Origin of the sequence: Polyangium sorediatum, from assembly GCF_029946465.1 — a bacterium.
Classification (GTDB): Bacteria; Myxococcota_A; Polyangia; order Polyangiales; family Polyangiaceae; genus Polyangium; species Polyangium fumosum.
Genome location: NZ_JARZHI010000007.1, coordinates 229,161 through 286,831 on the forward strand (window position 1 = coordinate 229,161; position 57,671 = coordinate 286,831).

At 66.2% G+C, this 57,671-nt stretch carries 46 protein-coding genes (2 of these 46 cut by a window edge); 27 read left to right on the forward strand and 19 right to left on the reverse strand.

Annotated features, from left to right (window positions below; all coding sequences use genetic code 11):
• The 6 genes from QHF89_RS11640 to QHF89_RS11665 form a co-directional block, all read right to left on the reverse strand.
• Positions 1 to 454, reverse strand: the 5' end (the start) of a protein-coding gene (locus tag QHF89_RS11640) for a DUF2169 family type VI secretion system accessory protein (protein ID WP_136969407.1). It extends 569 nt beyond the left edge of the window; only the first 454 of its 1,023 coding nucleotides appear in the window; the start codon lies at positions 452 to 454; the stop codon falls past the left edge of the window.
• Positions 455 to 462: 8 nt separating this feature from the next.
• On the reverse strand, positions 463 to 3,048 hold the full coding sequence (locus QHF89_RS11645) for a type VI secretion system Vgr family protein (protein WP_284720377.1): 2,586 nt from the start codon (positions 3,046 to 3,048) through the stop codon (positions 463 to 465).
• 50 nt (positions 3,049 to 3,098) lie between these two features.
• Positions 3,099 to 4,052, reverse strand: a complete 954-nt coding sequence (locus QHF89_RS11650; protein ID WP_136969408.1) for a tetratricopeptide repeat protein — start codon at positions 4,050 to 4,052, stop codon at positions 3,099 to 3,101.
• Positions 4,053 to 4,099: 47 nt separating this feature from the next.
• Positions 4,100 to 5,941 (reverse strand): serine/threonine-protein kinase, encoded by a 1,842-nt coding sequence (locus QHF89_RS11655; RefSeq protein ID WP_136969409.1) that lies wholly within the window; start codon positions 5,939 to 5,941, stop codon positions 4,100 to 4,102.
• Between the two features lie 1,091 nt (positions 5,942 to 7,032).
• The gene (locus tag QHF89_RS11660) at positions 7,033 to 7,911 is read right to left on the reverse strand and encodes a hypothetical protein (RefSeq protein ID WP_136969410.1); all 879 of its coding nucleotides are present in this window, start codon (positions 7,909 to 7,911) and stop codon (positions 7,033 to 7,035) included.
• Positions 7,912 to 8,003: 92 nt separating this feature from the next.
• Positions 8,004 to 8,672, reverse strand: a complete 669-nt coding sequence (locus tag QHF89_RS11665) for a hypothetical protein (RefSeq protein ID WP_136969411.1) — start codon at positions 8,670 to 8,672, stop codon at positions 8,004 to 8,006.
• 601 nt (positions 8,673 to 9,273) lie between these two features.
• On the opposite strand from QHF89_RS11665, the gene QHF89_RS11670 reads away from it, so the two are divergent.
• The 6 genes from QHF89_RS11670 (at position 9,274) to QHF89_RS11695 (ending at position 14,507) form a co-directional block, all read left to right on the forward strand.
• Positions 9,274 to 10,254, forward strand: a complete 981-nt coding sequence (locus tag QHF89_RS11670; RefSeq protein ID WP_136969412.1) for a hypothetical protein — start codon at positions 9,274 to 9,276, stop codon at positions 10,252 to 10,254.
• Between the two features lie 16 nt (positions 10,255 to 10,270).
• Positions 10,271 to 11,170: a hypothetical protein gene (locus QHF89_RS11675; RefSeq protein WP_136969413.1), complete on the forward strand. Its 900-nt coding sequence runs from the start codon at positions 10,271 to 10,273 to the stop codon at positions 11,168 to 11,170.
• Between the two features lie 6 nt (positions 11,171 to 11,176).
• The gene (locus QHF89_RS11680; RefSeq protein WP_136969414.1) at positions 11,177 to 12,544 is read left to right on the forward strand and encodes a serine/threonine protein kinase; all 1,368 of its coding nucleotides are present in this window, start codon (positions 11,177 to 11,179) and stop codon (positions 12,542 to 12,544) included.
• A 341-nt stretch (positions 12,545 to 12,885) separates the two neighbouring features.
• Complete coding sequence (locus QHF89_RS11685) at positions 12,886 to 13,017, forward strand: hypothetical protein (protein WP_284720378.1); 132 nt, start codon at positions 12,886 to 12,888, stop codon at positions 13,015 to 13,017.
• 73 nt (positions 13,018 to 13,090) lie between these two features.
• Positions 13,091 to 13,876 (forward strand): hypothetical protein, encoded by a 786-nt coding sequence (locus tag QHF89_RS11690; RefSeq protein WP_284720379.1) that lies wholly within the window; start codon positions 13,091 to 13,093, stop codon positions 13,874 to 13,876.
• A 313-nt stretch (positions 13,877 to 14,189) separates the two neighbouring features.
• Positions 14,190 to 14,507: a hypothetical protein gene (locus QHF89_RS11695; protein WP_136969416.1), complete on the forward strand. Its 318-nt coding sequence runs from the start codon at positions 14,190 to 14,192 to the stop codon at positions 14,505 to 14,507.
• 281 nt (positions 14,508 to 14,788) lie between these two features.
• On the opposite strand, the gene QHF89_RS11700 is transcribed toward QHF89_RS11695, so the two are convergent.
• The gene (locus QHF89_RS11700) at positions 14,789 to 15,079 is read right to left on the reverse strand and encodes a hypothetical protein (RefSeq protein WP_136969417.1); all 291 of its coding nucleotides are present in this window, start codon (positions 15,077 to 15,079) and stop codon (positions 14,789 to 14,791) included.
• Positions 15,080 to 15,137: 58 nt separating this feature from the next.
• Entirely contained in the window at positions 15,138 to 16,178 is a 1,041-nt protein-coding gene (locus QHF89_RS11705; RefSeq protein WP_136969418.1) for an RNA polymerase sigma factor, read from the reverse strand.
• A gap of 141 nt (positions 16,179 to 16,319) precedes the next feature.
• Between QHF89_RS11705 and QHF89_RS11710 the strand changes: the two genes are divergently transcribed.
• Positions 16,320 to 17,348, forward strand: a complete 1,029-nt coding sequence (locus QHF89_RS11710; protein ID WP_284720380.1) for a hypothetical protein — start codon at positions 16,320 to 16,322, stop codon at positions 17,346 to 17,348.
• Positions 17,349 to 17,352: 4 nt separating this feature from the next.
• Here QHF89_RS11710 and QHF89_RS11715 read toward each other — a convergent pair whose 3' ends face one another.
• Together QHF89_RS11715 and QHF89_RS11720 are read right to left on the reverse strand one after the other, a co-directional pair.
• On the reverse strand, positions 17,353 to 18,537 hold the full coding sequence (locus QHF89_RS11715; RefSeq protein ID WP_136969419.1) for a hypothetical protein: 1,185 nt from the start codon (positions 18,535 to 18,537) through the stop codon (positions 17,353 to 17,355).
• A 96-nt stretch (positions 18,538 to 18,633) separates the two neighbouring features.
• Positions 18,634 to 19,071 carry a trypsin-like serine peptidase gene (locus QHF89_RS11720; protein ID WP_136969420.1) on the reverse strand — a complete coding sequence of 146 codons (438 nt, stop codon included), beginning with the start codon at positions 19,069 to 19,071 and terminating at the stop codon, positions 18,634 to 18,636.
• A gap of 97 nt (positions 19,072 to 19,168) precedes the next feature.
• Between QHF89_RS11720 and QHF89_RS11725 the strand changes: the two genes are divergently transcribed.
• On the forward strand, positions 19,169 to 19,807 hold the full coding sequence (locus QHF89_RS11725; protein ID WP_136969421.1) for a HEAT repeat domain-containing protein: 639 nt from the start codon (positions 19,169 to 19,171) through the stop codon (positions 19,805 to 19,807).
• A gap of 63 nt (positions 19,808 to 19,870) precedes the next feature.
• Here the strand turns inward: QHF89_RS11725 and QHF89_RS11730 are convergent, their stop codons facing one another.
• A complete protein-coding gene (locus QHF89_RS11730; RefSeq protein ID WP_284720381.1) occupies positions 19,871 to 24,319 on the reverse strand; it encodes an eCIS core domain-containing protein in 4,449 nt (1,482 codons plus the stop codon).
• A 1,321-nt stretch (positions 24,320 to 25,640) separates the two neighbouring features.
• Between QHF89_RS11730 and QHF89_RS11735 the strand changes: the two genes are divergently transcribed.
• The 10 genes from QHF89_RS11735 to QHF89_RS11780 all read left to right on the forward strand — a co-directional run bounded on the left by QHF89_RS11735 (position 25,641) and on the right by QHF89_RS11780 (position 32,991).
• On the forward strand, positions 25,641 to 26,261 hold the full coding sequence (locus QHF89_RS11735; RefSeq protein WP_136969423.1) for a hypothetical protein: 621 nt from the start codon (positions 25,641 to 25,643) through the stop codon (positions 26,259 to 26,261).
• A gap of 40 nt (positions 26,262 to 26,301) precedes the next feature.
• A complete protein-coding gene (locus QHF89_RS11740) occupies positions 26,302 to 27,822 on the forward strand; it encodes a phage tail sheath family protein (RefSeq protein ID WP_136969424.1) in 1,521 nt (506 codons plus the stop codon).
• An 8-nt stretch (positions 27,823 to 27,830) separates the two neighbouring features.
• Positions 27,831 to 28,340, forward strand: a complete 510-nt coding sequence (locus QHF89_RS11745) for a phage tail protein (protein ID WP_136969425.1) — start codon at positions 27,831 to 27,833, stop codon at positions 28,338 to 28,340.
• A 1-nt stretch (position 28,341) separates the two neighbouring features.
• Entirely contained in the window at positions 28,342 to 29,121 is a 780-nt protein-coding gene (locus QHF89_RS11750) for a hypothetical protein (RefSeq protein ID WP_136969426.1), read from the forward strand.
• 261 nt (positions 29,122 to 29,382) lie between these two features.
• Entirely contained in the window at positions 29,383 to 30,045 is a 663-nt protein-coding gene (locus QHF89_RS11755; protein ID WP_284720382.1) for a hypothetical protein, read from the forward strand.
• A gap of 42 nt (positions 30,046 to 30,087) precedes the next feature.
• Positions 30,088 to 30,333, forward strand: a complete 246-nt coding sequence (locus QHF89_RS11760; protein WP_136935608.1) for a hypothetical protein — start codon at positions 30,088 to 30,090, stop codon at positions 30,331 to 30,333.
• Between the two features lie 27 nt (positions 30,334 to 30,360).
• Positions 30,361 to 31,032, forward strand: a complete 672-nt coding sequence (locus tag QHF89_RS11765; protein WP_136969428.1) for a hypothetical protein — start codon at positions 30,361 to 30,363, stop codon at positions 31,030 to 31,032.
• A gap of 16 nt (positions 31,033 to 31,048) precedes the next feature.
• Entirely contained in the window at positions 31,049 to 31,321 is a 273-nt protein-coding gene (locus tag QHF89_RS11770; protein ID WP_136969429.1) for a hypothetical protein, read from the forward strand.
• A gap of 3 nt (positions 31,322 to 31,324) precedes the next feature.
• Complete coding sequence (locus tag QHF89_RS11775) at positions 31,325 to 32,470, forward strand: phage late control D family protein (RefSeq protein ID WP_136969430.1); 1,146 nt, start codon at positions 31,325 to 31,327, stop codon at positions 32,468 to 32,470.
• Positions 32,470 to 32,991 carry a phage baseplate assembly protein V gene (locus QHF89_RS11780; RefSeq protein ID WP_136969431.1) on the forward strand — a complete coding sequence of 174 codons (522 nt, stop codon included), beginning with the start codon at positions 32,470 to 32,472 and terminating at the stop codon, positions 32,989 to 32,991. The genes QHF89_RS11775 and QHF89_RS11780 overlap by 1 nt, the downstream gene beginning before the upstream one ends.
• A 145-nt stretch (positions 32,992 to 33,136) precedes the next feature.
• On the opposite strand, the gene QHF89_RS11785 is transcribed toward QHF89_RS11780, so the two are convergent.
• Complete coding sequence (locus QHF89_RS11785; RefSeq protein ID WP_271921770.1) at positions 33,137 to 33,292, reverse strand: hypothetical protein; 156 nt, start codon at positions 33,290 to 33,292, stop codon at positions 33,137 to 33,139.
• 32 nt (positions 33,293 to 33,324) lie between these two features.
• Between QHF89_RS11785 and QHF89_RS11790 the strand changes: the two genes are divergently transcribed.
• From QHF89_RS11790 to QHF89_RS11820, 7 genes are all read left to right on the forward strand, one after another.
• Positions 33,325 to 33,708, forward strand: a complete 384-nt coding sequence (locus tag QHF89_RS11790) for a GPW/gp25 family protein (RefSeq protein ID WP_136969432.1) — start codon at positions 33,325 to 33,327, stop codon at positions 33,706 to 33,708.
• A complete protein-coding gene (locus QHF89_RS11795; protein WP_136969433.1) occupies positions 33,705 to 36,065 on the forward strand; it encodes a baseplate J/gp47 family protein in 2,361 nt (786 codons plus the stop codon). Before QHF89_RS11790 ends, QHF89_RS11795 begins: the two co-directional genes overlap by 4 nt.
• Complete coding sequence (locus tag QHF89_RS11800) at positions 36,062 to 38,452, forward strand: baseplate J/gp47 family protein (RefSeq protein ID WP_136969434.1); 2,391 nt, start codon at positions 36,062 to 36,064, stop codon at positions 38,450 to 38,452. Before QHF89_RS11795 ends, QHF89_RS11800 begins: the two co-directional genes overlap by 4 nt.
• A complete protein-coding gene (locus tag QHF89_RS11805; RefSeq protein WP_136969435.1) occupies positions 38,449 to 40,584 on the forward strand; it encodes a hypothetical protein in 2,136 nt (711 codons plus the stop codon). Before QHF89_RS11800 ends, QHF89_RS11805 begins: the two co-directional genes overlap by 4 nt.
• Before the next feature lie 61 nt (positions 40,585 to 40,645).
• On the forward strand, positions 40,646 to 43,549 hold the full coding sequence (locus QHF89_RS11810) for a DUF6519 domain-containing protein (protein WP_136969436.1): 2,904 nt from the start codon (positions 40,646 to 40,648) through the stop codon (positions 43,547 to 43,549).
• A 1,423-nt stretch (positions 43,550 to 44,972) separates the two neighbouring features.
• The gene (locus QHF89_RS11815) at positions 44,973 to 45,146 is read left to right on the forward strand and encodes a hypothetical protein (RefSeq protein ID WP_284720383.1); all 174 of its coding nucleotides are present in this window, start codon (positions 44,973 to 44,975) and stop codon (positions 45,144 to 45,146) included.
• A 422-nt stretch (positions 45,147 to 45,568) separates the two neighbouring features.
• Positions 45,569 to 46,597, forward strand: coding sequence for a DUF4157 domain-containing protein (locus QHF89_RS11820; RefSeq protein WP_284720384.1), 1,029 nt, complete (start codon positions 45,569 to 45,571; stop codon positions 46,595 to 46,597).
• A gap of 24 nt (positions 46,598 to 46,621) precedes the next feature.
• Here QHF89_RS11820 and QHF89_RS11825 read toward each other — a convergent pair whose 3' ends face one another.
• Together QHF89_RS11825 and QHF89_RS11830 are read right to left on the reverse strand one after the other, a co-directional pair.
• Positions 46,622 to 48,562: an ATP-binding protein gene (locus QHF89_RS11825; RefSeq protein ID WP_284720385.1), complete on the reverse strand. Its 1,941-nt coding sequence runs from the start codon at positions 48,560 to 48,562 to the stop codon at positions 46,622 to 46,624.
• Between the two features lie 47 nt (positions 48,563 to 48,609).
• Entirely contained in the window at positions 48,610 to 49,821 is a 1,212-nt protein-coding gene (locus QHF89_RS11830) for a Pvc16 family protein (RefSeq protein WP_136931707.1), read from the reverse strand.
• A 431-nt stretch (positions 49,822 to 50,252) separates the two neighbouring features.
• Between QHF89_RS11830 and QHF89_RS11835 the strand changes: the two genes are divergently transcribed.
• Both QHF89_RS11835 and QHF89_RS11840 read left to right on the forward strand, forming a co-directional pair.
• Positions 50,253 to 50,627 carry a hypothetical protein gene (locus QHF89_RS11835; protein ID WP_136969438.1) on the forward strand — a complete coding sequence of 125 codons (375 nt, stop codon included), beginning with the start codon at positions 50,253 to 50,255 and terminating at the stop codon, positions 50,625 to 50,627.
• Positions 50,624 to 51,493: a hypothetical protein gene (locus QHF89_RS11840; RefSeq protein ID WP_136969439.1), complete on the forward strand. Its 870-nt coding sequence runs from the start codon at positions 50,624 to 50,626 to the stop codon at positions 51,491 to 51,493. Before QHF89_RS11835 ends, QHF89_RS11840 begins: the two co-directional genes overlap by 4 nt.
• 229 nt (positions 51,494 to 51,722) lie before the next feature.
• Here QHF89_RS11840 and QHF89_RS11845 read toward each other — a convergent pair whose 3' ends face one another.
• The 5 genes from QHF89_RS11845 to QHF89_RS11865 form a co-directional block, all read right to left on the reverse strand.
• Complete coding sequence (locus tag QHF89_RS11845) at positions 51,723 to 52,148, reverse strand: transposase (RefSeq protein ID WP_284720386.1); 426 nt, start codon at positions 52,146 to 52,148, stop codon at positions 51,723 to 51,725.
• Positions 52,145 to 52,573: an RNA polymerase sigma factor gene (locus QHF89_RS11850; protein WP_284720387.1), complete on the reverse strand. Its 429-nt coding sequence runs from the start codon at positions 52,571 to 52,573 to the stop codon at positions 52,145 to 52,147. The genes QHF89_RS11845 and QHF89_RS11850 overlap by 4 nt, the downstream gene beginning before the upstream one ends.
• Positions 52,574 to 52,786: 213 nt before the next feature.
• Positions 52,787 to 53,761 carry a trypsin-like peptidase domain-containing protein gene (locus QHF89_RS11855; RefSeq protein WP_136969442.1) on the reverse strand — a complete coding sequence of 325 codons (975 nt, stop codon included), beginning with the start codon at positions 53,759 to 53,761 and terminating at the stop codon, positions 52,787 to 52,789.
• A 3-nt stretch (positions 53,762 to 53,764) separates the two neighbouring features.
• Positions 53,765 to 57,391 (reverse strand): effector-associated domain EAD1-containing protein, encoded by a 3,627-nt coding sequence (locus tag QHF89_RS11860; protein ID WP_136969443.1) that lies wholly within the window; start codon positions 57,389 to 57,391, stop codon positions 53,765 to 53,767.
• A gap of 4 nt (positions 57,392 to 57,395) precedes the next feature.
• Positions 57,396 to 57,671: the end of an ATP-binding protein gene (locus QHF89_RS11865; RefSeq protein ID WP_136969444.1), read on the reverse strand. The gene runs 1,599 nt beyond the window's last position; the window shows 276 of its 1,875 coding nt (coding positions 1,600-1,875); its start codon lies beyond the right edge, outside the window; its stop codon occupies positions 57,396 to 57,398.

A 57,671-nucleotide genomic window follows, 5' to 3' on the forward strand; every position in this document is an offset into this window, starting at 1 on the left:
AGCTCCCCTTCCAGATCCCGCCGAACGCGTGCTCATATCGGATCGGCACCTCGGCCACCGGCTCCGGATCCCGCAATCGCCATTCGCCACCCTCGCGCACCCACGATCGCGGACCGGTCACCCGCAATTCCTTGCGGATATCCCCCACCTCCACCCGCGCCCGCCACTCCGGCAGCGGTCTCCCGCCGGGCGCGTGCGCCACCGCATTCACCATCACGTCAGTGCGGGGCTTGAACGGCGCAAGATCACTCTCCAGGTGCACGCTCGACGCATTGGGCTCACCGTGCCAGACATCTGCCTCCACGATCGGCCGTTGCTTCGGGTTCGGCCGGAGCGCGGCGCCGGGGATCATGTCGAACGTCCCTCGCAGCACGAGCACCCCGAAGTCGCGCCCGGACACGTCCCGCGCCTCGAAATACAAGGGCGGAAACGGCGTGTAATTCCGCAGGATCACCCGTGGCCTCAGTTCAGATCAATGACGCAGCCGTTGAGCGCCACGGCCCCGCTCGCCGAGAAATCGAACTCCAACCCGTTGATCTCGACCCTCCCGCTCTTGTCCATCACGAGCTTCGCCTCACCCACCGTGATCTCGAGCCGCTCTTTCACCTCGATCCTCATCACGCCCGCGGGCACGTCCTCGGAAGGCTCCTCGACCCCGCGCCCCTCCGCAGTCGGATTCGGCCCCACCGTCATGCTCATTCCCTGTCCCACGTTCTGCGTCATGCTCCCGCCCACGGCGATTGCGTGGTTTTGCCCGATCGCCTGCCGCAAGTTTTCGCCGACCGTGACGGTCTTGTCCGCGCCCGTGGTGTGCGTCTCCTCGAACATCACCAGCGTCGTCAGGTTCCCGCCCACCGTCATCCGGCGATTTGCCTGCGTGATCTCGGTCTCGTCGCTCTTCACCAGCTTGCGCAGGTTCTTCTCCGCCTGAACGTAGACGAGCTCCTTGCCTTTTTGATCGTCGAACAGGATCTCGTTGAAACCGCCGCCCCCCGGCGACGAGTCGCTCCGCCACGCCGTCACCGTCTTGTTGTCCGGCAGCTTGTGTGGCACCGGCGATGTCGTGTTGAACAGCCTCCCCACCACCACGGGGTTGTCCGGGTCGCCCTCCAAGAACGCCACCAGCACCTCGGCCCCGACGCGCGGAATGCCGATCATCCCGTATCCAGGCCCCGCCCACCCCTGGCTCACGCGCATCCACATGGAGCTCTCGTCGTCGAACGCGCCCTCTCGATCCCAGTGGAACTGCACCCGCACGCGCGCGAACTCGTCCGTGTGGATCTCCTGCCCCTGCGGACCCACCACGATCGCACTTTGCAGGCCATCGATCCTGGGCTTCGGCGTCTTCTTGATCGGCCGGTAGGGCTGCTCCGCGAACACCGCGTGCCCCGACATCGACCATTCCCCGTCGTGCGTTCCTTCGACCGAAAACGCCACCACGAGCAGGCGCTTCGTCGGCCCGAGATCCGTGCGAGGGTGACCGAGAATTGCGAACACCGTCCCGGGCCGGAGATCGATCGCGTTCGTCTCGAACCCGAGGCTCCGTTTCCCCGTCCGCATGCTCTCGAGCGTGCGCGCCGCGCGGGCCTTGCCTTCCTTATCGTCGTGCCGGACCGCGCCCTTGTCGTCGCCGGCCAGGAGGAGCCCTGCTACAGGCGCGCCGGGGCCGAGCTGCTTCGCGAGCTTGTCCCCGCCGCCATTGCCGTTTTTCTTTTCGTTGTCCCCGAGCAGCGCGTCCAGGATCTTCCCGCCGACCGCCGTCGTGACCTCCTTGGCCGCATCTCCCGCGAGGTCCCCCGCCTTCTCGGCGAGCTTTCCCCCGAGCTTGCCGAGCTTCTTGGTGACGAACTTCGTCACCTTCTCGTCCACGAAACCCCCGAGGCGCTTATCGACCACCCCCTTCATCTTCTCGCGCAGGATCTTCTCGAGATCGAGGTCGAGCGAGTCGCGATCCCCGCCCACGATATCACTGGCGAGCTTGCCCGCGACATTGCCGGCGACCTCACCCGCCAGACCTCCGAGGATATCTCCGGCGACATCGGCCGTGAGCTGCCCCGCGACGTCCTTCAACGCCTTGTTCAGCAGCCCGACGACCTGCTCGTTCACGAGCTGCGTCACCTTGTCGTCGACGACGTCGTCCACCTTGTTCCGCCAATCGCCGAGCAGGCCGTTGCTCTTCTGCCCCTCGCCGCCAGCCGCGCCTGCGCTCTGCTTCGCAGCCTTGCCATGAGTGTCTGCCCCAGGCTGGATGATGGAGAACGAGCCTGGACCGAACTCGTACTGCTCGAGCGGATCCTCGGCCGTGCCCTGCGTCGGTGTCTCGCCCAGGAGCTTGAATTGCGGCTGCCTTCGGAAGTCGTGATCACGCACGGTGAAGCGACCTGGTCGCACGACATCCGACAGGCGAACTCCCGTGACGAACTCGAACTCCGACGCCTCGTTCGGCTTGTCGACGTATTTGATGGGCATCGACCGGGGCTCGTTCCGCTGCGGTGCGTCCCAGAGGACGAGCCGCGAGCCCTTCTCCTCGTCGTCCTCGAACCCGAACGTGATGCCGGCGTCCTCGAGCAGCCTGGTGATGAACGCGTAGTCGCTCTCGCCGTACTGCACGCGATAATCGAGCTTCGGGTAGGCCGCCCGATCGACCTTCCACGTCGGCTCGATCTGCCACTCGCCGAGGACTGCGTCGACGATGTCCGGTACGCTTTTTCGCTGGAAGATGCGGTGGTTGCGGCGCTGCGTCAAAAGCCACAGCCGCGGGACGATGCGCAGATAGTAGGTCGACAAACCCGACGGTTCGGCCTGCACCTGCTCCATGTGGTTACAGATCCCTGACCAGAGCCTTGCCCCGGACAGGAGGAACTGGGTTCCGCTCACGACGCGGAGGGACGCGGGTTTGCCCACGATGGCATCCGTATCGAGATCCTCGTGCGGCGAGCGCGCCCAGACCGATATCGAGAACAGGCTCGACAGCTCCTCGTGCACCGAGAACCGGCGCACGGAGAGCGAGCTTTCCCCCGACGCAAACGAGAGCTCCAGGACCGACATGAATTGTATACCTCCCGCTGGGATTGCAGCGGTCGCGCGACCTTACGCGCTCAGAAATTCAGTTGAACGGATGCGAACGTGCGGCTCGGCGTGACCTGGGGGGGCAGGAGACGAAGCTCCATCCCCGCGGAGGTCGATGGTTTCGCCGGATTCGAGCTGCTCGACCAGAGGAGCACCGATCCGACCGTGAGCATTCCGCCGACCGCGAGGCACGCGCCCAGAGGAACGAACAGATCCGACCGCTGCGTCTCGTTCTCCATGCCGATGACGCCGACGCCGACGCCCGTGAGGAAGGTCAGGATGCCGAGGCCGGCGACCGGCAGGACCCAATCCTTCTTCGACGCAGCCTCCGTGACGGGCGCGGGCTGCGGAGGCAATTCGTCCGCGAGCCGAGGCACGTGGATGGTGATCGGCTTGTCGGGCGAGCTCATGAGGAACGACTGGCGCCAAGGCACCTTTCCGGGGGCGGTCGCGAGCACGACGTGCTCCCCGATATCGAGCATCTTCGTTGCTGGCGCCGAACCTTGCCACGAGGCCTCGTCGAGCCGGACGCCGTCGAGGTGTATCCCGAGGCCTGCCTGCCGCATCGTCGGTGACGCTCGAACGATCGTCAGCTTGACGAGGTTCGGCGCGATAGTGGCTGCAATCGCGCGGGCGCGCTTCACCTCCGCCGGGTCCTTGGCCGTCTTCTGGATGTCCTCGAGAAGCTCGAAGGCGCGCGCGTATCGCTCCGTTTCATAGTAACACTTGGTGAGCGCGAACTTGGACAAGATGACCGGATCAAGCTTCACGCTCTCTTCGAAAAAGGGACATGCCGAGCGAAATTCGTTCTTCGACATGTACTGCTTCCCTCGCTGGAAGAGCTCTGTCGCCAGCGAAATCCCTCCACGCGAGTCTTTACGATCCGGATGCCGGACGACCGCCTTCGAAGGCGCCGCGATGGCGTGTGACGTCGTCGCGAGGTGGCAAAGGAGAACCAGCCCCAGGATATGCGTGGATTGCATCCGAACTCTCCTACGATCGTCCTGCATGCTCTCGGCACAGGGCTTGGTCATATCCCGGCCGGCCATGGGACTCTCTTGTCCTTGGTGGATGGGGGCGCGTTTCCGCTCGGCGGCAGCCGCGGCATCGGTTGGGTCGAGGCGTGGGGGACCACGGGCGGTGTCGGTGTGGCCGTCATGATTGCCGACACTGTCGGGGGAGGTGCTGCGGCCGACGCCGTCGGACTCGCCGAGGCCGAACTCGACGGGGCTGGGGGTAAGGTCGCGCTCGCCGTCGCCGGCGGTGGAGGGGGCCGCGGGCTCCCCGACTCCTCCTTGACCCATAGCCGCGAACCGGTCAGGACGAACGCGATCGCCCCGAGCAGGAAGAGAATGCCGGAGGCCGCCAAGATGCCGGCCGATCGGAGGCGCAATCGCTCTTCGGCCATGGGCGTCTGGAGCGACGGATGGAACAGGGGCATCGTGCCCACGGCGCCCCTCTCCGAGCCCACCGCTGGCGCGCCGGACGGTCGAGCCTGAGAATCGGGCTCGGTCGGCGACGGCGGGGGGACGGACGAAGGGAACTTTTCCCACGCAGTCGGCGGCGGCATGGAGGACGGGATACGGGCGAATTCGGCTCCTGGAGGCGACTCCATTCGAGGCCGGGGCGTCGCTGGCGGCCATGGCAACGCCGGAGCTACGGGCAGCGGTGTCGTGATCGAGGGGCCACTCGGTGGCACGAAGGGTTTGGGCAGATAAGGAAATTCCGCCTCGAGGTCGCGTGAGGCCGGTGGGAGCGCCCGCAAGGGCGCTGGCCGCGGAGCGCCCCCGAAACAATTCCGGATGGGAATCGTGTGCTTCAGGTCGCCGAGCTTCACCGGGCGCTGGAAATGCTCGGGTTGGGCTTCCCGGCGGAGCTCTTCGAGGATCGTCGGGTGTACGGCCGATCGTGCCGTGGAGTTCTCCCGTTTGGGTCGGGGAGGCATGTGCAGCGTAGGCCCCTCGTCGTCGTCCTTTTCCTCGGTAGCCTCGGCATTGCGAGGCAAATACGGCTCGAGCGCGTTCATGAGCTCGAGCGCGCTCGGCATGCGTGCGTTCATGTCGTGCTCGAGGCAGCGGAGGATCACGCTTTCGAGCCCGGGTTCGAGGTCGAGCCTGTACTTTCCCGGCGGCTCGCAGCGAGTGCCGTCGAGGACAATCGCCAGGAGTTCGACCTGATTCGACGCCTCGAAGGGGACTCCGTTCGTGATGAGCTTGTAGAGGACGGCTCCAAGGGCCCACACGTCGGTGCGCTCGTCGACGTTTTTTGCCGAGCGCATCTGCTCGGGGGACATGTAGGACAACGAGCCCATGATGTCGCACGGGCCGGTCACGTCGACGGCCTCGACGCCTGGAATGGGGAGCTGCTTCGAGATGCCGAAGTCGACGACCTTGACGCACGGCGAGCCGTCGGGGCGGGTCGTCAAGAAGAGGTTCGAGGGTTTGATGTCCCGGTGAATAATCCCCGCGGCGTGGGCCTGAGCGAGGGCTTTACACGCTTGATGGACGTAGAGCGCGGCGAGGTCGGTCGGGAGGGGCCCGGTCTTGCGGAGGAGCTGCGCGAGGTCGAGGCCGTGGAGGAGTTCCATGACGATGTACGGCGCGCCGGAGTCGAGGCGCCCGACGTCATACACCTGCGTGATGTGCTCGCTGTTCAGCCGCACGGAGGCGCGCGCCTCGCGGAGGAACCGCTCGACGGCGACGGCATTGCCGAGCTGATTCGGCAGCATTAGCTTGATCGCGCGTTTCTCGTGCAGATCGAGGTGCAAGGCGGCGACGACGATGCCCATGCCGCCTCGGCCGAGGATCCGCTCGACGCGATACTTGTCGGCGAGGATGTCGCCAGGCTGTACGTCACGAGGTGATAGGTCCATGGTGGGTCGTGCCGCAGGTCAGGGGAATGGGGCTACTTGCAGCAGAAGGTCACGGGTTCCTGGGGTAGGAATTCCCCGTTGCGCGTAGCGGTCGAGCTGCATTGGCCTGGATTGGGCGGTACGACGCTGAAGGAAAACTTTTCTCCATCGACCTGGTCGGTGGTTTCCACGCAGTCTCCTCCAAGAGCGACGAATTTGTCGCCGTTATTAGCTCCCGATTTACATTCGAGCCAGTCCCAAACCATAAAGCCGCCGCCTGTACACGCCTCGGCTTCACACGCACACGAGCATGAACGCGTGTCTTGCACGTTCTTGTAAGCGGAGAGGTGGGGCTCTCCCCAACCTCCGGGGCAGGTCTTTTCTGTAGCGCTCCAGATACAAACCTGGGTACCCGTCGCTGGTGCGGTTTCTATCCTGCACGTCTCGACTTGCTTACCCCACGTCGGAGCAGACTTGATACCTCCGCTCGTGGTGAGTTTGCATTCGGGGGTCTGAGTGGGAACCGCAGCCTTACATACCGTGCGGTATGTCCCATTGGTGCTCGCGAAGAGTCCAGCATCGATACCCGCTCCGGCCCGCGTACACCCTTGTGACTCATTCACAGAGATGGCGTCTCCGGTGCCGGGTTTCCCGCAGGCTGTGTAACCAATCCAGCACTCCAGGCGAGAAAGAGGACAGATGGTCTCGCAGGTGCACGCCTCGCACTCCCAGTGAGCCTCGGGGGGCTCAAGGAAGTAAAGCTTCGGCTGGTCCCCGCTACTGCACGGGGCGGGCGGTTCTCCGTAGTTCGACTCACGAATACGATAGTAGCCATTCCAACCAACCGGTGCAGCGACGCAAGGAAGAAAATCTCCACAATCGGGGTCGGCGCAATCGACCAGATCGTCGTGGTCCTCATCAACCCCGGTCCCGCAAATCTCCGCGCTAGGTGCCGCGCCTTCCGCGGCCTCTACCGGGCCCTGTAGGAGGCACGTCGCATCATCCTCGCAGTCATAGAAAGCCGAGCATCCGACCGGGTGAAACGTGAGTACCACCGCCGGCAAGACCATCCATGCACCGAGATCGGCCAATTTCACGTTTTTCCTCGTCCTTCAAAAAGAGCCATGGATTTGGAGGTACGGTCCCGGCGAGATGCCCACGCCGACGCGCGGCGCGGCGGATTTCCCGCTCGGCCGCAGGAACAGGAACGTCGCGACACCGCTGCCTGCCGCGAGTGCGAGCGCGCCAACGCCGCCCCAGAAATACGGGATCTGCTGCACGGCCTTTGCATGGACGTCCGCGCACGCTGCACGCAACGATTGCTCGGGATTGATGCAGGTTGTATCGGTCGTGATGCCAGACTTGGCCCTGAGCGCGTTGGTTTCCGCGCCGATGATGTTCGCCCGCGCAAGAAGCCCGATGCCTGCGCCGATCCCCGCCGCCGTCAAGACCCCGCTCGTAATCGCCTTCCAGTTGGTCGGCGCCGGCTCAGGTACAGGCGAGGCCGGTGGCGCGGTCAGCACGAGACGCACCGTGTACGTGCTCCCTGCGCTCACCTCTACCGTCTGCAGCTTCGCTGCCGGGCCCCGTTGCGCTTCGACCAACCGGCTCCCCGGATCCACGAACACTGGATCCACGAGCGGCGACTGTCCCACGGGTTTACCGTCCACGAGAACGTCCACCCCGGGCTCGTCGACACGGATGACGAGCGTGCCGACGTGGCGCTTCGCCTCGTCCAGCAACTCGCGCGCCCGCTGCACCTTCGCCGTCGGCCGGCCCTTCGGGTACTCCCTCACGTAATAGGTGAGGTGCTCGGCCGCGTCCCTGTACTTGCCGACGCGCATCTCGCAATCGCCGAGCATCCCGGCGATCTGGTGGTGCTTCTTCAAGCTCCACGCCGCGACGAATGCCGCGTGCGCCTCGTGAAATCGCTCGGCGCCGTAGAGCACGAGGCCCTCCTCGAAGAGCTCGCGTGCACGGTTCGTCGCCACGGGCTGCGCCGTGGGCGCCGGATTGGCAACACTCGTACCCGGTATCGCGAGAGCGAGCCCAAGGAGGCAGATCGTAAGGTATCTTCGCATGTTCAAAACTCGGGCTCCGTCTCCAGCCCTGTCGTGCGAGGCCCCGTTTGGCGGCCCATGGTTTTTACGGATTTTTGCGTAGACTGCGAGGCCGCCGGTGGCCGCACCTTTTTCTCCTGCTTGACGGGCTCCTCGGCCTTGGTCCCCATCTCCGCTTTCGCCTCCGGCCTCTCCGCCGGTTTCGTTGTCGCCGCGAATAGCTCCCTTGGCAGCCGCTGGGCTTGCAGCACCGGGATCGCGCCCCCGTTTCCCAACAGCAACCACGTCAATGCAGCTCCCACGACGGCCCCCGCGATCGCCACCACCGGCGCCCGCCTCCGCGGCGTCGCTTCCGCCACGACGACACGCTCCACCGGCGCATCGCTCCTCGTCAGCGGCGCGTGGATCCCTTGCGAGTCCGCATCTTCCTCCACCCCATCGAAGATCCACTCCGCGCCGTCGTCCGAGCGCCGACCCACGATCGTCAGCTCCGCGCGCGGGTCCACGCCCTTGCCGACGATGATCTTCGGCGCCTCGGCTTCGTCCGTGCCTTTGCTCGTGGGCGGCAGGAGCCCCGTCACGTGGACCGAAGGCCCCTTCGTCTCCGCTGCCGCGGCGAGCTCCGTGGCGAGCTCGACGCGCATCTCCTCGATCAGCGCGTCGAGCTTCACTTCCAGCGATTCGCGATCCACGGGCTCAGGCGACGGCCCCGATATCCGCTCCGGCTCCGCGCGGAGCTCTACGGGCCCTGCGCAGACCCGAGGCAACGTGTCCTCGGTACCCTCCGGATCCGGATGCTCATCGCATTCGACCTGGATCTCCTCGTGAAGCACAGGAACTCCTGGATTGTCGGAATCCGCGGAAGAATCGAGACCCTTCATGCTGCTCGTTCGCTCTCGCGTCGTCACGAACACGATCGGCGACGATCGGCTCTCCCGGACGCCACGCGATGCATAATCGACACGAATGACCGGAAGCAACAGAAAAGCGCGATCCAACGTGGAACGACCTTTATGGCGTCGCATCACCCACGTTCGATGCAACCGATCACGGGAATCCTCGATCCGTTCAATCTTGGAACACCCGGACTCGGTTTGAGAGCGCTCCGCGCATTCCAGGTTCGAGCGCGAGAGGGATTGCCACGACACCGCGTTCGCCCGTGGGCAATACGACGAGCGAGCGTCCCTCGCGCATCCGCGTCAGCCTTTTCCTATTGCTTCGCTTCGTCCGCATCGTTTATCCATCGAGCCCCGGCCGTGGCGATCGGGCAGGAGACCGACGGAAATTCGGAGCATGCGACGATATCTTGCGTTCTGTTTACTCGCTCTCGCCACGGCGACGCCGAGCCCGGGCCTCGCGCAGCCGGCGACTGCGCCGCAGGCAGAAGAGGCCACGATCCGCGCGAGGAAGCTACACGAAGATGGCCTCGCGTTGTACCGCGCCGAGCAATTCTCCGAGGCGCACGCGGTGTTCAGCGCGGCGTGGAACTTGAGAAAGCAATACCAGATCGCCGGAGTACTCGGCGATTGTGAGATGCGCCTCGGCAAGTACAAGGACGCGGCCGAGCACCTTGCGTACTACGTGAAGGAGTACCCCCAGGATCGGCCAGTGCAATACCTGGAGCGGGCGCGGGCGATGCTGGAGGAGGCGAAGAGCCACCTCGGCACGCTGAACATCATCGTGGACGAGCCGGGCGCGGAGGTCTTTCTGGATGGGAAGCTCGTCGGGGTGTCCCCGCTCGCGGCTCCCGTGTTCGTCGAGCCGGGGACGCGGCGCCTCGAAGCGAAGCGGGGGGATGTCCGCAAGACGCAGACCGTGGAGGCGAGTGCCGGGAGCATGCTGCCCGTAGAGCTCGCGGTGAGGTCGCCCGTGGTGGAGGCAAGGCCGAGGCCTGCGTCGGCGCCGTCCGAGGAGACGCCCAAGGCGGTCTTCTTCCTCGGAGCGGGGGTGGCTGCGAGCCTCGGCGTGGCAAGCTTGCTCCTCACGATGGCGAGCGCTGCGGACGACGTGGCGGAGGAATATCGGCGCACGCACTCCATCGGGAGCTCGACGTGCACGGCGAACACGCAGCTTCCCATGTGCCGAGAGCTCCACGACCTGGCGGTGAAACAAGTGCCGTATTTCTGGGGTGGCGTGGGCACGATGGTGGTGGCCGGCGCCGGGTTCGGGGCGATGACGTATCTGCTGCTGCGTCCTTCGGGGAAGGCGACGGCGCCGCGGGCGGGCTTGAGTGTGTCGCCAGGGCCCTTTTTCCAGGTGCGGGGATCTTTCTGAAGGGTCGGGAAACGACGTGATGTGGAGCAAGCTGAGCGCTCTGGCGATCGTTCCTGCTGCGGTCGCGCTGGTCCTCCATTCGATTGGATGCGACGGGTACTATACCTGCGAGGACGACGGGACGTGCCCGGGAGGGCCGAACATCGAGATCCCCGAGGGGTTCGTGGGGTATGGGTGGATGCGCGTCCAGGAGGACATCGGCCCAGCGCTCGATCCGTGCGCGGACGGGACGATGCCGGCGCGGTATGTCATGGATCCGCCAAGCGACCGGCGAGCATGCCAAGCGTGTAGCTGCCTGCTGTCGGATGAGAAAACGAGCTGCCAGCTCCCGGAGCTCGAGTGCTGGACAGAGCCCACGTGCGAGAGTCTGGAGCTCCCAGTGAATGTCGTTTCTGGCGAATGTAGGCCGCTGAAGCGTTATGGCAAGCGCCAATATTGCCGCACGAGAGGAGAGCCGACGCCGCCTTCGTACGAGGTCGTGACGGGCACGCCCACCCCTCCATGGACACAGGTGCTCGACGTTTGTCAGGTCCCGGCCGCCGCCGGAGCATTCCGCGCAACGAACGAGCAGCTATGTATTCGCGCAGAGGGGCACGACATCGAATGCCCGCCGGGCTGGCAGGTTTCACGCAAAGCGTACGAGAATGGCAGCGACGGGCGTCAATGCACAGCTTGCGCGTGCGAGGTCCGGTGTGACTGGGACGGCTACCTGATTTTCGAGGATGAAAGTTGCGGTAACCCCCACCGCACCGTCCGCACCGATTGTAGGGAGATTACGAAGCACCGAGCAGACTACATCTTCTCCGTCACGACGGACGCTCCTGTCCTCTTCCAAAGGTCCACCGGCGGCATGTCCGTCGGAGGCGAGGTCACCGTCGAAGGCCCCGTAACCTTCTGCTGCAAGCCGACCGAATAACCCGACATGTCACCTCGCGACGTACAGATCGGCGACATCCTCGCGGACAAGTATCTCGTCGAGCGGATCCTCGGCCGAGGCGGCATGGGCGTCGTCGTTGCCGCCTTGCACCTCGATCTGCACGAGAGGCGCGCGATCAAGCTGATGCTCCCGGAGCAGCTCGGCAATGCCGTCGCCGTCGAGCGCTTCCTCCGCGAGGCGCGCGCCACCGTGCGGCTGCGGAGCGAGCACCTCACGCAAATCCACGACATCGGGCGCCTCGACTCCGGCGCGCCGTACATCGTGATGGAGCTGCTCCACGGCCTCGACCTCGCGCAGATCCTCGAAAAGACGGGCCCGCTGCCAACCGACCTCGCCGCCCTTTACGTCTTCCAGGCCTGCAAAGCGCTCGCCGAGGCCCACGCCGGAGGCATCGTCCACCGGGACATCAAACCGTCGAACCTGTTCTCGACGAGCTGCGCCGATGGATCACCCTGCATCAAGGTCCTCGATTTCGGTATCTCGAAGCAGCTCCCCCTTCCAGGCATCGAGCCCGTCGACGTGACCGGACAAAACGACGTCATGGGCTCGCTCCTGTACATGTCCCCCGAGCAGATGCGCTCGGCCAAAAACGTCGACGGACGCACCGACGTATGGTCCCTCGGCGTCACGCTCTACAAGCTCGTCACGAACCGTGCCCCCTTCGAGGCCTCGAACCAGGTCGAGCTGTTCACGAGGATCCTCGGCGGCGCCCCGTGCGAGCCGCCGCGCATCTACAGGCCCGATCTCGATCCCGGCCTCGAAGAGGTGATCCTCCGCTGCCTCGTGCATGACGTGGGCGCGCGTATGCCCAGCGTGGTCGACCTCATGAGCGCGCTCAAGCCGTACCTCCCGGGCAACGCCCCGCGATCCGAAAGCCCCACGAACCTCCGCCCCCCTCTTCCTTCCGCGCCGCCGGTGACCGCCGAGCCTTCGGCGGACAAGGCACGATCGAGGCTGCGCGTGCCGATCACCATGGCGACGTCGGGGCTCCTCATGCTGGCCGGAGCGGCGGCGCTCCGCTGGCCCCTGTCCCCGCCGCCCGAGGCCCCGGCGATCCCGGCAGCGCCGCCCCTCGCCAGCACGCCGAGCCCCGCCCCCCGCCCGGAGCCAACCCCGACGATCTTCACGACGCCGCCAGTGCCGGCCCCGACCGCGTCCACCTCCGCGATGGGGCCCTCAGCGTCCCCCGCGGTGTCCCCCGCGGCATCCCCCGCGGCGCCCTCTACGGTCCCCTCCACGAGCCGTGGGTCGTCGACGGGAAAGGCGCCCAATCCCGGGACGCCGCGCCCCACGACGGAGGAAGGGAAGAAGCCTCTCAAAGGCGCAGAGCCGTTCGATCCAGAGATCTTCTGACGAGCGCCGCCGCGAGGCGCGTATCCGTCCGGGCGGGTCACACAGCAGGCATCAGCCGCGCTCGGGCAGAGAACAGCTGCCCTCCGGCCGAGCGGTGGCGGAGCATAGGAAGGACGTGTGGTCCCGGCATCTTCTGGGTGGGCCTGGTTGCTACCTCCCTGGTTCCCTCCATGTCCCTCTCCGGAAGCATGATCAGCGCATTTGTGAGCGTATAGATACACAACCGATAGACGGGAAGGTGGTGGTCCCGGAGGTGCGTCACCCACGCGCCGGTCGGCGCGTCCGCGGCTTCCTTTTCGCCCGCGCGCACCGCGAGGACGGCGAAGTACGACGTCCACGTGGTGGGCTCGAAGATCCACGCTGAATACTGGATCCCCGCGGAGGAACTCGAAGCCTTCAACGACGCCATCGTCGGGACGATCGAAGTCGTCAGCGAGCATCGTGCCGAGGGGCAGGGGAAGAGCGAGACATGAGCATCGAAACGCTCGCGGACACGGCCTACCGTTCAATCGAAAAGAGCGGTATTTCACGGGGACCGTCCTCCCGATGCTCGTCTGCGCGCACGACTTCGCGCACTTCGGACGGCTCACCGAGCTCGCTCGGGCGCGTGGAGGTCGACGGGAGCCCCCGCCGGGCGAACATCCAGTTTTTCACGGAATATGGCTTCGGGAATCGCTGCTCGGTGAAGAGGCCGAACGTCGATTCCCCGATGCACCGACGACCCGCGACACTCCCGACGTCCTCGTCTACGTGGACGGCCCGCGCCGCGTGCTGCTCGCCATCGAGGCGAAGATGTACGATCAGCCTTCAGCCGCGGACCTCGAAGAGCAGCTCCGCGCGCAGGCGGGGATTGTGGCGTATCTCCGGGAGAACCTCGGCGTTGCGCAGGAGAACGTCGCCCATGTCGCGTTGCTCCCCGAGGGGCTCGCGCGGCGAGTGGGGGGATTGTCGGTCCGAACGATCACGTGGGAAACATTGCTCGACGTCTACACGGACGTGGGCGCGCCGTACTTCGTCGAGGTGCTGCGGGTGGCGCTGGCGCGCTACCCAGCCCTCCTGGCCAAACGCGAAATGGTGTTCGGCGCGAATGCGGAAGCCAGGTGGACAGGCGAGGAGATCGTGCGGCAATACCAGGCCGGGACGCTCACGCACCCGTGGATGGGACGACGCAATGGCCTCGCGGGTGCAGAGCTCCGGGAGGACATCACGTCGGGCGCGTGGCGGACGGTCCGGTACGAATGCAGCTCGAAGGGGGTCGACAACCGGAACTGGTTCGCCGTGGCCGAGTTCGTCGCCAGGGTGCAGCCGGTGGGCGCGCCCGAGGGCGGGTGATATCTCTTCACTTCACGCGAGGCAAGGAACGCTCGGGCCCCCCTGATCGCGATCACCTCCGCTCGCGCCCGTCGCCGATCGCGATCATCACCGAACTCTCGACCCCCTCGGTCGCATCCTCCGGGCGAACGCTTCCTCCCCGCAGGTCTCGCTCCTGGAACCTTTCTTCCGTTCCACCGGACGAATCCCCCCGCCCGGGCGCCCCGTTCGTCTCCGCCGCGCCGCTCCTCGTGACGCCATTCCCCAGGAAACGCGCCCACACCAGCGCTTCGCACCTCCCCGGCACGACTCCTGCGATGGGCCTCGCACCCCCATGCAGAACCCCGCGTCTTCCGCTGTTCGAACATGGTCCCACTTCCGCCTCCGCGCCGCGCAGCGTGGCCTTCGCCGCGACGTACGCGACTTCATCCTGACGTACGGCTGCGAGCACCGTGCCGCCGGCGCGACGCACCTCGTCATCCTCGAGCGCCGCTTGCCGCCCGAGATCCGCGACACGGACCTCGCCCGCCGCGCGCGCGGCTGGATCGTCCTCCTCGCCGACGACGGCGCGCTGATGACCTGCTATCGCCGCTTCGACGCCACGCGCGCCCTGCGCCGCAAGGCCAAGCTCCGTCCCCTGCCTTCGCCGTGAACGCCTCGGGGCGGGCCGGAAGCTCGTCGCCGGGCCCCTGGAAGTTTTTCTCCATGCACCCCCATGGGCTGGCATCCTCGTTCCCGTGAAAACAGCGTGATTCCAACCTAGGTGGGCCTTCTGGCAGCTCAACGGAAAGCGCCCGCTCTCTGAACCCCAAAAGCAAAGCGGCCGGCGCCACGGGGCCGGCCTCGACGAGCCAGAAAATACTGCCTCCTCGATGCCATGCTCGGCCTGCAGCCCCGCGAGCGAGGAGGAGAATATCGTGTAGGTTTCCGAGTTCAATGCTTCTGCCGACGCTTCCCCATGGGAACCGCAGCCACCGTCACGTTGAAGGCCATCCGGTGGATCTGCTCGATCGCGACGCCCGCCTCCTCCTCCGTCATCGCGAACCCGACGAACCTCGTTCGCCCCTTGATCTTCTCGGGATCCACCCCCTCCGCGTTCACGTACAGCCGACCATCACTCCCGAGTGCGAGCTCGGTCGGAAGCTCCTCCGGAGCCTCTCCCTCCTGCTTCGCAACGGGTTCGCCGCTCCCTCTCGCCATTTTCCTACCTTTGGCCGCCTTCATGACCACCTCCGCACCTCCACCCGTCCCAAGCCCCCAAAACTTCCCTCTTGCAACGCTGTCAGCGCGTTTCGGCCAGCATGCTCATGGCCGCCGCGCGAAGCGTCCGCCGTTGCTTGACATGCGTCGAATCCGTCATCTTGGACTCGTATTCATCCAGGAGCACGAGCGCGCGCCGCGCGTCCCCCCGGTTCAAGGCCGCCTTGGCGTGGACCAGCAACGAGAAGTTTCCTTCCTCGACGACGTGTAGCTTCGGCGGGGCATTTGCGGGAGGGAGCGTCGTCGACGGAGCAGCACCTCCCGATCTGGCAGACCGGGAAACAACCACCGTGTCATGCCACTCGGCACGCGCCTCGCGCTCGCTTGCTCCCGGTTCGACCCCTCCAGCGCCCGGCCCGGACGGGGAAAACCCAACCACCAAGGCGCCCACCGCCACGCTCACGGCAAACCGAATCGCAGGCTCCAGAACCCGAGCACACGCGCGGAGGATCCCACGATCCCATCCCTCCCGCGCCGGCATCTCCTCGTCCGCAGAACCCAAACCGAAGCATCCAAACGGCAGCAGCATGCCCAGCCGCCGCTTGGAATCGTCGAGCAAGTCCTGCAGCCGCATCCGCAGCTCCTCGCGCGCCCGCTGCAGCCACGAGGAAAGCGTATTTTCATTGACGCCCTGCTCGGACGAGAGCTCCCGGACGGTCACACCCTCGACGCAACACGAAAGCACGAGCTCCCGCCGCTCCGGGGACAGACCCTCCAATCCCAGCCGGAACCACTCGCGCTCGGCCACATCCACCACGTCATGGATGGGCGCGGCGACCGCATCGACGTCGTCGGGGTTGTCCCATAACGTCTCCAGCGCCCGCCTCTTTTGCTGCTTCCAGTGTGCTTTCGCGCGCAGGTGCACCAGCCGAAACAACCATGCTTTGACGCGATCGACCTCCTCCGCAGGTGGCCTCGTCCGCGTGACGTCGTACGCATCCCGCAACGCCTGGATCGCCACGTCTTCCGCGTCCGCGTCGGGGACGAACTTTCGCGCGCGTTCGACCATCCAGGGCAGGTACCCGGGCAAGTCGTCGACTTCTTTGGTTTTTCGCCCGTTCACGGTACACCCTCTCCCGTTCGTCCCTGCGTCCCGCTCCGGTTCGTCTTTCGCCCCTGCTCCGTGAGGAGCCGTTTTCGAACGTTTCCGTGCAGCAAATCGACATGACCCCGAAGATTTTCGACCGGGGCCTGGAGTCTGGTGATGCGAACCCCTGAAGCAGGCGGCAAGGTCGGCCTGCGAGCCCTGCAGGCTGTCATCGGCGTGACGATGGCACTCGCGGCGCCGCTCGATGCGCGCGCCGAGCCACCCCACTACCGCTTCGAGCTCGTCGCGCCGAAGCACTTGCCGGCCTGCAACGACCCGGAAGGTTTTTTCGAGGAGCTCGACCTCGCGCTCTCGCAACCGCTGCTCGACCCTCCAGCATCGCGGGTGCTCGAGGTGCACATCGAGCGGCCTGCCGGGGGAGCGTATGGAGTGAAGGTCGTCTTCCGGGAGCCCGGGGGGCAGGTGCTCGAGACGGTGCGTCTCACGTACCCAGGCTCGATGGAGTGCTTCAAGGTGCTGCACAAGGTCGCGCTGGTCGCGGCCATCGAGATGGAGGCGGAGGAGGGCGCTCCGGAGGAGCCGACGCCCCCACCGCCGCCTCCCGCAGCTCCGCCGCCGGCGTCACGTCCGGCTCCGCCCAGCGAGCCTTGCCCGCCGCCACCCCCCGCGGAGCCCCCCAAGCCCCCCGCGGCGCGGCGCGGGTTCGTGGGCGCCGGGCTCGGCGCCTTCCTCGGCTTCGCCCCGGAGGCGTTTTTCGCTCCGCGTGTGATCGTGGGCTGGCACGTTCGCCCGCGCCTGGTGCTTGAGCTCGATATCGCGGGGCAAGCGTGGATGACGGCGAATCCACAAAACGGGCCCACGGCGGTCGACGTGCAGACGGGCCTCGGCACCCTCGCAGGGTGTTACGCGCCGTCGTCGCTTCGGCTGTGCGGCTTCATCATGGGTGGGGTGCAGCGGTCGGTGGGAAATGAGCGAGCGTTCTCCCAAGCGACGACGCGATCGCTCTTCGGCGTGGGCCTCCGCGCAGGTTTCGAGCAGGTCATGGTCGGCTCGCTGCTGCTACGCACGGACCTCGATGCCGTGTTCAACCTCGCGGGTCGTGACATCTACGGCCAAACGTGGCCTCTCTGGGAGCCGATCCCGCTCGCCGCGAACGTGACCACGTCGCTGCTCTGGTCGTTCTAGCCCTTTAGCTGACGGGCGCGTAGCAGCACACGGTCACGGCCTCCGCGAGGACGAGTTCTCCTTCCACCTCGCCGCCGCTCGGCGTGCACGTGCCCTTCGTGTACTCGAGGATCTCGGCGGTCTTGCCCGCGAGCGCCGTGCCCGGCATGAAGTCGCGGCAGGGGGCGATCATGCCGGTGGAGACGTTTTCGGCCGACTCCTCGACCGTGCACATCGGCCCGCTGAAGATCCGGTACTTCACCTTGCACGAGCCACCACTCGGCGCATCACACGTGCAGGCCGAGCAAGCCCGGCTGTCGTCGACATGCGCGTAGAGGACGTGCCGCTCGCCGCCCCAGCCCTCGGGGCAGGTGTGCTCACCGGCGCGCATGATGCACGAGGAGGAGCTTGGTGCGCCGGGCACGCACACCTTGCCGGGCTGGTCCACGCACGTCGGCGCTGGCTTGCCGCTGGCGCAGGCGCGGCCGATCGGGGTGGTCGGCCCGCCAGCCCACGCATGGGCGGGCGGAGGAACAGGATCCCCTACGAGGTGCGGCGTGCAGGGTTCCTCTTCGATGACCGGGGGCGAGACCGTGATCGAACGGACGCACGGCACACCGCCGCAGAGGAAGCTCCCCGGGATCGACTTGTCCTGGTTGCAGGTCCCGTCCCAGTTTGTCGGCGGATCGAAGTTTGTCTTGACACCACCTCCCGGGCATGCGTGCGAATCCACGGTCCACGTCTCCGGCAGCTTGCACGTCCCCTCGGGCGCATCGCACGCGCATGCACCACAGGAGGGCGCAGGCGGCGCGGGGATGCCTTCGAACGCGAGGATCGGAGCATCCTCGGAGCAGGGCGGGGGTTCCTCGGGCCACGACGACACGAACGCGATGTGTGCCCACGCATCCGGGGCAGGGGAGACGCAGGTTCCTCCGGCGCAGAACGAGGCCGTCCCGCCTGCGCCGCCGTCGCCGCCGTCGCCGCCATCGCCGCCATCCGTACCTCCGTCGCGTACGCAACGCGGCGGGATCGGAGGAGGACCGTTCGGACACGCCTCGGGAACGGGGCAGAAGCAGCAATCGGTCGCGAGTTGCTCAGGTGAGCAATCGCCCCCAATGTCGGAAGGCCCGAAGCTGCACGCAACAACCATGCTGGCCGCCGCCGCAAACCCTGCCACGAGCACGAGCCCCACACGCAACGTCTGACGCATGACGCGCACGCTACCGCGGTTGCCACGTCGGGGGCAAGCTCGGCGACAAACCTGAGGCGGGACGAGCCGGGAGACGACAAACGAGCCGATGGATGCTCAGCGTGCCTGACGGAACACATCGATGATCCGATCGACGTGAATCCCTTCATTACGGAAAAAGCGGTCTCCCGATCCCGGCTCGGTGATCCAACCTCCGCTGTGGTGCAGCGCCACGAGCCGCCAGTCCTTGTCGAACACGGGTGCTCCGGAGGAGCCGGGGAGCGTATCCGTCAGGTATTGCACGCGCCCATGGCCCACGTGGACCACGTGGTTGTGAAAAAACGAGAGCTGCTTCTGATCGCCGCCCGGGTGCTGGATGATGTTGACGCGGTCGTCGACGCGGACATCGGCCGTTCGTAGCTCGATGGCGCCCCACCGCGCCGACGGGCTCCCCAAGACCTTCACGATCGTGCAGTCGTCCTCGCGGGAGGTGACGAAATGAGCATCGGGATCGAGCCGCAGCTCAGCGGCGGGGTCGCACGGCCGCTCGTTCACGCCGCGGTGGTGACTTCAACGTTCCCTGCACGGCGTTGCAGGGCGCTCCATGAAGCTGCGGGTGGAGGCCACAGCGCCAACGTGATAAACGTTGCGCATGATAGATCCTGTCACCGCTGATCTCGCGGCTTGCGTGCAGGCCCTCCGCGCGGATCCGATCTTGACCGAGAACACCCTGGGCATGATGGAGTTTTGCCGCGGTCTCCTGTCGCGTGGAGAATCAGGTCTCGCGCTGGTGCGCGCGGTCGTGCGAGACAGCAGCTACAAGGCACGGCTCCGTGCGTGCGCCGCGCGCGTCCTGAGCCCGCACCTGGAGCCGGCCGACGTCGAACATACTTGCTCGCTGCTGCTCTCGGGAAAGCCTATGACGCGCTACACGGCCGCGGTGGCCTTGTGCCGCACGGCGTCCCCTGCGTCCGTCGACGCGCTGATCGAGGCCCTGGACGACGACGAGCTCATCGCGGGCATGTATTGGGGTTTGCACGTGAGCGATGTTGCCGCGCTGGCGCTCACGCGCATCGGTGGAGCTGGCCAGCCTGCGCTTGCGGCCTGGGGCGAGAGGCGACGGCAAGAACTTCATCATCCCTCCTCTCGCCTGGTGGCCGCCTGTGCCCTTGCGCGGGTCGGAGATGCGCAGGGACACGCGGTCCTGGAAGAGCTCGTCGCGACGCAAAATGACTACATGGCCAGTGATGTGCTCGAAGCTTTGCGTGAGGGCAGGGAAACATATTTGTAAGGCGTTTCGATGATTCCAATCGCGGAGCCCCCCCCCACCGCGATTGCCGTCGCGTGGATACGACTACTTTATCCGTGTCTTCCCGTGGACCGTCGGTCTTTCGACGTTGCGTGCGAGGAGGCCCTCGTAGTCGATCGACGTGATGATGCGAACACCCATGCCGGTCTCCGGATCCGTGCCAGGGTACCCCGTGAACACCGTGGTGTCGGTATTCTCCAATTTGGAGCCGGTGAAGATCCGCTCGTCGTAGAGCACGAGTGCCGGTCCAGCTTCGCCAGTATACACAGTTGCCGTTCCGATTTGCTGGCCCTTCGAGAGGACGGGAACCGCTCGATTCTTGTGTGCGTTCCATTTCTCTCCTAGTGGGCTTCTCGCGCGAATCTGTCTGCGAAACCCGTCGTACGCCGTCTCCCATTGCGATGGCATGAGGGTGGCTAGAATACGATTGGCCTCACTGCCCATGACGGGACTCTTGTCCGGTGTCAGAAACGGAACGTTGTCAGGCGCCTTCAGTTTCCACTGGCCATTGGTATCTACGACGTACTGTTCGCCCGGCAGAGGCGGAGGATAACCGTCTTTCACCGCCTGGCGATTCAGTTGATCGGAATTCCAATGCCGAAAGTGTTTTCGCCTGGATGTCGGCGAGGTTTCCCGGGGGACGAGGTTTATCTTCCCTGATGTCGGGTCCCTCTTGCCCGATGGGTCGACCATCATCGGGTTCTCCGGTGTGCTGCCCGGCTTGATGTAGAGCTGGTACGCTCCCTTGTTGTTCGGATCCTGCGTGTAGAAGTGGCCCTCGGGTGCGGGCGTGTACTCCGTGAGGGGCGTCTTCTTGATCTCGGACCCATCGAACTTCGCCGCGACGAAGTCCGGGCCTGCCTCGAAGTTCGTGAGCTTCTCCTCGTGCTCACGCACCTGCGCGCGTAGGTCCTCGAGGAGCTTGTTGTGCTTCTCTTCCTGAGCGGCGTCGAACTTCTTTCCGGTCGACTCGTTCCCGCGTATCTCGTGGCTGTACGACTGGATGAGATGCGCGAGCTTTGCGAGCTCCATCGCCGAATAAAAGGCCTGCGAGCGCCAGGGCTGGCTGCCCGGATCCTTGGGGTCGGGCTTGCCCGAGAGCAACGCTCCGGCTCGATTGATCGCATGACGGACCCGGCCCGACAGGCCCATGTAACGGAGCAACATCTTCGCCGCGACGGCGTGGCCGACGATCATCTTCGTGTCGGCACGGACGCCGGCAACCACGTAAATGTCCCTGATCAATCCGTAGGCGTCGAACTCGGGGACGGCCATGGCCTCCAGCGGCCCCACCGATTCCGACCGATAGACAGGGATCTCCCTTCCCGTGGCCATCTTCAACAGGGAATGCACCGTCGGATCGGCGCGACGCCCCGGGACGTGCGGCGCTTGTTCGCCGCCGCGCGCCTTAGCGTTTTTCCCCTCCATCACGAGGTGGTGCCCGGCGGCAATCCCGAGATTCAGCAAATGAGAGCCGAGGAGCTCCATGATCTGCGCCCGACGAATGCTGTCGGGCAGCAATTCATCTTCGGAGATCGTCTTGATCTGCGCATAGAGATCGGCACCGGCCACGGCGACGCTCAGCCCGTCGAGGCCGAAGCCGAAGATCATCAAGCCGAGCTGGCCACCTGCGGAAACCGGGATCAGCTTGAGGCTGGCCGCCGCCCGCACGGCGCCGACCGGGGCGCTGAGGACGTTGATCACGTCCATCCACATGCTGAGATCGTTCGCGCGCAGCGTACCCAGGGCAGCGCGGTCGGCCAGTCGATAGGCCGAGGGAATGGCGCCGACGACGCCGACCGGTATCATGATGGAGAGCATCACGCCGGGCGCGAGGAACGGCGCGGCGGCCACCGTCGCCACGGAGATCGCCAGCGTGATGTTCTCGATGCTCTCCAACGTCAGCGCGGACCGGTCCTTCTCGATGCGAATCGTTCGCGTCGTTCCGGCCCCGCCGAACTCCCCTGCCATGTACGGAGGGATGTAGAGCGTACAGGATCCACGGCCATACCCGTGGTCGCTCTCGAGCAGCTTCGTCGCCGCGGCGACGATGGCGTCCTCGCGGTTCTCCCTGGGGGCGCCCACCTCGAAGCTGCTTTTCTTGGTGGTGGAGTCGAGCACGGCATAGACGAGTTGGTCCCCGTCCGCGGGGCGCTCCACGGCCTCGAGGAGGAGGCGGTGCGTGACGCCGTCGCGCCCCACGAGCGCCGCCGTGATGCGCACGGGCGGCTCCAAGGACGCGCCTTCGTTCTCGCTCTCGAGGTCGAGGAGATGCGCCTGGCGCCGCATGAGGATCTCGTCGATGTCGGCGATTCGCTGGGTCAGCGCCTCGATTTCCTTCGAATCCGGCGCGGGCTCGTCCCGCTTCGGATCGATCGCGCTCGTCTCACCGGTCTTGCGGGTCTGGAGCTCCGTGAGGCGGCGATCCAGCATCGCGCGCTCGCGGAACAACACGGGCAACGCGTTGCCATGGAGCGTCTGGCGAATGTCCTCGTACTCGCTGAGCAGGGCCATCCGGGTTTCGGGGGCCATCGATTTGTCGTTGCTGAAGAGCTCCTTGTAAAGGTCTTGAAGACGGCCTTCCTCCTCGAACATCGCCCGCACATCGGCATCGACCCGCAGCTTGGACATCTCCGCGGACGGTCGCACCCATACCGGCATCCACGCGACGCTCGGGGCGCGCTCGATGACACGACCCTCGACGGCCATCGGCGACGCGATGCAGCGGACGATGTAGAGGCCGCTCTTCTTGAAGGGCAGGGCATGCGCAAAGGACGGCTCGGCCAGGGTCTGGATGCCCGCTCGCACGAACGTCCCGATCGGCCGCAGGATCGCGTTGAGGGAGACCAGGGTGGCGGCGCCGATGCTCGGGGCCCCGATATCGCTGATGAGCGCCTGGAGCGCGCGCTGGATATCGACCGCGTTGTCGTCCATGTCGCGCCCGAGCCGCTGCCAGAGCACCGCGCCCATGCCTGGCGCCTCCCCTTTGGCCTCGAGATCGAGCGCCGTTTGCGCGAGCTTCTTGATGTCGTTCTCGGGGACCTCGAGGAGCTGCCACTCATAGTTGAAGAACGTGGTCGCCGATTCCATCAGGCTGCTGATGTGAAGCTGCATGAAGAAGGTGGCGTCCGAGCCCTCCGGCAGGTCAAAGAACTGCTGATCGAGCGCGGGATAACTCATCAGGCTGGAGGGCAACGGCGGCATCGTCGCCTTCACGGGCCCGTCGAGCAGGTGATCCTCGCCCTCCGCGTCGACGAGCCGCACCTTCATCCGCAGAGCGAAATCCAGAAGCAGCTTCTTGCGGACCTCGTGGTTGTCCACGTCGAGCGCCTCCACGGCGAGCTTCGGCGCCCTCTCGATGTCCAGGAGGAGCTCGGCCGCGAGGTACTCGTCCGGCACGCTGTTCGCGGGCGCGGGCTCGTACACCCCGGAAGCCAGGGGGCGGACAGGGGGCATTCGCCACAACGCGCGGTACGCGGGCTCGTCCACCAGGCCCGGGTCCTGGCGAATGCCGTCGACGGCGTACGCGGGCACCAGCAGGGTGTCACGAATCGCATCCTGCGTTCGGCTCATCCGGCCCGCCAGTCTCTTCTGGTTCACCAGTCCGGGCTTCCGGGCGTCGATGAAATCCCTCAAGAGCCCCCGATGGCTCAGAATCACGCGGAGGAAGATCGACTCCGTGTACCAGGGCGGGAAGGCGAGCGCGTACCGGAGCTTCTCCCAGGCTCCCCGCGCGTCGTCGACGGCCAGGATGTAGGCGACCCGCTCCTCCTCGAGGGCGAGCTCGATGCCTCGGGCGAGGAGCCATTTGACCAATTTTTGCGGGATCGACTTGTAGAGAGCGAAAGGGGGAGCAAGCTGCGCTACCGGCGTCTCTGCCTGCATGCCCACGACCGAGAAGCCCTCCTGCCGCAACGCCTGGTACGCCTCGACGGCGAGGCGGGGGCTGTAGCGCTTCTTGCCGACGAGATGCCATAACGCGGCAGCCGTCATCTGGAGCTGCTTGTTGGGACCGGCGAGCCATCGCGAGCCCGGCTTCGGCGTGAAGTAAAGTCCCTCGATCCGCACCTTCATCGAGGTGAGCATCGGCTCGGCGAGAAGATCCTCCACGTCTCCCGTGACGGCGTCGTTGTCCGCCGCGGGCCCCGGCCCGAGCGGGGCCAAAGGGCGACTCACAGCCGCGCCTCGCGCGTGTGCCTGGCCGAGTTGCGCAGCCTCGGCTTCGGCAGCCAGCCGCGCCCGTGGGCCCGCTCCGCCCACGGGCGCGGCGTTTCGCGCCTGTGCCAGATGGGCGAGCTCGTGCGCGAGGACGTATCGCCCCGTATCCGTTCGCGGGTCGACCTTCGTGGGATGCAGATACACGACGCCGCTGTCCACGAGCCCCCGGGCCCCGCGCGATTCGAGCTGCCGCTGGGCCTCGCCATCCGCCCGCACCTTCACGCCCCCCGGCTCGATCCCGAATGCCGACGCGAGTGTCTGGATCTCGCGCGGCATGGCCGCATTCAGCGTCGAATCCGTAGCCGGCTCGGATTCTTCCGACACAGAGCTCACCCCATCGGCTCCGCGCGCATGTGCAGAGCTGCTTGAAGCGTTCGCAGGGGATGCCTTGCGGCTGGGATAGACTTGCCAAGAGGGAGAGAGCCTCCATGCCACAGGCGTCCAGGGCTGGGCCATGGTGGGCATTTCACTCGACAGCTCGGGCACGCCCCGCCCCGAAGCAGGCGCCTGTCGCCGCGAGACATCCGTTTTTTGCACCGGGGAAGGGATGGCTGCGCGCGATTTTCGCTCGAAGGTGGACATGCTGTGGCCTCCAGTGGCGCTTGCTCCAAGGATACCGCACGACGGGCGAAATGGGCAGCTCCCATTCGCATGAACTGCGCCGCGCACGTGCGACGACGGGAGAGGAAACCTATCGTCACACGCGATAGCAACAACTCGAACCACACGGTGACCGCCCTGCCGCGCACCGCATACGTCTCCGGCGCCGTCACGTGCAGGCGTGGGATTCGTGCTTCGTCGACCACGGAGGCCGCGTCCCCCTGCTGCGGGAGCCTTCCTCCTTCTCTACGCCCCCATCGCCGCCACGCGGTCGTCAAAGGCCGTGCCAGCCTCCAAGCAGCAGCCACTCCTTATAATAGATAGCCGCTCTCCATGGTCGCCCAGAAGGAGGTGCCGCCAGCCCGCGAATACACGTTCGCGCTCCTTTCGAGGACGCCCTCGCCGGTCGTCCCATGACGCCCTGCGACGCAAGATCCGCTCCGCAACCCCTGAGGAGCGAACCCAGCAGCAAAATCGCAACGGCAAGGAAGAATGCGCCGCGTGACGAGGTTCTCGAATGCATGAGCCGCCCTCCGTACGCTGCCGCGGAGACCGCTCTCCTCATTGATGAGCCCAGCCAACACACGAGTGAAGCGCACATCACCCCACGGACTGTGCAAAGTATTTTTGGGTACGCGCGTTAAATTCACCAAAAATGGGGTTGCATTGATGGGTTGATATGTTGTAGTCTACACCCCGTCCGAGACGGAAGAAGGGAGTGCTACGGCCCGGTGGTCGCCCCCCCTGGTGGCCTTCCCTTCCATTCAAGGAGGGTCTCATGTCGCTAACGACCGCCGTTGCGTATGGTCCGATTAGCTTTCTTACGACGGGAGGGCAACAATTGCTCATTCCCGTGACTGCATTCGGGTTCGACACGAATGGTCAGATCCAATTCGTCACGCCCGATTCGCCTTATTCGGCAGCGTTGGATTGGCTCAATCATCTGTACGAAACCGGCTATATCAGGCCGGGAAAGGCGCCCGCTCCAAGCCTGGCAATGGTGATTCGCGCAGCGGATCCCGGGGCGTGGGGCAATCAGATCCAGATCAAGGTGACCGCCGCGGAGGAGACGTTCGACCTCGAGGTCACGGCGACGACGACGTATACGAACGTCTCGCGCGAGACGCTCCTCGATGAGCTCGGGACCGAGACGCGGCCGGGCTCCAAGCCGGGGCTCGTCCGCTTTCGTGACGCCGATTTGCCGCTCGTTCTCCCGGCCGCGCTGGCGGGGGCTTCCCTGGCCGGCGGGACGAATGCCACCCCTGTCCCGGCCGCCGCCACGAGCGGCACGCAGATCCGCAAGTACGGCGAGGATGTCGCCGCCTTCCAGCTTGTGGCGCGGAAGCCCGGCTCGCGTGGGAACGACATCGACATCGTTATCGAGAATGTCGTGAGCGCCGACGGCACCTTCTCGCTCGAGGCCGTCTGGAACGTCAAGTTGACCGCGCTCAATCCGACCACCGTGGGCATCTTGACCACGATCAACGACGCATTCGGCTACGTGGTCTCGGTCGCGGCGCCCGTCGGCGGCTCGCTCGGCATCCCGCAGACCAGCACGTTCAACCTGACGGGCGGCACCGACGCGACCAAGGCTTCGGCGAGCCCCATCACGCAATAGGCCTGAACCCCTACCGCATCCAGAAGTCGAGGGTCCCGTCATGCCGGTCACCACGAGTTACCCTGGTATCTACATCGAAGAGTTGCCGAGCACCTCGCGCACCATCGCGGCTGCTCCCACCTCGATCACGGTCTTCATTGGCTACACGCACCCGTTCAAGACGAAGCAATTCGACAAGCCAGTCCGAATCTTCAGCTTCGCCGATTACGAGCGCGAGTTCGGAGGTCTTTACCGGAACGTGTACCTGGACAACAGCGTCCCGTACGCCGTCCAGCAATTTTTCCTGAACGGCGGCTCCGATGCCTATGTCATCGGTCTGAAGCCCCAGCTCCATACGTCGGGGAGCACCACCGCCTTCACGAAGACGGAGGCGAGCATCGGTACGAATGCCGTCCTCCGGGCCCTCGAGCCCACGGATGCCTCGTCGCCGATGACGGCGTCGGTCAGCAATCTCGTGGGGAACGTCGCCGACATCACGATCTCGTACGGAAGCCGCGTGGAAGTGTTCCGTGGGGTCAAGCTCGTCAAAGAAGCTGGCGATGCCGTGAACAGCATCGAAGTGCGGCTCGCCAACTCCTCGCTGGCGGAGCTCGTCGAAGTCGCGGATTACGGGGCGTATGTGTCGACGTCGACTCCGGTGCTGTTCCAATACGCGGTCGTGCCCGATCCGAGCGCGACGACGTTTTTTGAGAATGATTTCCTGCCGATCTTCGGCGATGGACAGCTGCTCGACAAGGTCGACATCTTCAACCTGATGGTGATCCCTGGCGTGGCCCATCAAACCGTCCTGAGCCATGCGCTCACGTTCTGCGAGCGGAAGCAGGCATTCCTGATCGTCGATGCGCCGCCGAACTACAAGGTCAACGACATCGTGGACGATCCGACCGTGCTCGACGTCATTCCCAAGAGCACGAACGGCGCGCTGTATTTCCCCTACCTCAACTCGCTCGATCCCCTCACCGGCAGCACCATTTTCATTCCCCCGAGCGGCACCGTCGCCGGCGTCTTCGCGCGCACCGACACGAACCGCGGCGTCTGGAAGGCTCCCGCCGGGCTCGAGACCACCCTCCGCAACGTGAGCGGCGTCGTCGCCGACGGGCGCATGACCGACAAGCAGGCCGGTGTCTTGAACGACCACTCGCTCAATGCCATCCGCACCTTCCCTGGGGTCGGCTCGGTCGTCTTCGGCGCGCGCACGCTCGTAGCGAACAACCTGTCGTTCCAGCAGTGGAAGTACGTATCGGTCCGGCGCATGGCGCTCTTCATCGAGCAGACCCTCTACCGGAACCTCGGATGGGCGATCTTCGAGCCCAATGACGTCCCGCTCTGGACCGCCCTGCGCACCAGCGTCGAGGCCTTCATGCTTTCGCTCTTCCGGCAGGGCGCCTTCCAGGGGACCAAGCCGAGCGAGGCGTTCCTCGTTCAGTGCGATTCCTCCACCACCACGCAGGCGGATATCGACCTCGGCAGGGTCAATCTCATCGTCGGCTTCCGGCCCCTCAAGCCGGCGGAGTTCGTCATCGTCAAGATCTCGCAGCTCGCCGGCCAGGCGCAGGCGTAGGAGAACCCATGGGCAAGCCTTTCGCGATCAACACCCGCCGGTACGATCCCTACAAAGCGTACCGGTTCCTCGTCTACCTGGGCGAGTCGACCGCGCCCGTCGCCGGCGTCAGCAAGGTGGGCGGTCTCAAGCGCTCCTCCGACGTCATCGAATACAAGGAGGGCGGCAGCGCCCTCATCCTGAAGGGCCTCGGCCGCACCAAGTACGAGCCCGTCACGCTGGAGCGCGGCATCACGCACGACAAGGATTTCGAGGAATGGGCCAACGCCGCGCAGGTCCTCGACAAAGGCGCGCCCTCGCAGTCGCTCGACAAGCTCCGCAAGGAGGTGCGCATCGAGCTCCTCAACGAGGCCGGCCAGCCGGTGCACCGCTACGTCCTCCACGACTGCTGGGTATCGGAATACCAAGCCATGCCCGAGCTCGACGCGGGCGGCAATGCGGTGGCCATCGAGACCATCAAGCTCGAGCACCACGGCTGGGAGCATGACCTGAGCCTGGGCGAGCCAAAGGAGATCTGAGTTGATCGGCTTCCGCCTTCCCGTCAGCGAGCTCCGCGTCACGCTGCGGCAGCCCGGAGGTGCCGAGGACATGCTCCTCGCCGAAGCCTCCGACTGCGACGTGGGGCTCGCGCTCGCGCTCGCCTCCGCCCTCGCGCGCTCCGCGCAGGGCGAGGCGATCGCCTGGGAGGCGCTGCCCCTCACGGATCTCGACGCCACCCTGCTCCGCATCCGGCAAATGGTGATTGGAGATCTTGTGCGCACGGATATCCAATGCCCGGCGGAGGGGTGCGGCGAGCGCATCGACATCGCATTCCGCGTCACCGATTACCTCGCCCACCACCAGCCTCGCAAGCCGCGGGGGATCGAGCGCGACCGCGAGCCGGGCTGGTTTCGGATGACGAACCCTGACGTATCCTTCCGCCCCCCCTCGGGCGCCGATCAGCTCGCCATTGCAGACGAGCCCGAGGGGGCCCGCTTGCTTGCCGAGCGCTGCATCCGGCCCGCAGATGCTCCGGCGCGTGTACGACGGCGCGTCGAAGCTGCCATGGAGGCGCTCGCCCCCAGCCTCTACGGCAAGCTCGATGGCACCTGCCCCGTATGCGCCGCGACGGTGCGCATTCCCTTCGACCCGCAGCGTTACGTGCTCCTCGAACTCCGCGCGCAGGCAACCTCCCTGTACGAGGAGGTCCACCTGCTCGCGGGTCATTACAAGTGGTCCGAGCAGGACATCCTCGCCTTGCCCAGGCTCCGACGAACCCGTTATGCCGAGCTCATCCACGCGGAAAGGAGCGCAGGATAGATGGCCAAGGGTTCCTATCTCGGCGCCGTTGCCCGTCGCGCGCGTGCGGACGCCCCTTCGCTCATGCCGCCTCGACGCTTCCCGCCCGCGCGAGGCGCCGAGCGTATGCCTGTGGCCTCGGCGGAGCCGGAGGTCCGGCGACCTCAGCCGCCCCGCGCAATCGCACCGGCTGCCGCGGATGCGCAGGATTTCTCGCCGTCACCGCATGATACGGTGCCCATGGAATCCCCATGGCCCGGGGTTCTCGATGCATCCATTCCGATGCCGCGGCCCGCAGCCCCCGAGCCTCGCATCACGGTCGGCGAATCCGTCGTGACGCCGTCACGGCCGGCACCTGCCTTGCGATCGCCGGTGCCGAAGCTCCGCGGCGCCCCGCCCGAGGGGGAGCGCCGCGACACGAGCACACCGCCACCCGCGGCCATGCCCGCGCCGCCGGAGGTGCCGGGGCCTGCTACGCGCACGCAGCCCCGCACCCCCGTCGCCGATGATCCCATGGCTGCTGTCGGCGCAGCATTGCATGCTGCAATGCAATGGGTTTCGCAGCCCGCGCCGGAGGCGCACGGCCCGCGCCCGTTCCCTCCTTCGACCGCGGCGCAATCCTCCGTGCCCATGGCGTCGCCCGAGCCCCGGGCCGAGCCTCCTGGGGCCTCGCGCGTGCCCGACGCGCCGCCCCGCGCCCGTGCGCAGGTCCTCACGCGCCCGCCGGGCGAGCCGCTCCCCCGGCCGGCGTTGCCGAAGGCCACGAGCGGACGATCGATTCATATCGGCACCATCGAGGTGCATGTCGCGCCCCCCCCGCCGCCGCCCGCGGCCCCGTCCCCGAATCGCCGGGAGGAGCGGCGCGCGGCGTCGGAGACCACGAATGTGGCGCCGACGCTGCTCTCACGCGGCTTCACGACGACGATCGGCCTGCGGCAAGGATGATGCATGGAAGCGGCCCCGAAAGGCCGCTGAGGAGATGTCACGATGCAGGAGGTCCACATCGACCGGCTCGTCTTGAAGCTCTCGGGCCTGACCGAGGACGAGGGGCGGCGCCTCGCCATGAAGGTATCCGAAGGGCTCGCAGCGGCCGACATTCCGAATGCTGCCGTCGAGAACCCCGGGGCCCTGCGGCTCGACCTGCGAGCTTCGCCGCGGGAGCAGAGCGACGTCGACTCGCTCGCGCACCACATCGTCAGCGGTATCGTACGAGAGCTGTCGCGCTCGGCATGACGGCCGTGAAGAAAGGGAGTTGAGAGCATGCCGGGCTATTTCATGAAGGGCGCGTTGGTTCAGCTCGCGAAGAAGGGGCCGATCCCCGTGCCCAATTTGATCATGTTCCAGTACAACCCGGAGACCATCGAGCACACGTGGGATCAGCCCGATGGAGGGGGCGGCGGCTCCAAGCCTGGCTCCTATTCCAATCCGCAGGCGGCCTCGGGAAAGCCGGGCGAGTCGTTCTCGTTCACGCTCCAGATGGACGCGAACGATCAGATCGCCGAGGGGAGCCGCATCGCGGCCATTTCGGGCGTCTACACGAGGCTCGCTGCCCTGGAGATGCTGATCTTTCCGGTCGAGGTCAAGGAAGAGCTCGTCGGCGCGACCGGAGCGAAGAATGCGTGCGAGGTGCCGCAATTCCTCCTCCCCACCGTCCTCTTCGTTTGGGGCCCGGGGCGCATCCTGCCCGTACGCGTGACGAGCCTCAGCGTGACCGAAAAGCTCTTCGACAAGCTCCTCAACCCCACCCAGGTGGAGGCGAAGATCGGGCTCCGCGTGCTCACGCCCGAGGAGCTCGCGGTCGCAGCTCAGGCCCACGACCCGCTCGCCAAGGTCGGCATGGTCGCTTACTCGTACTCGCATGGCCTTCGCCAGGTCCTCGCAATCGCGAACCTGGCCAATGCCAAAGGGGACGTCGGCATGCTGCCGGTCTGATTGGAGGATATGGATCATGTTCTCGCCCGGAAGCCGTTACGCCAAGGAAACCACGTATACCGTGCAGACCAAGCGCGGCCTCGTGACCGCGACGACGATCCCGCTGCCGCGGCAGCCCCAGCTCCTCGGCTTTCATCGGAGGCTCGAAGGCGAGCGTCTCGATTACATCGCAACACGCCATCTCTCGGAGCCGACGGCTTTTTATCGTCTCTGCGACGTGAGCGGCACCATCGCGCCGGACGCTCTCGCCGCGCGTGAGCTCGTGGGCGTCCCTGTCACGGGTACTTGAGACATGGCAAACGCGCTTCAAATCCTCACGGACGGCGTGGAGGCGGGTGAAGATTCGCTCTGCAAGTCCTTTGGCTCCATCGAGATCGAGGAGAGCGTCGACTTGCCCGGGGCCATCGAGATCTCGCTCCCGCTCGACGGCACGCCCGCTGGCGAGCTGACGCGCTTGACGGACCCATCGATCCAGCCCTACGCCAATCTCTGCCTCGTGGCGACGGCCGAGGAAAAGCCGCCGGAGTGCATCTTCGACGGATACGTTCTTTCCCACAAGATCCACCTGGAGACGGGGACGACGAGCTCCACCCTGAAGGTATGGGGTCAGGACGCCTCCTGGCTCATGAACCTGGACGAGAGGGCCCGTGAATGGATCGGCATGACCGACGGCGGTGTGGCGAACGAGGTCTTCAAGGAATACGGCATCACGCCTGCGTCCGAGAATACCGAGGATGACTCGCCGGCGCACACGGAGTCCGGCCACACGCTGATGCAGCGAGCCACGGACATCCAGTTCCTGAAGCAGCTCGCTCGCCGCAACGGTAAACTTTGCCGCGTGGCTTGCGCGGATCGTCCCGGCGCGCGCATCGGCTATTTCGGAAAACCGAACCTCGCGGCCGCGCCCGCCGTGACCCTCACGCTGAATCCCTCGACCACGGCCACGGTGCACGCGCTCGATTTCGAGTGGGACGTGGCGAGGCCAAGCGAAGTTGCCGCGCAGCAGGCATTGTTCAGCGACCCCGACCCGAGCGCCGCGCGCGTGGAGACCAAGGACAGCGGATTGCCCTTGCTGGAGGCACGGGGGCTCTCGGACTTCATTTCCCCAGGGCTCGGCAGCATCCAGGCGATGGGCGACCGCAAACCCAAGGCCTTGTTGACGACGACGGTCGACGACGCAGGCGAGCTCGCCCTGCGCGCGCGTTCGCTGCTCCGGGAGGCCGGCTTCTTCGTTCGTTGCAAAGGCGAAGCCGACGTCTCGCAGCTCAAGGCCGTCTTGCGCGCGGGGATGGTCGTACAGATCGACGGGGCCGGCAGCATCCACTCGGGCAAATACTTCGTCTGGAGCGTACGCCACACGATCCAGCCGAGGAGCCACAAGATGAGCTTCGTCCTGGTACGCAATGCGGTCGGTTCGCCGCCGCCCGGAGGCGCGTGATGCTGAACGAGCAGGCGATCCTGGACATCCTCGACCGGATCCGAAACAGGTTTTACGGAAAATACCGCGGCATCGTCGTCGAGGTCGAGCAGGGCGGGCGAGGTCGCATCAAGGCGAAGGTCCCTGCTGTGCTCGGCGAGACGATCACGGGCTGGTGTTCGCCTTGCGTGCCCTATGCAGGGCCCGACGCAGGCATCACCTTCCTGCCCGAGGAAGGCTCGGGGGTGTGGATCGAATTCGAGGGCGGAGACGTTTCCTACCCCATCTGGAGCGGGTGCTACTGGCACGACGGCGAGATGCCCGCCGACGCCGCGCCGGCGAGGAAGGTGATCCGCACGGCGGCGGGTCACCAGTTCCTCTTCGATGGGAGCTCGCTGCTCCCATCACTCACCATCACGGATCCCAACGGCAATCGCGTCACGCTGGACGCGATAGGGGTGACGATCAGCCGGAGCGCCGGGAAAATCGAGGTCCTCGAAGCGGCCGTCAAGGTCAACGACGACGGCATGGTGGTGACGTGATGGGCGCGTTCCTCACCGAATCGAGCTTGCTCTTGTGCCCGCATTTTGGAAGGGTCAAAACGACGGCCCCCGCCGTGCGTGCGCAAGCGGTGCAGGGCACCCTTCTTCACGCCGCCGACGCCACGCTCGTGGAGGGCTGCGTACTTCAGACGTCGAACGGGCCCCATCCGTGCGTCACCGTCGTCTGGTCGGAGCCGACGACGAGGTGCCTCGTGGGAGGACAACCCGTGCTCACGGAGAGCAGCACGGGCCGCTGCTTTGCGGCCGACGGCACGCCCCAGGGCACAGTGATCGTGAGCATGCAACAGAGGGCAAGGGGGCAATGAGGTGGTCATGAAGCGATGCGATTACGCCTTTCCGTTCCGCATCGACGGCGTCTCCGGTCAGGGGGCACGCACGCCCAGCTATGAGGCGCATGTCGAGCAGATGATCCGCCAGGTGCTCCTCACGACGCCAGGGGAGCGCGTCAACAGGCCCCTCTTCGGCGCCGGGCTCCGACGCCTCTTGTTCGCCCCGAACGCCGAGCCGCTCAACGCGACCGCGCAGATGCTCGTCCTTCAGGCGTTGACCGACGCGCTCGCCGAGCACATCGACGTGAAAGAGGTGAAGGTCCATGGGGCCGGCGAGGTGGACGACGAGGGTCAGATCCTGATTCGCATTGATTACGTGATTCGCCAGACGCGCGCCCCGCAACACACGGAGGTCCTGATCCCATGAGCGGTATTGCCGACCGCGCGAAACTGCTCCGGCTGCACCCGGAGCTCAACGGGATCGATTTCGTCGAGATCGCGAACATCGCGCAGACGGAGATCCGTATCCATTTCATGAACCCCGTCGACGACCTCGTGGGCGTCGTGACAGGCGCCACGATCACCGGAGGGGACGCGGTTCCGAAGGTGCCCGTCCTCCCGATCGACGACGCCAACGACTGGGACGTCCCGGCGAAGGTGCTCACGCTGCGCGTCGCAGCGCCCGGGGATTTTTCGACGTACACGCTCGCATTGCAGAGCGCCTCCGGTGCGGGCACGCAATCGCTCGATCCTTATTTCGATCATGCCCCGTTCTCGTTCAAGGTCGGCTGTCCTGCGCTCGTCGATTGCGAGGCGCAGGCCGCGGCGTGCGCGCCGCTACCCGCGGATCCGCCGCCCATCGATTACCTCGCCAAGGACTTCGAGAGCTTCCGTCGGGCGCTCCTCGAGTTCTCGGCGCGCCGTTATCCCGCGTGGGAGGAGCGATCCCCGGCAGATTTCGGCGTCATGTTCCTGGAGACCCTCTCGAGCGTCGCCGACGACCTCAGCTACCTGCAGGACCGCATCGCCGCCGAGGCGTGGCTGGAGACGGCCACGGAGCGGCGTAGCGTCGTCCGACACGCGCGCCTCGTCGATTACGAGCCGCGGCCGGCGACGGCCGCGCGCGTGCTGCTCCAGTTCGAGGTCACGGGCGGCCCGATCGGGGCGGGGCTCCCCGTGAGCACCCAGGGTCCCGACGGGACGACCCTCTTTTTCGAGACGGGCATCGGGCTCGGCGACCAGACGAAGTACCCGGTAAACCCGCTCTGGAACAAGATCGAGCCGCATTGGTGGAACGACGACGAGCGATGCCTCCATTCGGGCGCGACGGAGATGTGGGTCGAGAAGCACGGGCTCGGCCTCACGGCAGGGCAAAAGATCTTGATCGATACCCTGCCAGCCACCCCCGGAGATCCACCCGTGCGCGAGTTCGTCACGCTCGCGGTGGATGGCGAGGAGCGGATCGACCCGCTCGCCGGAGGCGGCGGCAAGGTCACGCGCCTCGTGTGGCGCCCCGAGGACGCATTGCGGCGTGATCACGATCTCACGCGCACGTCGCTCGCGGCCAACCTCGTCCCCGCGACGCAGGGGCAACGTTTCACAGAGACCTTCGCCACGGAGAGCGCGGCGATGCTCGGTCAGAAGGTGGCCCTCACGCGGACAGGTCCGGAAGGCACGCCGCAATACCTCTTCCCCCTCGACGGCGCGCCGCTCGCCTGGCTGTACCGCGAAGACGCCCCGGACGCGCGGCCTTGGCCCGAAATCCGGGTTACGCAGGTGAATACCAGCCCCGCCCGCCCGTGGGTGTTTCGGCGTAACCTGCTCGACGCGGAGAGCTTCGATGAGGCATTCACCGTCGACCCTGTACGGTATGCTCGCGTCGGATTGCCCGGCCCCACCGGAGCTGCGCCCATGGAGTACGACGGCGCCGAGGGGGATACGATCCGATTCGGGGACGGCTCTTTCGGCGTCATTCCCGAGGCCAAGTCCGTCTTTCAGGTGACCTATCGCGTGGGCGGTGGAGCCACGGGCAACGTGGCCGCCGATAGCATCACGCGTATCGTCCCGGGTGGGATGCTCGAAATGGTGGCCGCGAAGGTGACGAACCCCTTCCCGGCGACGGGTGGCGCCGATCCGGAGACGGACGAGGCTGTACGAAAGCTCGCGCCGCACGCATTTCGCGCGAAGACGCGCCGCGCGGTCCGCAAGGAAGACTATGAACGGATCGCCGGCGAGCTGCCCTGGGTGCAACGCGCAGGCACGACCTTCCGCTACACGGGGAGCTGGCTCTCCGTATTCACAGCGCCCGACCCGCGCGGCACGGGCGAGCTCTCCCTCGATAGGCGCATCGAGCTCATCGAGGAGCTCGAGCGCGTGCGGCTCGCGGGCTACGAATCGCACGTCCTGCCGCCGCATTTCGTGGCGCTCGATATCGTCGTGGAGGTCTGCGCGAGGCGAGACGCCTTCAAGGCGGATGTCCGGGAGGCGGTGCTCGAAGCGCTGAGCGCCGCTCGCAGGCCCGACGGATCGACCGGATTCTTTCATCTCGATCGCTTCACCTTTGGCCAGGGCCTGTGGAGGAGCGCGCTCGAGGCCGCGGTGCAGCGCGTCCATGGCGTCGACGGCGTGCGCGTGGTCCAGTTCCGACGGCGCGGATCGCCGATCGGCTTCATCGATATGCCGGCGCTCGTCAAGGTAGGAAAGGCGGAGATCCTGCGCGTGGACTCGAACCCGAGCCGACCCGAGCGAGGAAGCGTCGACGTGCTCGTGGAGGGCGGCAAATGAGTGACGACGAGAAAGTCTGCCCGTGCGACACGGTCGTGCATCCCCGGACGATCCACAATTCGCCGGGGCTCGACGTGATCGAATACCGAACCGGCGATTATGTGAGCTTTCGCCAAGCCCTCTTGCAGGTGCTGCCAGGTGAGCAGGCGCTCGAGAGATGGCAGCCGAGCGCCGAGGGTGATCTGGCGTTGCAGCTCCTCGAGTGGTGGGCATACCTCGCCGACATCCTCACGTTCTACAACGAGCGCATCGCAAACGATTCTTATTTGCGGACGGCCTATCAGCCGGCGAGCGCCTCGCGCCTGGTCAACCTCCTCGGGTATCGCCCGAGGCCGGCGCTTGGCGCGACGGGCAAGCTCTCGGCGCTGCTGTCGGCTGGCCACACGAAGGTCACGGTGCCGCAGGGTCTCTCGTTGCAAAGCAAGCCCCCTCCGGGCGAGGTGCCGCAGATCTTCGAGGTCGACGCGGTCGCCGCGGCGAGCGCGCCGGGCGTGCTGGAGGTGGACCCCGCCGTCGACACGGCGATCGACGGGTCGAGCGTGCTCCTCAGCGGCGTCATCAGCAGCGTGAGGCCATTCGACCAGCTTCTCCTCGTGGCGAAGAGCTGGAACATGTCGACCACCGGGTATGCGTGGGTCACGGTCCAATCCGTCGCCCACGAGAAGGATCCGCGCGAAAATATCAATACGCGGGTCACCTTCACCGCACCCCTGAGCGGATTCGGCGATGTGAAGGCGAAGGATTGTCGATTGCTCCGGAGCACGCTGGAGACGAAGCTCTACGTCAGGACGAATGCCCCTGGTATACTCGTGTTCCTCGAAGGGGTCGCGCACCTCACGTCCGTCGCTCGCGATCTCGCGGTCGGGGATCTCGTGTTGTTTGCATCGAGCCAGCGCAAGCACCTCGCGCAGGTCACCGAGTACAAGGAGGTCGTCTGGTACGAGAATGCGCTCAATGGGTATCCGGGGGAGCCACCGGGAACGCCGGAGGAGCCGGTCATCCCGCTTCCGAACCTCCATGCGGACATTTACTTCGCCCCCGGGGTCGGGATGCCGGTGTATGAATCCGATCCCCTGTCGGGTTACCGCGTCCTCTACGGCTTCCGCGACGTGGGCTCGCTGATCGACAACCCACCTGCGGAGATCAGCGTCGAAACGCTCACGTTGATCCCCCGCGCGGCGGTGCCGACCTCGCTCAAGCCCGGCAGCGAGGTGCTCGTCGAGGACGCGACGGGGGCTGGCTCGCTCGGCAAGGTGGATACGATCACAGGCGGCAAGATCGTGGTCGAGCTGTCCGACACGCTGCTCACGCTGAAGCCGCCGCTGCGCCTTTTCTACAATCTGCTGACCGTCTCCCGCGGCCAAACCGTGCCCCGGGAAGTCATGGGGAATGGCGACGCAACGAAGGTCGGTCAAACCTTCGCGCTCCAGCAATCGCCGCTCACGCACTTCGCAGGGGCCGTGCCCGGCGGGACGTTGCCCTACCGCAATACACTCCGGGTATGGGTGAACGACATCGCCTGGACCGAAGTGGAGAGCTTCTACGGGCAGCCGCCCGATGCGCACGTCTTCACGACCCGGCAGGACGAAGAAGGGAAGACGTTCGTGATCTTCGGCGATGGCGTGAATGGCGCGCGGCTCCCGACGGGGAAGGGCAACGTCGTGGCTTCGTACCGATATGGCGCCGGCGCGGCCGCGCCCAAGGCGGGGGCGCTCACCGTGCTCTTGAAGCCGCTCACGGGGCTCTCCGCCGTCCGCAATCCCGTGCCGGTGGGCGGAGGCGCGGACATGGAGTCGCCGGCCGCGACGCGACGCGCCGGGCCGCGCTCCGTGCTCACGTTCGGTCGGGCGATCTCGGGAGACGATTACGAAGCAATTGCGTTCGCGGCCGGTGTGCCGAGGGTCAAATCCATTTTTGCGTGGGACGCGGAGATGCAACGAGCCGTGATCAAGCTTTACGTGGGTGGTGATCCCGGCGCTGTGGGTGTCGCCGTGGCGGCGCTCGAGCCGGCGATCGACCCGAACCGACCCCTGCTCGTGCTGCCGGCAATACCAAAGAAATGCACCCTCGCGCTGGTCGTGGTCGCCGATCCTCGATACGAGGCGGAGGCGCTCCGCACGGCGGTGGAGAGCGCGCTGCTCGACCCCGACGCGGGTCCGTTCCGCGCGGGCGTCGGCCAGATCGGCGGCGCGATCTACGATAGCTGGATCATCGAGGTGTGCCTGCGCGTGCCCGGGGCCATCGCCGTGTCGTCCCTGGTCTTTGCATCCTCACCGTCCGATCCATCCGACACGCAAAAGCGGCACGACCCGGGCGAGGGCGGTTTCTTCACCCTCGCAGGCGAAGACCTCGACATCGTCATCGAGACGACGGGAGCACAGCCGTGACGACGATTTCAGACGGCTACGAGGCTTATTACACCGAAAAGCTGTGGGGCCTCTTGCCCGAGGTGTACCGGGCGGAGGACTCCACGGATACGAGCAAGAAGGGCCCGCTGCGCGAGATGGTCCAGCGCATCGGCGTCCAGGCGGCCGTCCTGCGCCGGAGCATCGATCGGATGTGGGAGGACCAGTCGATCGAGACGTGCGACGATTGGGTCATCGCCTACGTCGGCGATCTCCTCGCGACGAACCTCGTCGCGAGCCTCGACGCGCGTGGGCAGCGGCTCGACGTGGCCCGGACGATTCATTATCGGCGCCGCAAGGGCACGCTCGCGGTCCTCGAGCAAATCGCATCGGATCTCACCGGGTGGGACGCGCGGGTGGTCGAGTTTTTCCGCCGGATGGCGCGAGCGCGGCACGGGCTCGATCCCGAGATAGGCTGGCCCGCGGACAGCCCCGATCCCGAAAAGGCGCGCAAGCTCCAGGCGGTGCAGAGGCTCGTCGGGCGGCTGACCCATACCACTGCGGGGGGCTTTGCAGACCTCCGCAGCCCGCACGGCGCGCGCTTGACCGGGACCGCATTCGACGAGTTCTCGTATACCGCGGATATGCGCGTGGGCCGAGGGCACACGGGATGGTACAACATCCCGCGTCTGGGCGTATTTCTTTGGCGGCTGCACAGCCTGCCCCTCGAAGCGGTGACGCCGGTCCAGGTTGCAGGGTGCCCGAATGAATACACGTTCGATCCGACGGGGCGGAGGAGCCCTCTCTTCGCGGCGTCTGCTCGGACCTATGGCGATGAATGGATCTCCCCGGACGAACACCAGCTCCCGGGACCCATCAGCCGTCTCTTGATGCTCGTGTCGCTCGAGGAGCTGTACGCGGCCGTCGATCCGGCGGAGCCGACGGCGGTCGAGCAGCGCTCGTTCGGCATCTTCCGCCAGAACGGCGACTTCGTGGATCTGATCCCCGTGGAGCACGTCATGGCCGATCCGGGCGCGGATCCTGGAAATGACGACAAGAAGATTTATATCGATCCGGAGCAGGGCGTCTTCTTCATGCCGGCGAATCCGGATCCGCCCATCCCCGGGAGCGGGCCCCTCCGCGTCGCGTACCATCATGGATTCCCATCCACGATCGGGGCGGGCGCTTATGACAGGCGGGTGCGCGGGCAGGTGACCCCACCGCCGACGAGCGCGCCGATCGACGTGAAAGGCGGCGGTTCCGCGCTCGCAACGGCGCTCACGTCGTCGAGCGGCGAAGGGACGGTGCTCCTCCGAGATTCGCTCACCTATGGCACCATCGTCGACGTGAACGTGACCGATCTCGTGCTAAAATCCGAAAATCGGAAGCGGCCCCTCGTCAGGCTCACGCCGGAGGGCACGTTGTGGTCCTTCACCGGTGCGTCGGGTAGCTCGCTCGTGCTCGACGGTATCTTCATGAGCGGGGGCGAAATCGTTCTGAAAGGCACGTTCGAATCGGTGGTCATCGTGACCTCGACGCTCGATCCGGGCAACCTGGATCCCGACACGGACACCTACGAGAGCAGCGTCGATGGCCGGCTCCTCGCTCCTTGCCGACTTCGGATCGAGGGGCAGGTGCGGTCGTTGACGATCGATCGATCCATCACAGGCCCGATTGTGGTCGCTGCCGGCGGCGCGGTGGAGCACCTCCTCATCCGGGATAGCATCGTGCAATCCCTCGGCGCGGAGAAGGCGCTCTCGGTCGTGGGCACGGGCGAGGTCGAGATCGAGCGCGCCACGATTCTCGGCCCCGGCGAGGTGCACCGCCTCCACGCGAGCGACACGATTTTCCACGACGTCATGACGGTCGCGGACACGCAGCACGGCTGCGTGCGCTTCAGCGCGTGGGCGGAGGGCAGCATGCTGCCCCGGCGGTATCATACGCAATCGATCACTCCGGCCGCGCCGATCTTCACCTCGACGCGGTTCGGACAACCCGGATACGCGCAGCTCGCGCTCTCGGCACCCGCCGCCATCACGGAGGGCGGAACCGAGGGATCGGAGCCCGGGGCATTCTGGCGCGAGAAAAATGCAATCAAGGAGCGGAGTCTCCGCATCCGGTATCAAGAGTATGTGCCGGTAGGGCTCGCTCCAGTGTTCATTTACGTGACGTGAACGAGACCGCCTGACGATCGTCCGATCGCCAGGTTGCGACGCGGCAGCAGGGAAGGCAACCATGGGCAGCGACATCGCACGACGAACGTACGACGAAGGCAGGCAGTACCGACGGGTGATTGCGCAGCAGGGCCGCGCCGTCATCGAGGCAGACCTCAACGAGGCGCAGGAAATCACGACCGAGGAGCTCCGGAAGGAGGCGCTCGATTTCGTGGGTCCGGTCGGGACCCCCGATGACGGCTACAAGCTGAGCATCCAGGCGCCCGAGGAGGGCGCGCCGCAGGACATTCATATCGGACCCGGAACGATGTATGTCGGCGGAATGCGCGTGTTCCTGCCGTCGCCGGGGGTCTTTTATTCGAAACAGCTCGATTGGCTCGAGGACGCACCTTTGCCTAGCATGGCCTACGCGCAGATCAGCCTCCACCTCATCGAGCGGGAGGTCAGCGCCGTCGAGGATCGTCGCCTGCGGGAGGTGGCGCTCGGCGGCCCGGACACTGCGCAACGTACGCGCCTCCAGCAGCACTTCTTGCGGCACAATATCCCGTTCGCACCGACCTGCAAGAGCGCGTTCGACCACATGCTGGAGCAGTTCGAAGAGCTGGCAGGTCTATATTTCGACCCGAAGACCATGCGCGTCGGGTCGAAGGCCACGCTCGCCGCGACGTTCGTGCCACCGTCCCCGCCGCCCGACGAGTGCTCGCCCACGGCCCAGGCTGGCTATCTGGGCGCAGAGAACCAGCTCATCCGCGTGAAGGTGTGCAGCCAAAACCAGATCCTCTGGGGTTACGACAACGCATCCTTCCTCTACCGTGTCACCAAGGTGACGATCGACACGGCGACGGACACCAGTGTGCTCACGCTCGCGTCGAGCCCCGTGGATGCACAACACCAGCCGCGCATCGATCAATGGGTGGAAGTGCTGGTCGCGAGCGCAGACCTCGGCGACGACAACTACATTGCCGCCCAGGGTGGTGTCATCACGCAGGTCAAGGCGCAATACAATCCCGTCGACAAGACGATCAAGATCGGCGTGGCGCTCCCCGACGGATATCCGGAGGCCATTACGTCGAGTGCGCTCTTCGTGAGGGTATGGGAGGAGCAGCTCGACTTCACGCCGGACGCGGCCACGCCGATCGGGGATACGGGTCTCCAGGTGACGCTGAGCGCACCGGAGGACTTCTTCGTGAAGGGCGACTACTGGATGATCGCGCTGCGGCCCGCCGCGCCGACCAAGATCTTCCCGGAGCGCTACAACGAGGGTCCGCAGCCGCCCGATGGACCGCGGCAGTGGATATGTCCTCTCGGCGTGGTGCGCCTGACCGACGGAGGTCTGGTCATCACCGAGGATTGCCGCCAGCATTTCGATAATCTCGTCGAGCTGACGCGCCGGCGAGGGGGCTGCTGCACGGTGACGGTGAAGCCCGAGGACGTGGAGGGCGGCGCAGGGCTCCAGGAGCTCATCGATGGCTTCATACCGACGTTGGATAGCGGCGTCGCAGTGCGCCTCTGTCTGCTACCCGGCGTGTACGTTCTCAATGCCCCCTTGCGGCTCGGGTCGGACCATGCAGGGCTGACGATCGAGGGTTGCATCAAGAACAGCGCTGTCCTCCGGGCGAACACGTCGTTCCAACATGACTTCGTCGACGGGCTCGTCGTGCTCGTCGACACTTCGTCCGTGACCTTGCGCGGCTTGAGCTTCATTCTACCGCGCGTGCATTTCGAGGGAGCGGGTGCGTCTTTCGGCTACTTTACGCCGTCGTCGCTCTATACGGCGGCGGCGGAGGACGGGGAGGAGATCGACCTGCGCACACTCCAGGTGGCCGTCGGCGTACGGCTGGTCAGCTCGAACGGCATCGAAAGCAAGAACATCACCATCCGCGACTGCGTGTTCCAGTACAATGAAATCTACGTGGCGGAGGAAGACTTTGCCTTCGCCGCAGGCCTCTTCGTCACGGGCAACGTGCGAGGGCTCGAGGTGCAAGACAATCGATTCATCCGGGATGTACCTCCCGCCGGCGCATTCAAGAAATACTACTATGGTTGCCTGCACGCCCCGGCAACCACGATCGAGGATTATACCCCCCCCTCGCCGGAGCGTAGCGAACCGGCGACGGCTGACGTATGGTCGCTCCCGGCTCGCCTCGACGATGCGGTGGTTCGTGGAAACGCTTTCAAAGGCCTCACGGCGGCCGCAGCCGTGTTCCACGGCGACAACCGCAGGATTCGCGTAGAAGCGAATCGTGTCGACGCGTGCGGCTCGGGTGTGCTGCTGCTGTCGACTGACGCATGGTTCGTCTCGGACTCCGCTCTCAGCGCGAGGGAAGAGACCATCGATTCCCACATCGATGGAGCGTCGGCCGCGACGGCCATCAGCAGACTGCAGAATCTACGCCGGAATTTAGCTCTCGACGAGGGCGGAGCGATCGCACGAGCCTACCCCCTCCCGAGCGGCGCCATCCCGCCCACCAGCACGGAGATCATGGGGCCCCTGCCGTTCACCTCGCTGCGGGAACTGCTGGTTTACGTCGAAGACACCACTTTGGAGGAGGTGACGCAGGGAAGGCTCGTCCTTCATGTCAGCGGGAACGAAATCGAGTCGGACTCGGATTCGGGCGCGGCATTGCTCGTGTGGGCGCCGCCTCCCGAGCCAAGCGAGCCTCCCGAGCCCGCCGGCGAGGTGTTCATCGGCATGAATCGTATGACGTGCGACACCCGAACGGCGGTCGTGATGCTCTTCCAGGTGGGACGCGCCACGGTCCAGGGGAACATCATGCGCAACGGTACCTCGGCCGGATCGGGCCTCAGCCTCGTGATGTTGCCGGAATCGGAGGAACAGAGGCGCGCCGCCATCACGGGCAATGTGTTCCGATTGGCGTCGGTGTTGCCCAAACGCGAGACGTTCGCAGGAACGTACTTCCCTTGGCAATTCTTCAACCATGAAGAGGTCCCGCCGCCGGTATGAGCCACTCCCATCGAACCCAGAGGATCCAAGGTCGATGCCTCCGGGTATGAACTCCGCCGCGTGCTTCGCGGCCGAGCCAAACGGATTGGACGTCACCTCGATCCCGACGTAAAATGTCGCCGCATGTACCTGGACGATGAAGGATCCGCTCGGCCGTCGAGCCGTCGCAATCCACGACAGGAGCAGACCTGGGCGGCGGCGCTCGCGCCATGCCTGCTCCTCATGGCGTGCTCGCGCAGCTCGGAGACAGCATCCGCCGCCGCTTCGAGCAGCACCCTTCCGCTCCCGTCCGCGTCTCCGCCGCCTGGCACGGCCCCCGCCCCCCCGACGGCAGGGACAGCGCCGCCCAGCGCTCCCCTGCGCCTGCGTCCCCCCCTGGCAGCCACCTACCACAACGGTGAGCTCTTTCTTGCCGGCAAGGAGCACGACGGCGAGCGCCTCGTCCTCGCCCGCGCGCCAGCAGCGGCAGGGTTGCTCGAACGGACCGCGGTCCTACGCACGCTCGGCGAGGTCGAACGGGTGAGCGAGCTTCAGTTGTTCGCCGGAAGCGGGGGCGTGGCCGTGGTGGCCACGACCTCCGCAGGCGGGACGGGAAAGCAGGTGCTCTACCGCTTCCACGGGAACGGAACCGAGCCCCTCTCTGCCATCGATCCGGTGAGCATCGACGAGCGCGCGAGCGTCTGCGCGACGCTCGACGGAGTCGCTTATACCGCTCCGACGCCAGGAGCCGCCGCCCAGGAGGATCCCCTCCATCCGCACCCCTGGAGAGCGCTCGTCGCACCGTTCTTGCCCGATGCGCGACCGCCCCAGGTACCGAGCGCGCTGCTTGCTGGAGGTGCAGACAGCGCGGGAATGTTTTGCGGTCCCCACCGCGTCTTCCTCATTGCCGAGAATCGTGCCTCCGTCGGGGGTTCATCGGAGCACGCGGCCGCGCCCGTGCAGTTACCCCGCTACGATCCTCCGCCGTGCCCATGCCATTTTCAGCTTTCGGCTGAGGACGACACGCTGGTCGAGGCCCGGAGTTGTTGTCATGGTGAGCTCGCGCTGCGCACGTGGCAGCCACCGGCGCAGGCGCGAATGCTTCGAATCCACGGGACCGAAGACGAAGGCCCAGGCGCGCTCGCAGGCGAATCGACCGCGATCAATCTGGAAGTCTTGCGGGCGACGGGTGACTTCGTGGGAATCGCGGGCACGCGCCGGCTGCCATCGAAGCTGCCGCGCCGGTCCGATCTTTCGCAGAATGCAGATTGGAAGGACACCGTCGTGGAGGCCATGGTGGTGGAGCGAGCGACCGGACGCACGCGCGTGACGGCCCCGGAGCTCGCGCGCTTGCCGCCGGGTACGAAGCCTGGCCACTTCTGGGGTGGATGGAGCGGACCGCGGTTCATTCTTGCTTTTGCGATCGAGGGAGGAGGATTGGGGCATGCAGTTCTCGATCCGGCCAGCAGCACAGTCGCTCCTGCGCGCGTCGACGCTCGAGCCGATGGGGTTGCTTTCGCCGGGTGCGACATGGCGCGATGTTATGCAATCGCGCTCGCACGTGACACGGGGACTGCGGGCGCCGTCGAAGGTGCCGAGCCTTTGGCTGCCCATGTGATCACATTCCCCTGACGAGGCCAGCCGGCGCCGACCGTGCGCCCGGAGAAGACGGCACACGGCCCCTGAGAATATCGCGCTGACACGCACAACGGTCGAGGAGGGACATATCTTATGAGCTTCACGCACACGCACAGAACCTCGAGGCAACCGACCCCGGCTCCGACATTCCGCTCCGGCTTCGGCCATGCAAGGACGGCGCGCACGAGAGAGGCGGGAGTCGAAGCCACGAAGCAGGTAGGTTCCCCCGAGCAGACTTCGACGAGCGCTGGTTTGCTCCAGACGCGCCCGTCCTTCTCTGTTTTCTCCGAGCACGAGCCTGCAGAACGAAGCCGAGGAGGCCCAGCGGTCTCCGGGCCGTCGCGGGCCCCCGAGACGCGAGCGGGGCAGGAGACAGGGGAAATCCCCCCTGTCGTCGACGACGTGCTTCGTTCCGACGGCGGCCAGCCTCTCGACGCAACGACACGCTCCTTTTTCGAGCCAAGGTTCAAGAGCAATTTTGAAGGTGTGCGTATCCATGCCGATGCGCGGGCAGCCCAGTCCGCCCGTCGTATCGGCGCCGTCGCATACACCCACGGCGAGCACGTCGTGCTCGATACGGGCGCCTGCGGGCCGCACGGTCCGGGGCGCTGGTCGGTTCTCGCCCACGAGCTCACGCACGTCATCCAGCAGCGCGGCCCCAAGAGGGACGAGCCGGCCTCACGGGCTCACGAGCGCGAAGCAGAACAAGTCTCGAGGAGCCTCCTGTCCGGCAGGCCCATCGAGCGTCCGAACGTGCGGACGGGTCCAACGCTCGCGCGGCAGGAAGGCCCTCCTGCCAATCTGCCCATCGAAGAATGGCCAGCTTGGTTCAAGGAGCAGGCGAAGGAGAAGAAAGAGGTGGAGGAGATCGAGCAGTTGAAGCGCGACTATCCATGGCTCACATGGCCCGTCCCGAGCACCGCCGAGGCGATCAAGGAGCCCGAGCTCGACCTCTATCCAAACGGCGTGATATTCGATGGATTGCGTCTCTTCCTGCGTCGTGAAGGGAAGACCCTGGTCTCGACGGCGGCATACTCCGGCCATGCAAACATCAGTGACGAAACAGTCAAGAATGAAGGTCCGATTCCCGATGGAGCGTATACGCTGAGCCCCAACATCGTGATGCCGACGGTCCGCGCCTTCCAAAATGGCGGCGTGCAGGGTGCATTGGGCATCGACAAGGGCTTCCAGCGCATCGAGGAACCCAAAGTGCAGGTGGTATGGGGAAGCAAGCGGATTGCCATCGAGGGCGTCAAGTATTTCAAGGGCAAAGCCCCCCGGTCGGGCTTCTTCATCCATGGTGGCACGACCGGCAACACCACGAGTGGATGTATCAAGATCCAGAGCGATCCGTTCTGGACCGAGCTTCTCAAGTTCGGAGGCCCGGTCTCGCTGATCGTCAAGAAGGTGAATAGACCCGCCGCGCCTTGACCTGCCCTCTTTGGCCAGGCAACCTCACGCCCACCCTGCGATCTCCGCGACGAGCGCCGGCTTCTCCAGCTTGAGGCATTCGGCGCTCGCCGCGCGGCGCAGGTGCTCCATCCGCACGGGATCGCCAGCATCCGCCGCCAGGAAGGCCGCGTTCACCGCGATGTTCCGGATGTTTCCCCCGGTCACGCTGAGGCGCGCGAGCTTTTGCCAGTCCAGCCCCTCGGTGGGCGTCTTCCGCGGGAAGACCCGTCGCCATATCTCCGCGCGTTGCTGCGCGTCGGGAAATGGAAACGTCACGACGAACCGGAGCCGCCGCAGAAACGCGGTGTCCAGCGCGTTCTTCATGTTCGTGGTGAGGATGGCGAGCCCCTGATACGCTTCCATGCGCTGGAGCAAGTAGCTCACCTCGATGTTGGCATACCGATCGTGGCTGTCCTTGACCTCGCTCCGCTTGCCGAAGAGCGCGTCGGCCTCATCGAAGAGGAGGAGCGCGCCGCCCTCGCCTGCCGCGTCGAAGATGCGGCTCAAGTTCTTTTCCGTCTCGCCGATGTATTTGCTCACCACCTGGCTCAGATCGACCCGGACGAGGTCGAGCCCGAGCTCGCGTGAGAGGATCTCCGCGGCCATGGTTTTCCCGGTACCGCTCACGCCGGCGAACAGCACGCCGATGCCGAGGCCGCGGGCGCTCTTTTCACCGAACCCCCAGCTCTCGTAGACCCGATAACGCTGACGGGCCTGCGCCGCGAGGGTGCGGAGTGTATCGAGCTCGTCGTGCGCGAGCACGAGGTCGTCCCATCCTGCGGTGGACGGGATGCGTTGCGCGAGATCATCGAGGCGCGGACGTGCGCGCGCCCGACACGATTCCCATAGCCGCACCGCCAGGCCTTCGGCGCCCTCGCTCTCGAAATGCGCCGATACCTGGTGCCCGAGCGTCTGGATGCTGCCCGCGCCGAGGTTGAAGCTCGCGACCAAGGTGTCGAGATGACCCTCGAGCACCTTCGCGGCAGGACCAAGCGCCTCGCGCCAGACGAGCCGTTGCTCCGTCGCGCGGAGCTTGCTCACTTCGAACGAGGTGACCGCGCGGCGCTCCAGCCGAGCAGGGAATCGGCTCGCGAGAAAAACGGCCCCCCAGCATCGATCCGCGAAGGAGTGCGCAACCCGAAGGGCGCCCGGCGCCTCCATCTCCTCACAATCGAGGAAAAGCGCGCTGGGCGAGAGGCGTGCCTCGCGCTCCCACAGACGCAGGAGCTCGTCCCGCTCGGCATGCGACGACGGCAAATCCGCCGCGTGGAGGACATGGAGGGTGAATCCCTGCGCGGCGGCAGCGCTGGTCGCGACGCCGAGCTTTTCATACCTCTCGTCCCCGGAAAGCGCTACCACAGGCCATGACGAAGGCGCGGCTCTCGACCAGAGCTGCACGATATCGGCTGCGAGCGCGTGATGGGTCGGCGCAAGCGCTCGGGGACCGAACTCCGGCGCGAGCAGCAGCCCGAGGCGCTCGTCGAGCTGATCGATGCCCACGAGCGAATGCAGGATTCGCTCGCTGACGCAAAGGGGACTCGCCGTCAGGGTCGGGCCGGCCATGATCTCGATGAGCCGATACCTGCGGAGGGGCCGCTCCGGGGTGAGCGCACTCCAGTGCGAATCGGGGAGCGCGGACAACGCGACCTCGAAGGTGGGGCGGACGCGGCTGCGATCGCCCTGGAGCAGCGCACAATACCCCGCGAGCCCGGGATCGAGTTCGACACCGACGCAAAGCAAGAGGATGTCGCGCTCGAACGAGGAGAGCTCGAACGCTGCCGCGATTCGCTCGATCGCCGCCGGCGCCGAGAGCTCGTTCCGGGCCTGTTCACGCGCACGTTCGAGCAAATCGAGCGATCCGCCGTCCGCCGCAGGCGTGCTCGGCGCGCCCGCGCGCTCGGCGAAGAGCCTGAGCCGCTCGCGAACGACCGCCACCGATGCCATAAGATGACGCCGGTTGGCTTCGGACCAATCGGCATCCGCCGCACCCGTCATAGGATCGTCACCTCGAGGGACGGATCGAAGGAGGGCGGGGGGCCGCCGAGCACGATCGGGCTGTCGACGCCATCGACGCGGAGCCGGAGGTAAAATGTGCCCGGCGACGTGGCGGCGAACGTGATGGAGTCCGTTTGCGCGGTGATTGCAGGCGGCGTGATCCCTTGGGTCCCGAGGAGCAAAAGGACGGACTGCCCGGGCCGGACGTCGGGGCTCACGGTCAGCGGCAGCAATGCGATCCCCTCGGAATCGCGGCTGACGGGGCTCGACGGGACCGACGAAATCCTGGGGGCCAACGCGAGAGGAAGCCCATTCGTGATCCGCGTCGGCTGGCTCGGATGGGTGACCACGATGGAGACCGTGTACAGGCCCGCAGGCCACGCAGCGGGGGCATCGGGAAGCGTGACCGTGGCTTCGGTCGCACTGACGGCATCGACGGGCAGATCGACGGGTGTCGTCCAGAGTCGATGCGAAAAGCGCACCAAAACCGTGCTGGCCGGGTCGTCGGCGAGGTGATGGCCCGTGAGCGTGAGGATGTCGCCGAGAAGGGCATATCCGCGCGGCGTCGCCGGTGCGATCGTCGCGAGGGTGGGGTAGGGGGGCAGGAGATCGGCCTGCACGCCACCGCCCGATCCGATCGAGAGGACCGGGAGGGGAGCCTTGATGGGCTTTTCGCTGTCGAGCAGCACGACGGATACCTCGTACGCGGCGGAGACGCGGTAGCTCGTCTGAAATGCGCTCCAGAGCTTGTACATCTCCTCCGTCGTGAGGGGCTGCGCGGTAATACGAACTCGCTCCACCTGGAGATCGAGGTCGCTCTTGGGTTCCGCCGTCTTGAGCTCGGCCGGGCTGAGAAGCGGCTGATCATGGAGCGCGGCCATGCCCACGGCGAGCATACGGTGGGCGAGGACGTCGTCGCCCTCGGGGCCGAAGGCGCTGACGACGTAATGCAGGGTCAGCCCCAGGGGTGGGTATCCGGTCTCCCCGGGCTTGACCTGCTGCGGCGTGGTCTGGTTACGCCACGACGCGGCAGGAACCACGTGGTAGAGGAATAAATTGAGCCGGCTTGCCTCATCGTCGACGTTGGCCCTGTCCGGCGGGAGCGTCGAGACGGCTGTGCCGGCGAGGTCGGTGTGCTTCTGGAGCGCGTTGAAGAGCCTGTTCCGAAGCGCAGCGGTGACGTTGGCGATCGCGAATGTATTGCTCATCGGGCACCGGGAGCGTGTAAGATTTCAGGACCGCGGACCTGCGGCGCAAGCCGAGACAAGATCGCACGCCGCGTCTCCAAATGCAATCCTCATGTTGACAATGCGCGCCGAATCGGATTCCCTACGAAGCGCCCCCGCACCGCGGCTCATCCCGTGGCTCGCGCGGCTTCTGCTCCCACCACGCAATCCGCGAGTCCCCCAAGCTGGAGCGGGTCTGGGTCGACGGTGCGTACCACGGGAAAGTGATCGACGGTCTCCGAGCGAAGACGAAACTTGCGATCGAAGTCGTCCAAGCGCCCAGATGATCTGCGGGGCTTCGTTGCATTGACAAAAGCACCCTCGGAAATCGAGGAACGCCTGGGTGAGGTGACCGCAGGCAGACGCACTCGACCCGGTTGGCCACGCCTCTCCGAAGGTGTATCGTGGCCTTCGTGCACGCCTCCACCACGACCCTCTACCGCCCCGTTGGCCAAGCCGAGCTCGACCTCATCGCGGCGAGCGGCTCCCGCCGCTTTCCACCCCGCCTGCCGGATCAGCCGATCTTCTACCCCGTCTGCAACGAGGCGTACGCCGTCCAGATCGCGAGCCGATGGAACACGGCGCAAGGCGCGGTCGGATACGTGACGAGGTTCGAGGTCCGGTCGGACTTCCTCACGAAGTACGACGTCCACGTCGTCGGCTCGAAGATCCACGCTGAATACTGGATCCCCGCGGAGGAACTCGAAGCCTTCAACGACGCCATCGTCGGGACGATCGAAGTCATCAGCGAGCATCGTGCCGAGGGGCAGGGGAAGAGCGAGACATGAGCATCGAAACGCTCGCGGACACGGGCCTGCCGTTCAATCGAAAAGAGCGGTATTTCACGGGTACCGTCCTCCCGATGCTCGTCTGCGCGCACGACTTCGCGCACTTCGGACGGCTCACCGAGCTCGCGGGGCTCGGGCGCGTGGAGGTCGACGGGAGCCCCCGCCGGGCGAACATCCAGTTTTTCACGGAATATGGCTTCGTGGAATCGCTGCTCGGTGAAGAGGCCGAACGTCGATTCCCGGATGCACCGACGACCCGCGACACCCCCGACGTCCTCGTCTACGTGAACGGCCCGCGCCGCGTGCTGCTCGCCATCGAGGCGAAGATGTACGATCAGCCTTCAGCCGCGGACCTCGAAGAGCAGCTCCGCGCGCAGGCGGGGATTGTGGCGTATCTCCGGGACAAGCTCGGCGTCGCGCAGGAGAACGTCGCCCATGTCGCGTTGCTCCCCGAGGGGCTCGCGCGGCGGGTGGGGGGATTGTCGGTCCGAACGATCACGTGGGAAACATTGCTCGATGTCTACGCGGACGTGGGCGCGCCGTATTTCGTCGAGGTGCTGCGGGTGGCCCTGGCACGGTACCCAGCCCTCCTGGCCAAACGCGAAATGGTGTTCGGCGCGAATGCGGAAGCCCGGTGGACAGGCGAAGAGATCGTGCGGCAATACCAGGCCGGGACGCTCACGCACCCGTGGATGGGACGACGCAATGGCCTCGCGGGTGCAGAGCTCCGGGAGGACATCACGTCGGGCGCGTGGCGGACGGTCCGGTACGAATGCAGCTCGAAGGGGGTCGACAACCGGAACTGGTTCGCCGTGGCCGAGTTCGTCGCCAAGGTACAGCCGGTGGGCGCGCCCGAGGGCGGTTGATACCTCATTCACGCGGGGCAAGGAACGCTCGGGCTCCCCTGATCGCGCTCACCCCCGCTCCCGCCAGCCGCCGATCGCGATCATCCCCGCGCTCTCGACCCCCTCCGTCGCGTCCTCTGAGCATTGGTCTCATCGCAAGCCTTCGCGCCGGGGCGCTGCCCCGGACCCTGCGGGGGGCTGTCCGCCCCCTCGACCCCGGACCAGGCACAGCCCTGAGCACTGGTCTCATCTAACAAGCCCATTCTCCCTGAGGACTCGCAGCATCTCTGCTGCTGGAGGCTGGCAGGTCGGGTTGGGTGCGCGCGAGGTGCTTGAGGCGTTCGGTGCGTGTGGCGATGGCTGCGAGCATGCTGCCCCAGATTTTGACTTGTTGGATCCCTTGAAGTTGCGTGGACTCGACGTTGCACTGGCCCGTCTTCCACGTCCGAAAAAAGTCCTCGATGCGCCAGCGCTGGCTGTAACCATGGGCGACCAGCAACGCGTCCTCGAGCGTTTCCACGGGGTGGTTGGTGTACAGCAGCCAATCGATGCGAGGCTCGCCCGCAGGCACGCTGCTGGTCTCGAGGATGCGCACGGCATACAGCGGCAACGCGCGCCAACGCTTGTTCCACCCGTCTCGAAGCGACAGCGTGACAGCCGCGACATGCGCGCTCATCCGCGCCATTCGCTCCGCGCCGGCATCTCCTCGTCCGCAGAACCCAAACCGAAGCATCCAAACGGCAGCAGCATGCCCAGCCGCCGCTTGGAATCGTCGAGCAAGTCCTGCAGCCGCATCCGCAGCTCCTCTCGCGCCCGCTGCAGCCACGAGGAAAGCGTATTCTCATTGACGCCCTGCCCGGACGAGAGCTCCCGGACGGTCACGCCCTCGACGCAACACGAAAGCACGAGCTCCCGCCGCTCCGGGGACAGACCCTCCAATCCCAGCCGGAACCACTCGCGCTCGGCCACATCCACCACGTCATGGATGGGCGCGGCGACCGCATCGACGTCGTCGGGTTGTCCCATAACGTCTCCAGCGCCCGCCTCTTTTGCTGCTTCCAGTGTGCTTTCGCGCGCAGGTGCACCAGCCGAAACAACCATGCTTTGACGCGGTCGACCTCCTCCGCAGGCGGCCTCGGCCGCGTGACGTCGTACGCATCCCGCAGCGCCTGCAAACCCTGCCACGAGCACGAGCCCCACACGCAACGTCTGACGCATGACGCGCACGCTACCGCGGCTGCCACGTCGGGGGCAAGCGCGGCGACAAACCTAAGGCGGGACGAGCCGGGAGACGACAAACGAGCCGATGGATGCTCAGCGTGCCTGACGGAACACATCGATGATCCGATCGACGTGAATCCCTTCATTCCGAAAAAAGCGGTCTCCCGAGCCCGGCTCGGTGATCCAGCCTCCGCTGTGGTGCAGCGCCACGAGCCGCCAGTCCTTGTCGAACACGGGTGCTCCGGAGGAGCCGGGGAGCGTATCCGTCAGGTATTGCACGCGCCCATGGCCCACGTGGACCACGTGGTTGTGGAAAAACGAGAGCTGCTTCTGATCGCCGCCCGGGTGCTGGATGATGTTGACGCGGTCGTCGACGCGGACCTCGGCCGTTCGTAGCTCGATGGCGCCCCACCGCGCCGACGGGCTCCCCAGGACCTTCACGATCGTGCAGTCGTCCTCGCGGGAGGTGACGAAACAAGCATCGGGATCGAGCCGCAGCTCCTCCACCGCCGCATCGTGGCCATCGACGGTCTTCTGGTAGTTGAAATGCACGCGCGCACCGGCGGCGGCGCCCCGGTCGGGAAGGACGTGGTGATTCGTGACGAGGAAGTCGCCGGTCACCAGAAAGCCGGTCCCGAGCGAGCCGTCGGCGCCCTGGATACGCGCGACGGCCTGGGCACGACGCACGCCGACTTCGAGGAAGTTCACGTGGACCAGCGCGCTCTGCTTTCCCAGGAGCTTCTCGAGCGTCTGGCCGCCGCGGCCGCGCCAGGGGAGCGAGGCGATGTCCTGGCCCGCGGTCGAACGAACATCGTCCCCGCGGAGGAGCCGTTGCAATGCCTCGTCCTCGGGATACTGCTCGAGCGCGTGCATCAGGATCGCGCGCACGCGAGGCTCGCCCTGCCGGGAGGCCTCCTCCAGAATGCTGAACCAGGTGAGATCGGCGCGGTCATGGAACTTGATCCGGATCGGATTGAGCCCGACGTTGCGCACGAACTGTCGCGCCTCGTCGTCTGTGGGATACTTCCAGGCCAGCACCTCACGAAGGATACGTAAATCGAGCTTCATGGTTCATCCTCGTCCTTGTTTCGAACCCTTGCTGTCCGGAAAGCGCCCCGAAAGCTCCTGGAGTTCCTCATCCGCGGGGTAGTCGTTCAGCGCCCGCAGGCGCAGGGCTTCGAGGCGTTTCTGCTTTTTCGCCTCCGCGCATATCGCGTCCCAGTTCTCCCGCAGGCTCCCCCCTTGGACGATCTGCGTGACGTCCATCTGGATGTCGCGAAGGAGGACGGCGGCTTTTCCGTCGGAATCGTAGAGCCTGGCCAAGGCGTCCCGGAGCCGCGCCTCGGGGGGCAAAGAGAGCGCGCCTCGGGGCGGAGGCGCCTCCGCTCCCGTCTCGTCGATGATCATCCACAAATTGCCCTCGTCGTCGCCGGCGCAGATACGCCCATGCGCCTCGGCGACACACCGAAATCCGGACGTCCCGTGGAGCGTCGCGATGCACTTGCGTGTCTCCAGGCTGAAGACGCGCAGCGTCCCGTCTTCGGAGGCCGTGTACACGCGTTTGCCGTCCGCCGACACCGCGCAGCCGAGGACCCGACGCGCGTGGCCCGGGAGGGTGGCCACGACGTGCCTGCTGCGGAGATCGATGAGCTCCAGCGTGCCGTCCTGCCGCGCGAGGACCGCGCGCCGGAGATCCGGGGTCAGCGCGCCGCAAAGAGGTCGCGCCGTCGGTGCAGGGAGCAGCGATACGGATTGGCCCGTGGCGACATCCAGGATGTACGCCGAGCCGTCCCCTGCAATGGCCATGGCCATTCCGTTGGGGGTGAGGGCGAGGCCCTCCACCGCACCGCCGTGCACGGCGATCTCCACGGCCCGCGTGAGATCATTGGGGCCTCGGAGCAAAAGCGCTCCCTCGGGGGCGTGGGAAGCCGTGATGGTCCTGCCGTCCGGCAAAACCGCGCAGCCGCCCACGAGCACGAAGCTGCTGCGGTCCGCAGGAGCCTCGGCGCGATCTGCCCGGAGGTCCCACGAGAGCACACTCCCGTCGCGCGCCCCCGAAAGCACACGCCCTCCCTCCGTGGAAATGGCGCACGCCGTGACAGGCTCGGAATGGCCCGTGAACGTATCGAGACAAACCCCTGTCTCGACGTCCCAGATCTTCAGCGTCCGATCTTCCGAGGCCGAGACGGCGATGCGCCCATCGGGCGTCAGGGCGCACGCGTTCACCGACGCGTCATGGCCGTCCGGCGAGGCCAGGCTCTCGGGGCCGCCGAGATCCCAGAGCCGGATCGAGCGGTCGCTGCCCGCCGACAGGATGCGCTGCCCGTCCGCCGTAACGGCCATCGAGGACACGGCCCCCTCGTGCGCCGAAAAGCGGAGAACTCGCTTTTGCCTTGCGACGTCCCATATGACGAGGGATCCATCCTCCATCCCGCAGAGCACGTAGCGGCCGTCGTGGAGAAGCGCGCACGCATCCACGCGCCCCTGTCCAGCGCCGAAGGGCTGCGCGCAGCGCCCCGACGCGAGATCCCATCGACGTAGCGAGCCGTCCCCCGCAGCCGCGAGGATGTGCTTTCCGTCCGGCAGCAATGCAATCGCGTTGATCCAACCCTGCTCTTCGTTCCCCCGCCCGATGGGTGGGGGTGGCGCCTCCGTGTGCACCAGCTTGTGCAGACACGTGCCCGTGTCGGGGTCCCAGATCCGCACCGATTGATCACGCGACGCGGAAACAATGTGACCCGACGGGGTCCAGAGACACGCAGTCACGTACCCGTCGTGCCCTCGCAGCGTGGCCATGCGCCGCCGCGCGGCGAGATCCCATAGGGCAAGGGTCCCGTTGTCCGAACCTATCACCAGGCGGCGGCCGTCCGGCCGGACCGCGCAGGCAGTCGCCGATCGACCGTCATTCCGGAAGGTATCGATGCATTGGCGCGCCGCAAGATCCCACACCTTGGCCGTCGCGTCCCCGGACGTGGAGATGGCATACCGGCCATCGGGCGTCACCACGCATCCGGTGAGCTCGTCGTCATGCCCCTTGAGCTTCGCCACGCAATCGCCCGTACGGAGGTCCCATAAGCGAAGGCTGCCATCCGTCGAGGCCGACACCAACATGCGCCCATCCGGCGCCGCGGCGCAGGCGACGATAGAATTGTCGTGGCCGATCAACATCCGGAGGCGTGTGGGCCGCAGGCGCACGCCGTGCAACAAGCGCAGCCGCGGCAGGTCCTCGTCGACGTGGAGGACCTGCTCGATCCGCGTGGGAGACCAGCCCGCGCAACGCAGGCGATTGTAGAGCAGCGCCGGCAGCGAGCCCGGATGCTCGCGGAGACGGTCGGCGTCCGCGCGCACGGCGGCGAGGATGGCGCGGAGGTCGAGGGCGACGTCCGCGCCGTGGCTCTGGATCACGGCCTCGAAATCGCGCTCGAGCTCGTCGACGCCGCGCTCGATGCATTTCGCCTCCAGGTAGCTCACGTCCACGCAGAGGCGATATGCCGCGTCGAGCTTTCCGGCCTCGAGCCGATGGGTGACGGCGTGGCGAACGGCATAGGCTGGCCCCAGCGGATCCCACTCGTCGGGCGGCCACGCCGCCAGCTTCTCGACAAGGTAGGCGTGGTGCTCGCAAATTCGTCGATCGCCGATCCTTTCCGCGATGAGCTCACGGAGGCACTCGTGGTAGAGCTGATAGGCGAGCCGGCCGCCGAGCCACTGCGCCTGCTCCTCGCGCAAGAACGGTCGGGTCGCGCGCAGGAACGCCTCGCCTGTGCTCGTCGAGCCGCCGAGCAGCTCGCCAAAGAGCGAACCCGGCAGCGCCTCACGCGCGGCGCACGCGAGACCGAGACCCCGCAGGACGAGATCGCGGCGCGTGCCTTCCAGCTCGTGGATCGCGGCCCATATCTGCCCGAGGAAACCGGGGAGGTCGTTCGGGATGCTGCTCGCCACGCGCCGCTCGGTCGGCTGATCCTCGATCCAGTGGAGCAGCAGGAGGGCGTGGAGCCAGTTGCCGCCCGCGCGCCGCACGGCCTCTTCGACGAAGGTCTCGGCGAGCGGCGGCGAAAAACGCGGCGCGTGGTACTGCCAGAAGGTCCGGATGGCGGCGTCGTTCGTGTCCTGCCATTTCCTGTCGTCGAGGTCCACGACGCGCGCGCGGCGCTCGTCGAGCCATCCGAGGTGCGGGTGCATGGGCCGGGAGATACAGAGGATGACGACGCCGCGCGGGGGCACGCCCGGGAGGTAGTCAGGCAGGGTGTATCGACCGGACGCGTCGCAATCGGCCTCGTCGAGTCCGTCGATCACCAGGATCAGCCGTCGTTCGGGGCCCGCGTCGCGGGGGAAGAGATGATTGCGCGAAACCCGCTGGAGCAAATCGCCGAGGCGCGCCTCGATCGGCAGATCGAGGTTCACGCGCTCCGGGAAGATCCGCTCGATACGGGCGCACAGGTTCTGCACGACCACCGCGGGGCGATCCAAGCCCTTGTTGCCCCGTCGAATGAAATGGTACGCCGTCTCCTCCGCGAGCATGTCGAGCAGCACGTGGACGATGGCGCTCTTGCCAACCCCCGGGCCGCCTCGCAGGAGGACCCAGCCGCGGCCGAGTTCCTCGTAAAGCAGGGCGCGAAGCCTGGCGAGCACGTCGTCGCGCCCGAAGACCTGGCCGTGTCGAGCGCGCTCCTCCTCGAAATCGATGATCTCGCTGACCACGTCGTCACCTCACATCGAAGCGCTGAAGGTTGTCGAGCGCGAGGAGATGGTCGATGGCCGGAATCCGTGCGAGGAGCCGCCCATCCCTCACCCATGCCTGGAAGTGGGGCCGCTCGCGGTGCTCGTCGCGAAACCACTGGAAGGCCGCGATTTTACGGAGATCACTCTCCTCCAGGACACCTTTGCGGCCTCCGCTGCGCGTGATCTCGTCGAGCAGCTTCCATATCTGCGTGGTGCGGTTCTTCGGGAACTCGACCGTACGCAGGAGCCCGAGGGTCCG

Excerpts from the sequence above, each read along its gene's own strand:
- QHF89_RS11645 (WP_284720377.1), bottom strand. The coding sequence starts at position 3,048 with ATGTCGGTCCTGGAGCTCTCGTTTGCGTCGGGGGAAAGCTCGCTCTCC.
- QHF89_RS11650 (WP_136969408.1), bottom strand. The coding sequence starts at position 4,052 with ATGCAATCCACGCATATCCTGGGGCTGGTTCTCCTTTGCCACCTCGCG.
- QHF89_RS11655 (WP_136969409.1), bottom strand. The coding sequence starts at position 5,941 with ATGGACCTATCACCTCGTGACGTACAGCCTGGCGACATCCTCGCCGAC.
- QHF89_RS11670 (WP_136969412.1), top strand. The coding sequence starts at position 9,274 with ATGCGACGATATCTTGCGTTCTGTTTACTCGCTCTCGCCACGGCGACG.
- QHF89_RS11680 (WP_136969414.1), top strand. The coding sequence starts at position 11,177 with ATGTCACCTCGCGACGTACAGATCGGCGACATCCTCGCGGACAAGTAT.
- QHF89_RS11690 (WP_284720379.1), top strand. The coding sequence starts at position 13,091 with ATGCTCGTCTGCGCGCACGACTTCGCGCACTTCGGACGGCTCACCGAG.
- QHF89_RS11695 (WP_136969416.1), top strand. The coding sequence starts at position 14,190 with ATGCAGAACCCCGCGTCTTCCGCTGTTCGAACATGGTCCCACTTCCGC.
- QHF89_RS11700 (WP_136969417.1), bottom strand. The coding sequence starts at position 15,079 with ATGAAGGCGGCCAAAGGTAGGAAAATGGCGAGAGGGAGCGGCGAACCC.
- QHF89_RS11710 (WP_284720380.1), top strand. The coding sequence starts at position 16,320 with ATGCGAACCCCTGAAGCAGGCGGCAAGGTCGGCCTGCGAGCCCTGCAG.
- QHF89_RS11715 (WP_136969419.1), bottom strand. The coding sequence starts at position 18,537 with ATGCGTCAGACGTTGCGTGTGGGGCTCGTGCTCGTGGCAGGGTTTGCG.
- QHF89_RS11725 (WP_136969421.1), top strand. The coding sequence starts at position 19,169 with ATGATAGATCCTGTCACCGCTGATCTCGCGGCTTGCGTGCAGGCCCTC.
- QHF89_RS11730 (WP_284720381.1), bottom strand. The coding sequence starts at position 24,319 with ATGCCGCGCGAGATCCAGACACTCGCGTCGGCATTCGGGATCGAGCCG.
- QHF89_RS11735 (WP_136969423.1), top strand. The coding sequence starts at position 25,641 with ATGGTGATTCGCGCAGCGGATCCCGGGGCGTGGGGCAATCAGATCCAG.
- QHF89_RS11740 (WP_136969424.1), top strand. The coding sequence starts at position 26,302 with ATGCCGGTCACCACGAGTTACCCTGGTATCTACATCGAAGAGTTGCCG.
- QHF89_RS11745 (WP_136969425.1), top strand. The coding sequence starts at position 27,831 with ATGGGCAAGCCTTTCGCGATCAACACCCGCCGGTACGATCCCTACAAA.
- QHF89_RS11755 (WP_284720382.1), top strand. The coding sequence starts at position 29,383 with ATGCCGCGGCCCGCAGCCCCCGAGCCTCGCATCACGGTCGGCGAATCC.
- QHF89_RS11760 (WP_136935608.1), top strand. The coding sequence starts at position 30,088 with ATGCAGGAGGTCCACATCGACCGGCTCGTCTTGAAGCTCTCGGGCCTG.
- QHF89_RS11765 (WP_136969428.1), top strand. The coding sequence starts at position 30,361 with ATGCCGGGCTATTTCATGAAGGGCGCGTTGGTTCAGCTCGCGAAGAAG.
- QHF89_RS11770 (WP_136969429.1), top strand. The coding sequence starts at position 31,049 with ATGTTCTCGCCCGGAAGCCGTTACGCCAAGGAAACCACGTATACCGTG.
- QHF89_RS11775 (WP_136969430.1), top strand. The coding sequence starts at position 31,325 with ATGGCAAACGCGCTTCAAATCCTCACGGACGGCGTGGAGGCGGGTGAA.
- QHF89_RS11780 (WP_136969431.1), top strand. The coding sequence starts at position 32,470 with ATGCTGAACGAGCAGGCGATCCTGGACATCCTCGACCGGATCCGAAAC.
- QHF89_RS11785 (WP_271921770.1), bottom strand. The coding sequence starts at position 33,292 with ATGCTCACGATCACTGTGCCCTGGGGCGTGCCGTCGGCCGCAAAGCAG.
- QHF89_RS11790 (WP_136969432.1), top strand. The coding sequence starts at position 33,325 with ATGAAGCGATGCGATTACGCCTTTCCGTTCCGCATCGACGGCGTCTCC.
- QHF89_RS11795 (WP_136969433.1), top strand. The coding sequence starts at position 33,705 with ATGAGCGGTATTGCCGACCGCGCGAAACTGCTCCGGCTGCACCCGGAG.
- QHF89_RS11800 (WP_136969434.1), top strand. The coding sequence starts at position 36,062 with ATGAGTGACGACGAGAAAGTCTGCCCGTGCGACACGGTCGTGCATCCC.
- QHF89_RS11810 (WP_136969436.1), top strand. The coding sequence starts at position 40,646 with ATGGGCAGCGACATCGCACGACGAACGTACGACGAAGGCAGGCAGTAC.
- QHF89_RS11815 (WP_284720383.1), top strand. The coding sequence starts at position 44,973 with ATGCAGTTCTCGATCCGGCCAGCAGCACAGTCGCTCCTGCGCGCGTCG.
- QHF89_RS11825 (WP_284720385.1), bottom strand. The coding sequence starts at position 48,562 with ATGGCATCGGTGGCGGTCGTTCGCGAGCGGCTCAGGCTCTTCGCCGAG.
- QHF89_RS11830 (WP_136931707.1), bottom strand. The coding sequence starts at position 49,821 with ATGAGCAATACATTCGCGATCGCCAACGTCACCGCTGCGCTTCGGAAC.
- QHF89_RS11840 (WP_136969439.1), top strand. The coding sequence starts at position 50,624 with ATGAGCATCGAAACGCTCGCGGACACGGGCCTGCCGTTCAATCGAAAA.
- QHF89_RS11845 (WP_284720386.1), bottom strand. The coding sequence starts at position 52,148 with ATGAGCGCGCATGTCGCGGCTGTCACGCTGTCGCTTCGAGACGGGTGG.
- QHF89_RS11850 (WP_284720387.1), bottom strand. The coding sequence starts at position 52,573 with ATGGTTGTTTCGGCTGGTGCACCTGCGCGCGAAAGCACACTGGAAGCA.
- QHF89_RS11855 (WP_136969442.1), bottom strand. The coding sequence starts at position 53,761 with ATGAAGCTCGATTTACGTATCCTTCGTGAGGTGCTGGCCTGGAAGTAT.